Here is a 55,862-nt window from a genome sequence, read left to right on the forward strand (position 1 = left end):
GAGGCTGTTCACGCCGCGCACCAAGATCGTCGCCATCACCCAGATGTCCAACGTCACCGGCACCATCGTGCCGATCGCCGAGGTGACGCGCATCGCCCATGCCCATGGCGCGGTGGTGCTGGTCGACGGCAGCCAGGGCGCGGTGCACCTGCCGGTCGACGTTCAGGCGCTGGATGCCGATTTCTACGTGCTGACCGGCCACAAGGTCTACGGCCCCACCGGCATCGGCGTGCTCTACGGCAAGCGGCATCTGCTCGAGGCCATGCCGCCCTGGCAGGGCGGCGGCGAGATGATCGAGACGGTGACCACCGAGGGCGTGACCTACAACGCGCCGCCGCATCGCTTCGAGGCGGGCACGCCGGCGATCGTGCAGGCGATCGGTCTCGGCGCCGCGCTGCGCTACATGGAAAGCCTCGGCCGCGAGGCCATCCTCGCCCACGAGACCGATCTCCGCGACTACGCCATGCAGCGGCTCGGCGAGATGAATTCCATCCGCATCTACGGCACAACCATGGAGAAGGGCGCCATCGTCGCCTTCTCGATGGACGGGGCGCACGCCCATGACGTCGCCACCGTCATCGACCGTTCGGGCGTCGCCGTGCGCGCCGGCACCCACTGCGCCATGCCGCTGCTCACCCGCTTCGGCGTGACCTCGACCTGCCGCGCCTCCTTTGCCCTCTACAACACGCGCGCCGAAGTGGACGCGCTGGTCACGGCCCTCAGGAAGGCCGAGGCCCTGTTCGGATGACCGAGATGACCGACCAAGCCGATCCGTCCCCCAATCTGCCCGAGACCATCGCCGGCTCGGCCATCCCGCCGGCGGAGCTCGAACGCATCACCGACGACATCATCGCGGCGCTGAAGACCGTCTACGATCCGGAGATCCCGGCCGACATCTACGAGCTCGGCCTCGTCTACCGCATCGACATCGACGACGACCGCCTGGTCACCATCGACATGACGCTGACCGCGCCGGGCTGCCCGGTGGCCGGCGAGATGCCGGGCTGGGTGGAGAACGCCGTCGGCGTGGTGCCCGGCGTCTACGGCGTCAAGGTCAACATGGTGTTCGATCCGCCCTGGACGCCCGACCGGATGAGCGAAGAGGCGCAGATCGCCACCGACTGGTATTGAGGGGGGCGGTCCGGCGCCGGCAAGCGCTTCGACCCTCTCCGTTCCTTACGCCGCCGTCGACAGAGGCTTGGCACGTTCGACGCGGGCGCGTTCCTCCGGCGTGTTCATGATCTGCCAAAGGTCGTTGCGGCGCTGCACGTTCAGCCAGAACTCGGGGCTGTTGCCGAACACGCGGGCCAGAATGAGAGCCGTCGCCGCCGTCACGTTACGCCGGCCGTTGCACAGTTCGTTGACATGCTTGCGCTGGACGCCCATCGCCTCGGCGAGGGCGCCCTGCGTCAGTCCCATGGGCAGCATGAACTCTTCCGTCAGAATCTCTCCAACCGTGGCCGGCTTGCGTGTCGTCGTCAGCATTCTGTCACCTCACCGGTAGCTGTGATCATCGAGATAAATATCCGACGCTTCGCCTCGGCTGCCGTCCCAGCGAAAAACCAAACGCCATTGCTTGTTGACGCGAACCGAATGGTAGCCATCGAGCGCACCGCGCAATTTCTCGAAATGATTGCTCGGCGGCACGCGCAAGTCCTGATCCGTCGTTGAATCGTCGATCATCTGGAGGCGACGGAACAGACGGTTTTCCAGATCGGCCGGGACGTTGCGGGAGCGCATGTCGTCTACGAAGAAGGCCCGCAACCATTCGTCCCTGAATCCGACGATCATGCCTCGCCTCCGACTGATATGAGTGAGTGTACCGGACTATAGCTCACTCAACAAGGGTCTTCTTCCCAAGCCCGCTATTCCCGCTGTCCCGCGTTCCGGCAGGGCGGCCATGCGGCAAGGCGCTTGTCGGCGGTGCGTTTGCACCCTATTTTCAATCCGATCGCTCCGGCCTTGAACCGGGGCGGGTCTGGAGACTTTGACATGGCTCTCGCCAAGTTCGCCGTCATGACGCTGACCGAATCCGCCGCGACCCGCGTGCGCGAGATCGTCGACAACGCCGAGGATGCCTTGGGCGTCCGCCTGGGAATCAAGAACGGCGGCTGCGCCGGCATGTCCTATACGCTCGACCTTGCCCGCGAGGCGCTGCCGGGCGACGAACGCGTCGAGGCGCATGGCGCCACGGTGTTCGTCGAGGCCAAGGCGGTGCTGTTCCTGCTCGGCACCGAGATGGATTTCGAGCAGACGCCACTCCGCACCGGCTTCGTCTTCCGCAATCCCAACCAGGTCGGCGCCTGCGGTTGCGGCGAGAGCGTCAGCCTGAAGCCGGCCGAGCGGGTGGAGGCGTAAGGGCGCAAGTCGCCTTTTCGGTTTTGGCCGGAGATTACCCCTCTCTCCAACTCTCCCCCACAAGGGGGGAGAGGGTTCGTCGAGCCGAATGAGGCAAACTTTCAGGCCGATAGGTTCTGAAAAGAACCAAGCCGTGCCCTCTCCCCCCTTGTGGGGGAGAGTTGGAGAGAGGGGTAAATCTTCCGCAATTGCCTGAAAACGAAAGGGGAGCGAGACGCTTGTCCCGCTCCCCTTCGCATTTGCATTTGCCCGCGATTTACCAGTTGTGCTGGTAGGCGCCGATTTCCTCGAGGATGCGGTCGACGTCGGCCTTCTGGCAGAGCTGGGTGCCCGGCATCATCACCGAAGCGGTGCCGGAGGCGACGCCGAGACGGAAGGCGTCTTCCGGAACGAGGCCGGAGGCGAGGCCGTAGACCATGCCGCCGACGAAGCTGTCGCCGGCGCCGGAAGCGCTCTTCACCTCGACGTCGGGCGCCTTCAGGAAGAGATGGTTGTCGGCGGTGACCAGCAACGCGCCGTCGCCGCCCATGGTGATGGCGATCATCTTCACCTTGCCGGAGGCGATCAGCTCCTTGGCGGCGGGAACCATGTCGTCGACGGTCGGCAGCGGCCGGCCGACCAGCTTGGCGAATTCGCTTTCGGACGGCTTGAACAGGGTGATGCCGCCGCGCTCGAGCGCCAGGTCAAGCGGCTTGCCGGAGGTGTCGAGCACCAGGTTGCTGCCACGCTCCAGCACGAGGTCGGCGAGCTGGACGTAGAAGTTCTCCGGCATGCCGCGCGGCAGCGAGCCCGAGCCGACGCACCAATCCCACTCGATGTCCTTGAGCGCGTAGAGACAGCGCTTCCACTCGATCTCGCTGACCTCCGGACCCTCCGGAATGAAGCGATACTCGAGGCCGGTCGACCGCTCGTAGACGAGATGGGCGACGCGGGTGCTCTGGGCGATGGGAATGCGGCGGCGCGGAATGTTGTGCGCGGCCAACAGCTCGTCGAACATCTGGCCGGTGGTGCCGCCCGACATGTAGAGGGCGATGGAGCTGCCGCCGAGTTCCTGGATCACGCGCGTGACGTTGATGCCGCCGCCGCCCGGATCGTGCTGTTCGTTGGTGATGCGAATCTTATGGGTGTGCCGGACGACCTCGGCCTCGGCCGTGTCGTCGATGGATGGATTGAGTGTGAGCGTGACGATCGGTTTCATTGGTCGCTATTTCATCGCCCGTTCGTTGTTTCGTAACGGCCCAGTTCCAGACGCTTCCCGCTTTCCACCGGACTATGCGCCGTGATCGGCGTCTTTTTCCGGTCCTGTCGGCACGGCGGGCTGGCCCACTACGCCTTTTGGACTGGTTGTCGGTTTAGCGCGCTTTCGCTACAAAAGCCATGTCGTAGATCAACTACACTGCGGTGTAGTGTACTTATCCCTACGAACACTCTTTTGACGCAAAAATATACACAACCAGAAGTTATTTAAACGCTGGCTGCATCTCAGCTCTGGATCTGGTCCCCGCCTATCTCGCCCTGGTTTTGCCCACCGGAGACGTCGCTCCCGAAGCATGACCAGGTCCAGCCTCAAACTCCCAGCTCCCGGCTTTGCATGGCGCGCTGTCTTCCCCCCGCGCCCCGCGGTCGCCTTGGAAACGGCTTGCTGAAAACGTTCCGTTTCAAGCAAGACCTTTCATCATAGGTCTTGGCACAGCTAAGCCTTTTGTGCAAGCACCGCGGCACTACGAAAGGTCAATCGAACGTTAGCGGCAACGGCGTTCAGCCATTGGAACCGTTGGACGCACCCGTCGAGGCGGATCGCCGCCGGCGAGAAACCACGGGAATCAAGGCCTTCCGTTGGCGTTGCCGGTTCCCGGCCGCCTCGGTTTGCCGGCCGGGGACTGGCGCGCTTTTCGGCATCGCTGGCTCAAGAAAAAGCAGGCCCGCCCCGGCGGGCCGCTTGCCCGGGCCGCCGGGGCCCTGATATCTCACTTGAGGCCTATTCGAGCCATGCGGAATCGGCCCGGTTCCGCCGACAAATCCGGGACGCGAATTCATCAGCCGACGGGGCGCCATGGAACAGCAGCAAGACCCGGTCATCGTTCGCCATCGGGAGCTCGAGCGGATCGCCAACATGGCTCTTCGGGCCGGCCGGATCATGATGGAGAGCGGCGCATCGGTGTCCGTGGTCCATGCCGGCGTCGGCATGATCGCCCGCGGCTTCGGCGTCGAGGACGTCGGCATGCGCTCGGGCTACGCGTCGCTGGAGATCACCGTCCACGCCGGCGGCAATACCATCACCCGCATGATGCAGGTCGGCCGGCTCGGGGTGAATCACCGCCTCGACCAGGCGGTCCGGCGCCTTGCGGTGCGCGTGTCGCAGGGCGGCATGAGCGTCGACGAGGTGGACGCCGAGATCGGCCGCCTGGTCCGGGAAACGCCGCGCCATCCGGCCTGGGTGGTGGCGGTGGCCGTCGGCATCGCCTGCGCGTCGTTCGGCCGGCTGCTCGGCATCGACTGGCCGGCCTTCGCCGCGGTTCTGGTGGCGGGAACGGTGGGGCAGTACGTGCGCCACCAGTTGCTGCACCACGGCGTCAACATATTCATCGTCGCCGGTCTCATCGCCTTCCTGGCGGCGACGCTGGGCGGCATCGGCTCGATCCTCCTGAAAAGCGGTACGGTCAGCCTTGCCATGATGGCGTCGATCCTGCTGCTGGTGCCCGGCGTTCCCTCCACCAACGCCCAGACCGACATCATGGACGGCTATCCCACCATGGGCAGCGCCAGGGCCGTCTGGGTGCTGATGATCATGGTGTTCGCCTCCGTCGGCGTCTGGTTCGCGGAAGCCCTGCTCGGTTTGAGGTCGCTCTGATGCTGGAACTCCTGCCGCACCTCCTGCATCAGGCGCTGTTCGGGGCGCTCGCCGCCGCCGGCTTCGGCGTGCTGTTCAACTTCGGCTTCCGGGCGCTGCCCTGGTGCGCGGCGGCCGGCGCGCTGGCGCTGGCGGTGCGCACCGTCGGCCAGGATCTCGCCTGGAGCCTCGAAGGCGCCTCGTTCGCGGCCGCCATCGTTACGAGCTGCTCGGTGTCGCTGCTCCGCAGGCAGCTCGGCCCGGCCTGCAACGCCGTGGCGCTTGCCGGCTGCATCCCGATGGTGCCGGGCGCCTTCTTCGGGCAGGCGCTCCTGGGCTTCCTGTCGGTCACCGCGCCCAACCTCGTCGACGCCGAGGCGACGCTGATTGTCGCCGTCCAGTCGTTGCTGCGGGTGATCTTTACCCTCGGGGCGATCGGCGCCGGCCTGCTCATTCCGGCGCAACTTCTCAAGAACCAGGATTTCTAGGAGACCTTTCCGAAATTCTACTCCGGCGGCCGTCTGACCCGGTTTTCTCCGCTTCCGGTGCTCACGGACTTCAACGTCCGCTCCCGCTCCGGTTCTCGAAAACCGTGCCAGCCGACTCCCCGGAGCGAATTTCAGAAAGGCCTCTGACGGTATCTTCTGTGTTGGCGCACACTGGACAAACGGCCCTCCGAGCAGGTAAAGCCTTTCGCATTCAAGCAAGCCGCTTACCCGCGTTGTCTGCGGGAGTGAGCGAGAGAGGACCGATGATGATCCACGTGACTTTCCCCGATGGTTCGCTGCGCGAATATGCTCCGGGGACCACCGGCGCCGAGATCGCCGCCCAGATTTCCAAATCGCTATCGAAGAAGGCCGTCGCCATGGCGCTCGACGGCGTGCTCTCCGACCTCAACGATCCCATCGTCACCGACGCCCGGCTCGAGATCGTGACGCGCGACGACCCGCGCGCCCTCGAGCTGATCCGCCACGACGCGGCGCATGTGATGGCCGAGGCGGTGCAGGAGCTGTTTCCCGGCACGCAGGTGACCATCGGGCCGGTGATCGAGAACGGCTTCTACTACGACTTCTACCGTCCGGAAGGGCCGTTCACCACCGACGACCTGCCGAAGATCGAGGCGAAGATGCGGGAGATCATCGCCCGCGACAAGCCGTTCACCAAGGAAGTGTGGAGCCGCGACGAGGCCAAGGACTGGTTCGCCAAGAAGGGCGAGGCGTTCAAGGTCGAGCTGGTCGACGCCATTCCGGCCGACCAGAACATCAAGATGTATGCCCAGGGCGGCTGGATGGACCTCTGCCGCGGCCCGCACATGACCTCCACCGGCAAGATCGGCAACGCCTTCAAGCTGATGAAGGTGGCCGGCGCCTATTGGCGCGGCGATTCCGACCGCGAAATGCTGACCCGCATCTACGCCACCGCCTGGCACACCGAGGAAGACCTCAAGGCCTACCTCACCATGCTGGAGGAGGCCGAAAAGCGCGACCACCGCCGCCTCGGCCGCGAAATGGACCTGTTCCACTTCCAGGAAGAGGGACCGGGCGTCATCTTCTGGCACCAGAAGGGCTGGGCGATGTTCCAGGAGCTGACCGCCTACATGCGGCGGCGGCTGAAGGGCGACTACCAGGAGGTCAACGCGCCGCAGGTGCTCGACAAGGTGCTGTGGGAGACCTCCGGCCACTGGAGCTCTTACAGGGAGAACATGTTCGCCGTGCAGTCGGCCGGCGACGAGGCCGAGGACAAGCGCATCTTCGCGCTGAAGCCGATGAACTGCCCCGGCCACGTGCAGATCTTCAAGCACGGCCTCAAGAGCTACCGCGACCTGCCGATGCGCCTCGCCGAGTTCGGCGCCGTGCACCGCTACGAGCCGTCGGGTGCCATGCACGGGCTGATGCGGGTGCGCGGCTTCACGCAGGACGACGCGCATATCTTCTGCACCGAGGCCGACATAGCCGCCGAGTGCCACAAGATCAACGACCTGATTCTGTCGGTTTACGAGGACTTCGGCTTCAACGAGATCATGGTGAAGCTGTCGACCCGGCCGGAGAAGCGCGTCGGCTCGGACGATCTCTGGGATCACGCCGAGGAGGTGATGACCCGCGTGCTCGGCGAGATCGCCGAGCGGTCGAACGGCCGCATCAAGACCGGCATCAACCCGGGCGAGGGCGCCTTCTACGGCCCGAAGTTCGAGTACACGCTACGCGACGCCATCGGCCGCGAGTGGCAGTGCGGCACCACGCAGGTCGACTTCAACCTGCCGGACCGCTTCGGCGCCTTCTACGTCGACGCCGACGGCGGCAAGAAGACGCCGGTGATGATCCACCGCGCCATCTGCGGCTCGATGGAACGCTTCCTCGGCATCCTGATCGAGAACTTCGCCGGTCACTTCCCGCTGTGGTTCGCGCCGGCGCAGGTGATGGTCACCACCATCACCTCCGAGGCCGATGGCTACGCGCAGGAGGTCTACCAGAAGCTCTTGAAGGCCGGCGTGCGCGTCGACATCGACCTCCGCAACGAGAAGATCAACTACAAGGTCCGCGAGCATTCGCTCAGCAAGATCCCGCTGATCTTCGTCTGCGGCCGCAAGGAGGCGGAGGAGAAGTCGGTCAACGTCCGCACGCTCGGCTCGCAGCATCCGAAGTCGATGCCGCTCGACGAGGCGCTGTCCATGGTCAAGGCGGAGATCGTGCCGCCGGACGTCAAGCGGGCGCTTCTCGAGGCGTAGGCGACATCCTGTCTTGCCGGAAATTCAGAAGGCCCGGAGCGATCCGGGCCTTTGTCATGTAGGCGGCTCAGGCGGCATCCTTTGGAGCCACTGTCAGCCGGAGGCCGAGCGCCTTCGCGACGCCCAGCAGCGTCGACAATCGCGGATCACCCTTGTCGCTGAGGGCGCGATAGAGCGCCTCGCGGGTGATGCCGGCTTCGCGGGCCACTTCAGTCATGCCGCGTGCCCGCGCCACGACGCCGAGCGCCTCCGCCACGTAGGCGGGCTCGCCGCTGTCGAAGGCGTCGACGAGAAGCTCGATCTGCGCGGTCTCCGAGCCAAGATGGTCGGCCGCGTCGAAAGGAACGGTTTCACGTACCATCGCTATACCTCCGAAGCCATCAGTTTGGCGCGAGCGATATCCGCTGGCTGGGTTCGCTTGTCGCCACCGCAGAGCAGGATGATCAGAACGTTCCCGCGTCGCACGAAGTAAACGCGATATCCGGGGCCGTAATCGACCCGAAGCTCTCCGAGACCCTCGAAGAATTTGGCGTCGCCGAACAATCCCGCCTGAAGACGCACAAGGCGCTGAGCGATCCGCTCCCGTGCTCGCCGGTCCCTGAGAGAGGCGAGCCAGTCACGGAACTCCAGCGTCTGGCGAACTTCGACCATTTGTAACTTATAAATTACATCAGGGATATCGGCAAGCCAGTCCTTCGATCAGCCCGGCACAAGCTCCACCGGCTAGGTTTACACCGCAACCCGCTGCAGGAAGCCGTCGATCGCCGCTTCGAGATCGCGGGTCTGGCTGAGCACCAAAGCGGCGGCCGTCTCGACGTGGCGGGCGGTGTCGGAGGTCTTGCCGATCGCTTCGACCACATGGCCGACGCTCTCGGACACGGTGACCGTGTTGCCGGAGGCGTCGCTGACGTTGCGGCTGATCTCGTTGGTGGAGGCCTCCTGCTGCTCGACGGCCGAGGCGATGCCGAGCGTCGCGCGGTTCACCTCCTCCATGGTGGCGGCGATGGCGCGGATCGATTCCACGGCTTCCGCGGTCGAGGCCTGCATCTCGGATATCTGGCTGGCGATCTGCTCGGTGGCGCGCGAGGTCTGGTCGGAGAGGCCCTTCACCTCGGCGGCGACGACGGCAAATCCCTTGCCGGCCTCGCCGGCCCGCGCCGCCTCGATGGTGGCATTGAGCGCCAAGAGATTGGTCTGCTCGGCGATCGAGCGGATCAGCGTCACCACCTGACCGACACGGCTGGCGGCATCGGCGAGGCCGGCCACTTGGTCGTTGGTGCGGCGGGCGCCCTCGGTGGCGCTGCCGATGACGGTGGTGGTGCGGCTGACGTGGCTCACCACCTCGCTGATCGACGACGCCAGTTCCTCGGCGGCGCCGGCGACGACGGTGACCTTTTCCGAGGCGCCCTGCGAGGCGGCCGAGGCGCTCTCGGCCTGCGTCCGGGTGCGGCCGGCCTCGTCGAGCAACTCGTCGGCGGCGCTCTGCATGCCGGCCATGGTGTCGGTGACGGCGCGGGTCAGCTCGCCGGCCACCGAGCGGAAGTCGCGCACCGCCGCCTCGAAGGTCTGCTGGCGCTGGAACCGCGCCTCGGCGTCGCTGCGCTGCTCGCTTTCCAGGCGGGCCTTCTCGGCCTGGTTGGCCTGGAAGACGGCCAGCGTGCGGGCCATGGCGCCGATCTCGTCGGCGCGGTCGGTATCGGCGACGGTCGCCGCCTCGCCGCGCGACAGGACGTCCATGGTGGCGCGGATGCGGCCGAGCGGGCTGGTGATCGAGCGGCTGATCTGCCAACTGATCAGGCCGCCGGCCAGCAGGGTCAGCGGCACGACGACGAAGATCAGGCGCAGCACGAATTCGGTGCCCTTGGTGAAGGCCTCGGCGGTCGACCGGTTGAGGTCGCCGGCGGCGCGCTTGATGGCGCTGGTCAGCGGCTCGGCCAGATCGAAGGACAGCGAGGTCTGGTCGGCCACCTTCACCCAGGACGTATAGAGCTCGACATAGGAGGTGAACGCCGTGGAATAGGCGGCGAGCCGTGCCTTGAGCGCGTCCTTGACCTCCGGAGCGAGCGGGGTCTTGTCGAGCTCGCGGGTGAAGCGGCCGGCGGCGGCATCGAAGGCGCCCGAGCTCGGCCCGTCATGGCGCAGCATGAATTCGGCGCGCGCCTGGTTGAGCTGGGCGAAAGCTTGGATGACGCGCACGGTGTCGGGGTTCTGGCCGCTCTTCGATGCCTTGTTGACGTCGGTGCGCAGCGCCTGGAAGGCGGTTTCCATGTCGCCGCGAATGCCGTCTTCGTCGGCGAAGCCGAGCTTCACCTGGCCGCCCTTCACCTCGGCGAACTGTCCGGCGATCTTGTCGAGCAGCGCCGCGAGCTGGCCGGCCTCGGCGGTCGCGGCGCCGACGGCGCCGGCCGCCGTGCCGAGCCGCCGTATGGTGTCGTGCGTCTCGTCGATCAGGCCGTCGATCTCGGCCACCCGCTCGGGCGTCGGGGCGACCATGAACAGCCGCTCCTTGGCGGCGAGCTTGTTGGCAAGGCTCTGCGTCTGCTCGGACAACAGCGACAGGCCGGTGGCGGCCGACGACGTCTCCTCCAGCGAGCGCATGGATACCACGGCATAGCCGCCGGTACCGGAGACGACGATCAGCCCGGCGAGCCAGACGAGCGATAGCGAGGCGACCTTGAGACGGATGGAAAGCCCGCCACGAGAGCGACGCGAGCCAGCCGGCCTTGAACGAAACAACATGCCGAATCCCCTATTTGTTTTGGCTCCAGTAGACTTTTGGTTGATTAACGGCGGGCTAATCCGGCCGCAGAAGTCGAGAGGGAGTCGGGCTGGGGTTTAACCTTGGTTAAATGCCGAAAAATGCATATTAATCCGGCAACCGCCTGCCGTTTCTCTTGTCATTTCCTGCGGAGAGGGATTGGGGAAGTTGAATCCGGGCTGCTTTTGCCTTTATCTCGGGCATCGAATGCCAAAAATAAGGGCAAAATTAATGCGCGCAATTTGCGTGAAGATACGCGGTCCGGCCATGTAAGTATTCTTGCGTCTATTCTGTTGAGAACCGGCGGCCGTGTCGTTAGCGTCGACCTTCTGCCTAGCCTCCCATCCACCTGCGGCGAAGCCGGTCAGAGCCTGAGGAAGCGCCTCAAAAAAAGCGCGACCTCACCGGCGGCAGCCTGTAACGTGGCGGTTCGTTTTCACCGGACCGCTTCGCAATGAACGTCACGCTCCGCCCCGGCTTTGGTCATTCCGCCTGCCCGCACGACTGCCCGTCGACCTGCGCGCTCGACGTCGAGCTGAAGCCGGACGGCAGCATCGGCCGACTGCGCGGCTCGCCGGACAACAGCTACACGGCCGGCGTCATCTGCGCCAAGGTCGGCCGCTACGCCGAGCGGCTCTATCATCCCGACCGGCTCATGAAGCCGCTCATCAACGTCGGCGCCAAGGGGGAGGGGCGGTTCCAGGAGATTTCCTGGGAGGAGGCGCTCGACCGGGTCGCCGACGCCTTTCTCGAGGCCGAGCGGCAGTTCGGCGCCGAAAGCGTCTGGCCCTACAAGTATGCCGGCACCATGGGCCTGGTGCAGCGCGACAGTCTCGAACGGCTGAGGCACGTCAAGAAATATTCGCGCAGCCACGACACCATCTGCGTGACGCCGGCCTGGACCGGGTGGATCGCCGGCACCGGCCTTCTCGCCGGACCGGACCCGCGCGAGATGGCGATCTCCGACTGTATCGTCATCTGGGGCACCAACGCGGTGACGACGCAGGTCAACGTGATGACCCACGCCATCCGCGCCCGCAAGAGCCGCGGCGCCAAGATCGTCGCCGTCGACGTCTACGAGACCGAGACGGTGCGGCAGGCCGACCTCGGGCTGGTGCTGAGGCCGGGCTCCGACGCGGCGCTCGCCTGCGCCGTCATGCACATCGCCTTCCGCGACGGCTATGCCGACCGCGCCTACATGGAAAAATACGCCGATGCGCCGGCCGAGCTCGAGGCGCATCTCGCATCGCGGACGCCGGAATGGGCGGCGGCGATCACCGGCCTCTCGGTGGCCGAGATCGAGGCGTTCGGCAGGCTGGTGGGCACGACGCCGCGCAGCTATTTCCGCCTCGGCTACGGCTTCACGCGGTCGCGCAACGGCGTCGTCTCGATGCACGCGGCGCAGTCGATCGCCACCGTGCTCGGCCTCTGGCCGCGCGAAGGGGCCGGCGCCTTCCACAGCAACGGCGCCATCTTCCGCCTCGACAAGACGATGATCGAGGGCGAGGACGTGGAAGACCAAAGTGTCCGCCACCTCGACCATTCGCGCGTCGGGCCGGTGCTGGTGGGCGAGGCCGCGGCGCTGAAAGGCGGGCCGCCGGTCAAGGCGATGATCATCCAGAACTGCAACCCGATGACGGTGACGCCCGAGCAGGACAAGGTGCGGCGCGGTTTCTCACGCGACGACCTGTTCGTCTGCGTGCACGAGCAGTTCATGACCGACACGGCGAAGGTGGCCGACATCGTGCTGCCGGCCACCATGTTCCTGGAGCACGACGACATCTACAAGGCCGGCGGTCAGCAGAGCCTGCTGTTCGGGCCGAAGCTCGCCGAGCCGCCGGAAGGGCCGCGCGAGAATATCTACGTTGTCAACGAGCTGGCGAAGCGTCTCGGCGCCGAGCATCCCGGCTTCCGGATGACGGCGCGCGAACATGTGGACTGGATGCTCAGGTACTCCGGGCTCGGCACGCTCGCCGAACTCGAGGAAAAGCGCTTCCTCGACCTGCAGCCGGATTTCGACACGGCGCATTACGTGAGCGGCTTCGCCTATCCGGACGGCAAGTTCCGCTTCAAGCCGGACTGGGCCAACGTCAAGTCGTCCAACATCGGGCCGATGGGGCCATGGCGGGACATGCCGTCGCTGCCGGACTACTGGCCGGTGGTGGAACAGGCGGACAAGACGCATCCCTTCCGCCTCGTCACCGCCCCGGCGCGCAACTTCCTCAACACGTCGTTCGGCGAGACGCCGACCTCGGCGGGGCGCGAGGGGCGGCCGACGCTGAAGGTGCGGCCCGATGACGCGGCCCGGCTGGGGATCGCCGACGGCGACGCCGTGGTGATCGGCAACCATCGCGGCCGCGTCGAGCTCAACGCCGAGCTGTTCGAGGGCTTGCAGGCCGGCGTGGTGGTCGCCGAGGGCATCTGGGCCAACCGGGCGCATGGGGGCGGGGTCGGCATCAATATGCTGACCGGCTCGGACGAGATCGCGCCGTTCGGCGGCGCGGCCTTCCACGACACCAAGGTCTGGCTCAGGAAATTGTGACCAATGTGCAAGGGTTGGGCCGAAAAATGGCGGGCACCGGCGGATGCCGATTGCGGGAGCCGGCGGCCTTGCCCTAAGACACCGCGGTTTCGGGGCCGCGCGGCGTGGCCTGCCGATTCTTTCAAGACGAGGCCATGATGCGGGTCATTTCCGGTGTGGTTGCCGCCGTTGCGCTTGCGGCCGGCGTGGTGGGTGCATTGCCGGCGAGCGCCGACACGATTTCCCGCGATACGCTGTCGCGCAAATTCCTCGATTATTGCGTCAACACGCAATATCGGGTCGAGGGCATCGACCGGAATTCCATGATCGACCGCTGCCGCAAGGCCTCCCAGGTGGCGATGACGCAGTTCGAGGGCAACAGCTTCGACGCGCCGTCCCGCTCGAAGTTCACCGCCGAGCAGGACCAGGCGATCCGCGCCGCCGTCGCCGCTGCCTTCGCGCGGAAATAATCCCGCTCCTAAATCCGCAAGATATCGCCGCCGCCGGTCTTTGCCCGGCGGTGAAGGCGTGTCCTTACGCCATGATCGCCTTGACGCCGTCGGCGACGAACTGCACGGCCAGCGAGGCGAGCAGTACGCCGAGGAGCCGCGTCAGCACGTTGCGGCCGGTGTCGCCGAGATAGCGATCGATGCGGTCGGCGGCGAGGAAGATGGCGAAGGACAGCGCGATGATGGCGGCGATGATCAGCACCAGCGTCGCCATGGTCAGCGCATCGTGCGCCTGGGTGGCCAACAGGATGGTGGCCGAGATGGCGCCGGGGCCGGCAAGGAAGGGAATGGCGATCGGGAACACCGCGAGGTGGCGGATGTCCTCGCCGATCGGCTGCGGATGACCGACGGCGACGTCGGCGTGCCCGCCCTTGTCGCCGCCGCCCGACTTCGGCTTCTCGAACACCATCTCGAAGGCGATCCAGAACAGCAGCAGGCCGCCGGCGATGCGGAAGGCCGGCATGGAAATGCCGAGGAAGGTGAGGATGCCGGCGCCGACAAAGGCGAAGGCGATCAGCACCAGAAAGGCGATGACCGAGGCGCGCACGGCCACGGCGCGGCGCATGTCGGGGCGGGCGCCCGCCGTCAATGCCAGGACGAGCGGCGCGAGCCCCACCGGGTCGATGGTGACGAAAAGTGTCGCGAAGGCATTGAGGATATAGTCGATCGGCATGGCCTGTCCGCCGTTTCGGAAGTTGTCCGTTGCTCTGCCAGAAAAGCGGCGGCGCCGGAAGGGGGCGGACGGCCCGACCGCCGCGATCGAGAGGAAAAGACGTGGCCATTCCCGCCAGCAAGACCGAACTCGCCAAAGCCATTCGCGTCAACTATATGAAACTGCGTACCGATCTCGACAGCGTGCCCGAGGCGCTCTGGCGCGAGCCGACGCTCGAAGGCCATGCCAGGGATACGCGCATGAGCGTGCACGATCTCGTCGCCTATCTCACCGGCTGGTGCGAACTGGTGCTGAAGTGGCACGCGGGCCGGAGAGCGGGCCTGCCGGTGGATTTTCCCGAGACCGGCTACAAGTGGAACGAGCTCGGCCGCCTGGCGCAGAAGTTCTACGCCGATCATGCCGGCCTCTCCCGCCAGGCGCTGCTCGACCGCCTCGACATCGCCAAGGACCGCATCCTCGCCGTCATCGACGAGACGGAAAACGACGAGCTCTACGGCAAGCCCTGGTACGAGAGCCATACCTTCGGCCGGATGATCCAGTTCAATACCTCGTCGCCGTTCGACAACGCCCGCAAGCGTCTGCGCCGCTGGAAGAAGGAAAAGGGACTCCGCTGATCCGGCCGGCTTGGCGGAAGCCGTTTTCCGCTGGACAAACCGGTCGTTCCGTGGTCTTTGCGCCGCCACAGCATGATCAGGACCGGCTGCCGTGCGGCGGCGCCTCTCGCATCGCTCCATCCGGAGCGTGGCGGCGTTCTGAAACGACGATTCAGCGCGGACGGGGTCCCGGAGGCTGCTCCGGTCGATCCGGCGCCTGGGAGACATTGGGACCATGACCGACGACCGATCCGGCGCCAGATCCGAGCCGCGCCCGGCCAACCAGCGCGGCGCCGCCCGCCTCGCCGCCGTGCAGGCGCTCTACCAGCTTGAGATCGGCGGCGGCGACCTCCTGGACGTGGTGCAGGAGTTCGAGGCGTTCCGGCTCGGCAAGGAGCTCGACGGTTTCGAATATCGGCAGGCCGACGCCGGCTGGTTCCGCGACATCGTCGGCGGCGTCGTCACCGACCAGCGGACCATCGATCCCATGGTGCATACGGCGCTGGCCGAGGACTGGCCGCTGAAGCGCGTCGACGCGACGCTGCGCGCCATCCTGCGCTGCGGCGCCTACGAGCTGCTGCGGCGCGGCGACGTGCCGGGCCGGGTGATCATTTCCGAATATATCGACGTCGCCCGCGCCTTCTTCGAGGACGACGAGCCGCGCCTCGTCAACGGCGTGCTCGACCGCATCGCCCACGAAACCCGGCCCGACGAGTTCCCGAAAGAGGGGGCCTGACATGGCGGCGGCGGGCGGCATCGGTGAATTCGAGCTGATCGCCCGCGTGTTCGCGCCGCTGGCGGCCGACGGCGCCCTCGGGCTGACCGACGACGCCGCCTTCTATCGCCCGCGCCCCGGCCGCGATCTCGTGCTGACCAAGGACGAGGTGGTGAGCGGCGTGCATTTCTTCGCCGACGATCCCTGGGACGCGGTGGCCAGGAAGGCGCTGCGCGTCAACCTTTCCGACCTCGCCGCCAAGGGCGCGACGCCGGTCGGCTATCTCCTGGCCCTCGGCCTGCCGAAGGACTTCAGCGTCGATCAGATCGACGCGCTGGGCGCCGGCCTGGCCGCCGATCAGGCGGCCTACGGCCTGTCGCTCTACGGCGGCGACACGGTGCGTTCGCCGGCCGGCCTGACGCTGTCGGTGACGGCGATCGGCGAGGTGAAGCAGGGCGGCATGGTGCGGCGCGGCGGCGCGCGGGCCGGCGACACCATCGTCGTCACCGGCACGATCGGCGACGCGGCGCTCGGCCTGGCGCTGCGCCTCGACCCGGCGCTTTCCGGCCGCCTCGGCCTTCCGGACGTCCATCGCGACCATCTTCTCGACCGCTACCTGCTGCCGCGGCCGCGCGGCGCGCTGGCCACGGCGGTCGCCGACTGCGCCTCCGGCGGCATGGACATTTCCGACGGTCTCGTCGGCGACCTCGGCAAGATGGCGGCGGCCTCCGGCGTGGCCATCGACATCGACGCCGACCGGGTGCCGCTGTCGGACGCCGCGCAGGCGGCGGTGGCGGCCGAGCCGCGTCTCCTCGCCGTGGCGCTGACCGGCGGCGACGACTACGAGCTGGCGCTGTCCATTCCGGAGGCGAAGGTCGCGGCTTTTCTCGCCGCCGCTGCGGCGGCCGGTATCGGCGCCGTGCCGATCGGCCGGGCGAGGGCGGGCGAGGGGATCGCGGTTCGCGGCAACCATCCGGCGCTCGCCGATCTCGGGTCGGGCTCCTACCGGCATTTCTGAAGCTTCGGTCCGAAAAGTTTCAAAGTTTCGGAATAAGCGGATGAGAAGGCAGGAGTCTTGCTTGCGTCGCCAAAGGCGAGTCGGTAGACCTCGGCGGGCTCGCTTTTTGGGCAATCGCCGACCGTTTTTCCGAGCCGTTCTTTTCTTTTGTATTTTCCGGAGGGCCGATGTTCCGCAAACTTTACGACTGGACCATGTCGCTGGCCGGCAGCCGCAAGGCCGGCACGTGGCTCGCCGCCGTTTCCTTCGCGGAAAGCTCGTTCTTCCCCATCCCGCCCGACGTGATGCTGGTGCCGATGGTGCTGGCGCGCCGCGACAAGGCCTTCACCTATGCGCTGATCTGCACCATCGCCTCGGTGCTCGGCGGCATTCTCGGCTACGCCATCGGCCTGTTCCTGTTCGACAGCGTCGGCGCCTGGCTGATCCGCGTCTACGGCTACGGCCAGAGCTTCGACGACTTCCGCGCCGCCTATGCCCACTACGGCGCCTGGATCATCCTGATCAAGGGGCTGACGCCGATCCCCTTCAAGCTGGTCACCATCGCCTCGGGCTTTGCCGCCTACAACTTCCCGCTGTTCGTCCTGCTCTGCGTCGTCACGCGCGGCGTCCGCTTCTTCCTCGTCGCCTTCCTGCTGCGCCTGTTCGGCGAGCCGGTGCGCGAGTTCATCGAGCGGCGGCTCGACGCGGTGATGTGGGGCCTGCTGATCGTCATCGTCGGCGGCTTCGTGGCGGCGCGCTACGTCGTGTGACGGCGCGTCCGCGCCCGGTTTCGGCGGCGGACGAGGCGGAATGGTCGCGGTTTCGCCCCGAATGGGGACAAATCCATAAAATCGTCCGCTTCGGGCTTTCACGCCCTTGACGTTACCAAACGAGACTATATCGGTAATCCCGCCCTCGTATCTGTCCGCAGAACGGGATCGACGCCGCATGCCGGCGCGTTCTGCAAGGCGGAAGACAAGAGGGTCGCTCCCAAGGCGAACGGGCACGGGAACCGCAAGGCTTCCAAGGGGCGTTCGCCTTCGGTTCGTGGCGCCAAGGCCGGGCCCATAAGTGCCCGGCACTGCGGAGGGATCATGTACGTTCTTTACATCGCGATCATTTGCGGGCTGTTGTCCATCGCCTACGGCGTATGGGCGATCAAGTCCGTCATGGCATCGGACGCGGGCAGCGCCCGCATGCAGGAAATCTCAGGGGCTGTCGCCGAGGGTGCCAAGGCCTACCTCAAGCGCCAGTACACCACGATCGGCATCGTCGGCGTGGTCATCCTGGTGGTGATCGCGCTGCTGCTCGGCCTGCCGGTCGCCATCGGCTTCCTGATCGGCGCCGTTCTGTCGGGCCTCGCCGGCTTCATCGGCATGAACGTGTCGGTGCGTGCCAACGTCCGCACCGCCGCCGCCGCCATGCAGTCGCTGGCCGGCGGTCTCAACATCGCCTTCAAGGCGGGCGCCGTCACCGGCCTCCTGGTGGCCGGCCTGGCGCTGCTCGGCGTCGCCGTCTACTTCTGGGTGCTGACCGGCCTGGCCGGCTATGCCGTCAACGACCGCACGGTCATCGACGCCCTCGTCGCCCTCGGCTTCGGCGCCTCGCTGATCTCCATCTTCGCCCGTCTCGGCGGCGGCATCTTCACCAAGGGCGCCGACGTCGGCGCCGACCTGGTCGGCAAGGTCGAGGCCGGTATTCCGGAAGACGATCCGCGCAACCCGGCCACCATCGCCGACAACGTCGGCGACAACGTCGGCGACTGCGCCGGCATGGCCGCCGACCTGTTCGAGACCTACGCGGTGACCGTGGTCGCCACCATGGTGCTCGCCTCGATCTTCTTTGCGACCTCGCCGATCCTCGCGGACGCGATGTTCTATCCGCTGCTGATCTGCGGCGCCTGCATCATCACCTCGATCATCGGCACCTTCTTCGTGAAGCTGGGCGCCAACAACTCGATCATGGGCGCCCTCTACAAGGGCCTGTGGGCGACCTCGATCCTGTCGATCGTCGGCCTCGGCGGCGCCACCTCGCTGACCATCGGCTGGGGCGAGATCGGCGTCGTCGACGGTATTGCGCTGACCGGCACCAAGCTGTTCGTCTGCGGCATCCTGGGCCTGGTGGTCACCGGCCTGATCGTCTGGATCACCGAGTACTACACCGGCACCGGCAAGCGCCCGGTCAACTCGATCGCCCAGGCGTCGGTCACCGGCCACGGCACCAACGTCATCCAGGGTCTCGCCGTGTCGCTCGAATCGACGGCTCTTCCGGCGCTGGTCATCGTCGGCGGCATCATCGCCACCTACCAGCTCGGCGGCCTGTTCGGCACGGCCATCGCGGTGACCACCATGCTCGGCCTCGCCGGCATGATCGTGGCGCTCGACGCCTTCGGTCCGGTCACCGACAACGCCGGCGGCATCGCCGAGATGGCCGGCCTGCCCAAGGACGTCCGCCACACCACCGATGCGCTCGACGCCGTCGGCAACACCACCAAGGCCGTCACCAAGGGCTATGCCATCGGTTCGGCCGGCCTCGGCGCGCTGGTGCTGTTCGCCGCCTACACGAACGACATCAAGCATTTCGCCGAGAGCGGCGTCAGCTACTTCCAGGGTGTTGGTCCCATCGACCTGTCGCTGTCCAACCCCTACGTGGTGGCCGGCCTGCTGTTCGGCGGTCTGATCCCCTACCTGTTCGGCGGTATCGCCATGACCGCCGTCGGCCGCGCCGCCGGCGCGGTGGTCGAGGAAGTCCGTCGTCAGTTCAAGGAAAAGCCGGGCATCATGGCCGGCACCGACCGGCCGGACTACGGTCGCGCCGTCGACATGCTGACCAAGGCGGCCATCCGCGAGATGATCATCCCGTCGCTGCTGCCGGTGCTGTCGCCGCTAGTCGTCTACTTCGGCGTGCTCGCCGCCTCGGGCTCGAAGGCCAACGCCTTCGCCGCCCTCGGCGCTTCGCTGCTCGGCGTGATCGTCAACGGCCTGTTCGTCGCCATCTCGATGACCTCGGGCGGCGGCGCCTGGGACAACGCCAAGAAGAGCTTCGAGGACGGCTTCGTCGACAAGGACGGCGTCAAGCACTTCAAGGGTTCCGACGCCCACAAGGCCTCGGTGACCGGCGACACCGTCGGCGATCCCTACAAGGACACCGCCGGCCCGGCCGTCAACCCGGCGATCAAGATCACCAACATCGTGGCCTTGCTGCTGCTGGCGGTTCTCGCCCATAGCTGATAGACCACGTCAGTATTTCGACTGAACGGAGCGGCGGTCGGGCAACCGGCCGCCGCTTCGGCGTTTCGGGTGGCGCCGCTCGGCGCCGCCGACCAATATCCGGAATCATGACCATGACATCCGCTCAAGCCGAAGCGCCGGCCGGGTCCGGCCGCTATCGCGGCTTCGCCTTTGCCTTCCTGGCCTATCTTCTCTGGGGGTTCCTGCCCTTCTACATGAAGGCCGTCGCCCACATTTCGCCTTATGAGGTGGTGGCGCACCGCGTGCTGTGGTCGGTGCCGATCACAGCGGCGATTCTGGCGGCGCAGGGCGGCTTTTCGAGCTTCCTCGGCGTGTTCCGGCAGCCGCGCATGCTGGTCATGGGTTTTCTCACCGCCAGCCTGATCTCGGTGAACTGGGCGATCTACGTCTGGGCGATCGGCTCGGGCCGGGCGCTCGAATCGGCGCTCGGCTATTTCATCAATCCGCTGGTCAACGTCGCCCTCGGCACCATCTTTCTGGGAGAGCGGCTCAGCCGCGCGCAGATGTTCGCCGTGGGGCTCGCCGTGTTCGGCGTCGGCCTGATGACGGTGGAAAGCGGCGGCCTGCCGTGGGTGTCGCTGGCGCTGGCGCTGACCTTCGGCGTCTACGGCTATCTCAAGAAGACGCTGCCGATCGGACCGACGCAAGGCTTCCTTCTGGAAGTCGTGCTGATCTCGCCGCCGGCGCTCGTCTACATCGGCTGGCTGGCGGCGACCGGCGGCGGCCATTTTGCCGGCACCGGCATCGCCGCCACCGGTTCCGACACGCTGCTGCTGGCGGCGGCCGGCCTCGTCACGGCGGTGCCGCTCATCCTGTTCGTGTTCGGAGCGCGACTCCTGCGCTACTCGACCATCGGCCTGATGCAGTATATCGCGCCGACGATGATCTTCCTCACCGCCGTGTTCGTGTTCCACGAGCCGTTCTCGGCCGGCAAGCTGGTCGCCTTCCTGTTCATCTGGGCGGCGCTGGTCGTCTACACCGCGACGATGTTCTCCGGCCGCAAGGCGTGACGAAAAAGGGCGCGGCCGATGCCGCGCCCCTCGATCAATCGGTCAAGGCCGCTCAGTTCTGGAGATTGCCGAGCGGGTTGACGTTGCCGACACCCTTGAAGATCTGGCTGATGAGGTTGAGGTCGGCGCCGCCGGTGCGGGTCTTGCGCTCGATGAAATCGAACACCTTGCCGTCCTGCAGGCCATAGTTGGCGATCTGCTTGACCAGGCCGTCGTCGTCGAAATAGACGGCGAGCACGCGCTGGTCGGTGACCGAACGGCCCATGATCGGGTTTTCGTCGATGGTCTGGGAAATATAATAGAAGGCGGTATCGCCGGCCATCACCGAGGTGGTCGACGGCGAGCCGAGCACCAAGAGCACCTGCTCGCGCGACGAGCCGACCGGCACCTGCGCCAGCGCTTCTTCGGAAAGCACATAGCCGTGCTGGATCGGCGGCTTGCTGCAGGCCGATAGAGAGACGACCGTCAGCAGGGCAACTGCCGCACCCTTCAGACCCAACATCATGCCCGACGGGCGTTCACTCCGGCTGAACTTCACATGAGCCTCCCGGCACTTTGATCCTGCCTCAATCGCCGGCGGGCCACCGGCCCTCGGCTTTCGCTCCGCTAGATGCATTTCGAGGCAAACCTCGAAATGCCGCTTCGCGCGGCGCCGCCTGGCGCCGGAAGCCGCTGGTGCGGCTTCGGGTTTATTCCGCCTCGATCGCCGGCGGGCCTCCGGCCCTCGGCTTTCGCTCCGCTGGATGCATTTCGAGGCAAACCTCGAAATGCCGCTTCGCGCGGCGCCGCCTGGCGCCGGAAACCGCTGGCGCGGCTTCAGGTATTATTGCCCTGACTCCGCGCTTGGCAACTTGGTTACCTTGCGCTAGGTCACGAGGCAACGTCAATTCGTGCGGCCGGCGCGGTTTCCTGTCGATCACCGTGCCGGGATCGGTCTTCGAGGAAGGAAACGGCAAAACTATGGTGTTCGGCCTTTTTCGGCAAAAGGCATCCGCCCGCGTCGCGCCGCTCTACGAGGGGTTGATGCGAGCCTCGCGCCAGCCGGCGTTCTATGCCGGGCTCGGAGTTGCCGACAGTGTCGAGGGACGGCTCGAAATGCTGATGCTCCATGTCGGCCTCGCCGTCCACAGGCTGTCGCGGGAGGCCGCCGGGCGCGAGACGGCGCGCCATCTCAGCGAAGTGTTCATCGACGACATGGAGCGGTCGCTGCGCGAGATCGGTTATGACGACAGCGGCCTCAAGCGCCGCCTGAAGAAAGTGGTCGGCGCCTTCTACGGCCGCGCGGAGGCGACGGCGGCGGCGCTCGGCTCCGACCGGCCCGCGGCGCTCGCCGACACGCTCGCCCGCAATATATATGGCGGCGCGGCCGATCCGCGGCATGTCGCCTGCCTCGCCGATTACGTGCGCGGATTCGCGCGGCGCCTCGACGACACGTCCGTCGACGAACTCGTCGCCGGGGCCTTGCCTTCCTTGATGCCGTCTTCCATCCCAGCCGGCGAACCGGCAATTCCGGACCTTGAGCCATGACCGCAAAAGCCGATATCCCTCTTTCCCGCCGCTTCGCCTGGGACCGCGTGCAGCCGCGCGGCACGCCGGTGGCCTTCGAGGCCAGCCCGTCCGAATGCGAGGCGATCGCCGATGCGCTCGGCATTCTGAAGGTGGCCAGCGCCTCGGCCGAGTTCACCATATCGCCGTTTCGCAAGACCGGCTTCAAGGTGACGGGCGAGGTGCGGGCGGAGGTGGAGCAGGCCTGCGTCGTCACCCTCGAGCCGGTGCCCGAGAGCATCCGCGAGGCCGTCGACCTGCGCTTCCTGCCGGAAAGCGAAATCGAGCCGGCCGGCGAGGAAATCGAGGTCGACGTCGACGCCGAGGACCCGCCGGAGCCGATTCTGGGCGCCAGCGTCGATCTCGGCGTGCTGACCACCGAGTTCATCGCCGTCGGCCTCGATCCTTATCCGCGCAAGCCCGGCGTCGAATTCACGCCCTTCATCGAGGATGACGGTGGTGACGACGAAGGGGAATCGCCGTTCGCCGGTCTCGCCGCGCTGAAGGACAAGAGTCCGTGACGACTGCCCCGCGCCGCTGCCCGGAGTGGCCGGCGCGCATTTTGGTATTGTTTCCTGGGGGGGAATGGTTATCTTCCCGCCCGATCAATTTCGGCGGTCGCCGCGCTTCCGAGGATTCATGGCCGAACCCCTTATCATATCCATCGACGTCATGGGCGGCGACTTCGGGCCGTCCGTGACGCTCGCCGGCGCTGACCTCGAGCTGACGCGACGCCCGGATCTCCGTTATGAACTGTTCGGCGACGAGGCGGTGGTGCTGCCCGTGCTGGAGCAGTATCCGAGGGTCAAGGCGGCCTCCCGCTTTCACCACTGCGAAATCACCGTGGCGATGGACGAGAAGCCGTCGAGCGCGCTGCGCCACGGCCGCTGGAAATCGTCGATGTGGCGGGCGATCGAGGCGGTGAAGAAGGGCGAGGCGCATTTCGCCGTTTCCGCCGGCAATACCGGCGCGCTGATGGCCATGTCCAAGTTCTGCCTCAGGACCATGGCCAACATCGAGCGGCCGGCGCTGGCGGCGCTGTGGCCCAACCTGAAGTCGGAATCGATCGTGCTCGACGTCGGCGCGTCGATCGGCGCCGACGCGCAGCAACTGATCGGCTTCGCCGTGATGGGCGCCGCCATGGCCCGCGCGCTGTTTCACACGGAAATCGCCTCGGTGGGGCTGCTCAATGTCGGCGTCGAGGACGTCAAGGGCAACGAGGAAGTGCGGGCGGCCGGCCAGATCCTCAAGGAAACGGCGCTGGCCAATCTCCAGTATGAAGGCTTCGTCGAGGGCGACGACATCGGCCGGGGCCGGGTGGACGTCATCGTCACCGAAGGCTTCGCCGGCAACATCGCCCTCAAGACGGCGGAAGGCACGGCCAAGCAGTTGACGAGCTTCCTGCGCACGGCGCTGGGCCGGACATGGATGACCCGCATCGGCTACGTCCTGGCGCGCGGCGCCTTCCAGGGCCTTCGCGAAAAGATGGATCCGCGCAAGTATAACGGCGGCGTATTCCTCGGGCTCAATGGCATCGTCATCAAGAGCCACGGCGGCACCGATGCCTTCGGCTTCGCGGCTGCGCTCGATCTCGGCTACGACATGGCGCGCAACGGCCTGATGACCAAGATCGAGACCGACCTCGCACATTATTACCGGGAGCAGGCGGCGATGAGTCTCGCCGCCGGCGAGAAAGGAAGCCGAGCGTGATCCGAAGCGTGATTCTGGGCACGGGAAGCTACCTGCCCGCCAAGGTCCTGACCAACGAAGACCTCGCCAGACTGGTCGACACTTCGGATGACTGGATCGTTCAGCGCACGGGCATTCGGGAGCGCCACATCGCCGCCGACGGCGAGATGACCTCCGACCTCGCCACCGCCGCCGCCGCCAACGCGCTGGCCGCCGCCGGCGTCGGCGTCGACGAGATCGATCTGGTGCTGCTGGCCACGGCGACGCCGGACCGCACCTTTCCGTCGTCGGCCGTCGAGGTGCAGCGCAAGCTCGGCGTCAGCCACGGCTTCGCCTTCGACCTGCAGGCGGTTTGCTCGGGCTTCGTCTACGCGCTCACCGTCGCCGACAGCCTGATGCGCACGGGCCTTGCCCGCAAGGCGCTGGTGATCGGCGCCGACACCTTCTCGCGCATCCTCGACTGGAACGACCGCACGACCTGCGTGCTGTTCGGCGACGGGGCCGGCGCGGTGGTGCTCGGAACGGAAGAGGGCGAGGGCACGTCTGACGATCGCGGGCTGCTCGCCGCCAGCCTCAGGGCGGATGGCCGCCACGTCGACAAGCTCTGCACCGACGGCGGCCCGTCGATGACCGGTGCGCCCGGGCATGTGCGCATGCACGGCCAGGAGGTGTTCAAGTTCGCCGTCGGCGGGGTTGGCGACGTCATCAAGTCGGTGTTCGAGGCGACCGGCTTTGACGGTTCCAGCATCGACTGGTTCATTCCTCACCAGGCCAACCGCCGCATTATCGAGGGGTCGGCGAAGAAATTGGGCATCCCGCTTGAAAAGGTGATCATCACCGTCGAGGGACATGCCAATACTTCGGCGGCGACCATTCCGCTCGCGCTCGATTTCGCCGTGCGTTCGAGCAAGGTCAAGCGCGACGACGTGGTGTTGTTCGAGGCGGTCGGCGGCGGCCTTACCTGGGGGGCTGCCATCCTCCGTTGGTAGCATGCCACGGTTTTTTGTTTGTTTGGAAAGACTTGCGCGAAAAACGGATTGACCGCATCCGTATCTGGCACTACGTTCGTCGCCTACATCTTTGGATCTCGACCGTCGGCCAGATCCACGGTCGACTGGAACAACGGGAGCTTGCGATCCATGGGGGGCAAAACTGTAACCCGCGCCGATCTTTGCGAGGCCGTGTACCAGAAGGTCGGCCTGTCGAGGAGCGAATCGGCCGAACTCGTCGAGTCGGTGCTGCGCGAGATCGCCGATTGCCTGGTGACGGGCGAAACCGTGAAGCTCTCCTCCTTCGGCACGTTTTCGGTCCGCTCGAAGACCGAGCGGATCGGCCGCAATCCCAAGACCGGCGAGGAAGTTCCGATTCTTCCCCGGCGCGTGCTGGTGTTCAAGCCCAGCAACGTGCTGAAGACGGAAATCAACGGCGGGGATGCCTCGTCCGTCGAAAACGACGATTGAGCGACGGCCGGCGGCTTGCCGGCCCGCCCGGAATTCCATTGAAATACAACTTATTAGCCGGTGATCTTCGCGTTGATGCGAGATCGGGCTTGGCATCTTTCGCCTGTCGCTTCTATAGTGGAGCGCTTTGCGAATCCGGTCCTTGGGACCGAGCGCGGTATCAGGTCGGGCGGCGGCGTGGAAAAGGCAACGGACGCTTTCAGGACAATCAGCGAGGTTGCGGAGGATCTCGATCTTCCGCAGCATGTGCTGCGCTTCTGGGAGACCAAGTTCAGCCAGATCCGGCCGATGAAGCGTGGCGGCGGCCGCCGCTACTATCGCCCCGACGACGTCGAGCTGCTGCGGGGCATCCAGTATCTCCTTTATGGCGAAGGCTATACCATCAAGGGCGTCCAGCGCATCCTGAAGGAGCAGGGCGCCCGTTTCGTCATGGAGGTGTGGCGCCATCCCGGCGAGCCGATTCCGGCGACGTCGAATGGCGAGCTCGGCGACGAAAACGATTCCGAGACGGTGGAGGCGGCATCCGAAGCGGACGAGCCGGATGCCGAGATCGCTCCGCCGCCGTCGCGCGCCGCGCCGCGCGCCGAGCCCCGGATGGAACCGCCGCCGGCGCATGCGGCCGAGATCGAGGACGAGCCGCTGCCGGCCGGCATCCTGCCGGAGAGCGCCAGCCGCGGCGGCTTCCGCTTCATGGAGCGCTTCCGCGCCACGCCCGAGCACGCGGCGCCGTCCGGCGCGGGCAGCCTGTCGCGCGAGGATATCCGGCGCCTGCAGTCGACGCTGTTCGAGCTCTTGGAATGCAAGCGCCTGCTGGACCAGACGCGTTGACGCTCCCCTCTCGCGGGGAGAGGCGAAATTAGCACTTGTCCCGCCGGATCGAACCGGCTAAATCCCTCCCGTCCGGCGCTTGGCGCCCGGACGATGATGGGACGGGCAGTAGCGCAGCCTGGTTAGCGCACGTGTCTGGGGGACACGGGGTCGGAGGTTCAAATCCTCTCTGCCCGACCATTCTTTCCTCCAAGGTTTTTCCAAGCGATTCCCCGTTGGCGACGCATCGCACGCATGCCGCGTCCGATGTTGCCGCGCCGTCCATGGGGATGATCGTGCTTGCTCATCGCAAGCCGTAGGCGTTCGTACCGATCCGAAACTTTCGCTCGAAATGATACGAAAGAAAAATCGAACCAAAACGAAGATCAATCGAACTTCGTTTGGCGAATGAGATGGGATGCGCATCCGGTTCGCGGAGATGGGAGCATGACGGGCAGTTTCGGAGCGGGGCCTCTTCCGGAAAGCGCCGACGTCGTCGTCATCGGCGGCGGCGTGGTGGGCTGCGCGATCGCGCGTCAGCTTTCGCGTTTCGAGCTGTCGGTGGTGCTGATCGAAAGCGCGCCCGACGTCGCCACCGGCACTTCCAAGGCCAACAGCGGCATCCTGCACGCCGGTTTCGACGCCGAGCCCGGCACCTGGAAGGCACGCCTCAACGTGCGTGGCGCCCAGCTCTACGCCGAGCTTGCCGAGGGCCTCGGCATCCCGCGCAAGGCGACGGGATCGCTGGTGGTGGCCAGGGATGCCGTGCAGATGGAGACCGTGGCGGATCTTCGCCACCGGGGCATCGACAACGGCGTGCCGGGTCTGGAAATCTGGAACCGCGATCAAGTCGTCGCCCATGAGCCGAATATCTCGCCCGATGTGGCCGGCGCGCTGTGGGCGCCGACCGGCGCCATCGTCTGTCCCTTCCTCGCCACCGTCGGCTTTGCCGAGAACGCCGTCCGCAACGGCGCCCGCATCGTCACCGAATGCGCGGTGATCGGCTTCGAGGTGGCCGACAGGCAGATCGTGGCGGTGCGCACGACGCGCGGCCGCGTCGCCGCCCGCTTCGTGGTCAACGCCGCCGGCCTGCATTCGGCCGACGTGGCGCGGCTTGCCGGCGACGACAGCTTCACCATCAGGCCGCGCCGCGGCGAATATATCCTGTTCGACCGCAGCGTCGGCCAACTGGTCAACACGGTGCTGTTCCCGACGCCCGACAAGCTGTCGAAGGGCATCCTGGTGTCGCCCACCGTGCACGGCAACGTGTTCATCGGCCCCGATGCCGTCGACATCGACGATCCCGAGGACAGGGAAACGACGGCCGGCGGCCTTGCCGGCATCATCGCCGGCGCCCGCCGCATCGTGCCGGCGCTGCCGCTCGGCACGGCGATCACCGAGTTCGCCGGCCTGCGCGCCGCCGCCGGCAAGGACTTCGTCATCGGCCCGTCGCCGGCCGCCCGCGGTCTCGTCCATGCCGCCGGCATCCAGTCGCCGGGCCTCACCTCGGCGCCGGCCATCGGCGAGGCGATCGTCGAGATGCTGCAGGACGTCGGCTTGCGGCTCAGGCCGAAGGCGAGCTTCGTGCCGGTCAATCGGCAAAAGCCGCGCTTCCATGATCTCGACCGCCAGGTCCAGGCGCGGCTGATCGCCGGCGATCGGCTCTACGGCCGGGTCATCTGCCGGTGCGAGACCATCACCGAGGCGGAGATCGTCGCGGCCATCCAGTCGCCCTGCGGCGCCCGCACCGTCGACGGCGTCAAGCGGCGGGTGCGGGCCGGTGCCGGCCGCTGCCAGGGCGGCTTCTGTGGGCCGCGCGTCACGGCGATCCTCGCCCGCGAGCTCGGCATTCCCGTCACCGCCGTCCGCAAGGATTCGGCGAACTCCTGGCTGTTCCTGTCGCGCGCCGACCTCGAAGCGGGGGAGGGCGTCCATGCGTGAGTTTTCCTACGACGTGGTGACCATCGGCGGCGGTCCGGCCGGCATGGCGGCGGCGCTGGCCGCCCGGGAGGCGGGCGCGGAGCGTGTGCTGATCCTCGAACGCGACCGCGAGCTCGGCGGCATCCTGCAGCAGTGCATCCACAACGGTTTCGGCCTCAGGCGCTTCGAGGAGGAGCTGACCGGGCCGGGTTACGCCCACCGCTACGTCGACATGATCGGGGCGACGGATATCGACGTCTGGCTCGACACCACGGTGCTCGCCGCCGAGCCGGGCGGCGTCGTCACCTCGGTCAGTCCGCATGCCGGCCTTCAGGTGGTCAGGGCGAAGTCGGTGGTCTACGCCATGGGCTGTCGCGAGCGGACGCGCGGCGCCATCCGCACGCCGGGCAGCCGGCCGGCCGGGGTGTTCACCGCCGGCGCCGCCCAGCGCATGGTCAACATGGAGGGCTACCTGCCTGGCCGCGAGGTGGTGATCGTCGGCTCGGGCGACATCGGCCTGATCATGGCGCGCCGCATGACCTTCGAAGGCGCCAGGGTGAAGGCGGTGTTCGAGATCATGCCCTATTCCAACGGGCTGACGCGCAACATCGTCCAATGCCTCGAGGACTTCGGCATTCCGCTCTATCTCGGTCATTCGGTGACGGCGATCCACGGCAAGGACCGGGTAACCGGCATTACCGTGTCGCAGGTGAACGACCGGCTGGAGGTGATCGACGGCACGGCCTTCGATGTCGCCTGCGACTGCGTGCTACTCTCCGTCGGCCTCATTCCCGAGAACGAGCTCGGCCGGGCGGCCGGCGTCGTCCTCGATCCGATCACCAGCGGCGCGCGGGTCGACCAGTTCCGCCGGACCTCGATCCCCGGCTTCTTCGCCGCCGGCAACGTGCTGCATGTCCACGATCTCGTCGACTGGGTGTCGGAGGAGGCGGCGATCGCCGGCCGCTCGGCGGCGCGGCATGCCCGCGGCGAACTCGCCGCTTCCGGTCGGGAGCGGCCGGTCACCGCCGGCGAAGGGCTGCGCACCGTCGTGCCGCAACGGCTCTCCGACTTCGAGCCGGGCAAGATGAGCGTCCGCTTCTATTTCCGGGCGGCCAGGCCGATGGGGGCGTCGCTGCTGCAATTGTGGGCCGACGGCGCGCTCGCCTTCGAGCGCAAGCTCAGGGTGGTCAAGCCGAGCGAGATGATCGTCGCCGACATTCCCGTCCGCAAGATCGGCGATGCCGCGGCGCTGGACTTCCGCGTGGTGCCGGCACCCGACAGGATCGAGGCGGACGACGAGATCGAGGAGGAGGCATGATGGCGCGCGTGGTCCATGCCATCCAGTGCATCGGCTGCCCGATCGGCTGCGGCGGCGAGGTGGCCGTCGAGGACGGTGTGGTCGCCGCAATGACCGGCTTCACCTGCAACAAGGGGCTCGCCTACGCCGCCGAGGAGGTGGTGGCGCCCAAGCGCATGGTGACGACGACGGTGCGGGTGTCCGGCGGCGGCTTGCCGCTGCTGCCGGTGGTCTCGGCGACGCCGGTGCCGAAGGAGCGCATCTTCGACTGTCTGCGCCTGCTGCGCGGCGTCGCCGTCGAGGCGCCGGTGGCGGAGGGCGCGATCATCGTCGCCGACGCGCTGGGTCTCGGCGTCGACTTCCGCGCCACCCGCGACATCTCCCTGGCTCAATAGGCGTTTTCCTGGTTGAGGATGCGCACCGGCGTCAGCATGAGTATGTAGAGGTCGAACAGCACCGACCAGTTCTCGATGTAATAGAGGTCGTGCTCGACGCGCGCCTGGATCTTGTCAGGCGTGTCGACCTCGCCGCGCCAGCCGTTGATCTGCGCCCAGCCGGTGACGCCGGGCTTGACCTTGTGGCGGGCGAAATAGCCATCCACCACCTCTTCCCAGAGCTTTTGCTCGGTATGGGCGTTGACGGCGTGCGGCCGCGGGCCGACCAGCGACAGGTCGCCCTTCAGCACGTTGATGAGCTGCGGCAGCTCGTCGATCGACGTCCTGCGGATGAAGCGGCCGACCGGCGTCACGCGCGGATCGCCGCGCGTCACCACCTTCTCCGCCCTGATGTCCGTCTGGTCGGCGTACATCGAGCGGAACTTCATCACCGAGATCACCTCGTTGTTGAAGCCGTAGCGCGGCTGGCGGAACAGGATCGGCCCCTTGGAGGTCGTCCTGACGGCGATGGCCGCGCCGAGCATCACCGGCGACAACGCCACGATGGCGAGGGCGGCGAAGACCACGTCGAAGATCCGCTTCGACACCTGCGACCAGCCGGTGATCGGCCGGTCGAACAGGTCGAGGAACGGCACGTGGCCGATATAGGAATAGGAGCGCGGCCGCAGGCGCAACTTGCTCGAATGGGCGGACAGGCGGATGTCGACCGGCAGCACCCAGAGCTTCTTCAATAGTTGCAGGATGCGCACCTCGGCGGTCGGCGGCAGCGCGACGATGACCAGGTCGACGGCGGCGAGGCGGGCGAACTCCACGAGATCGGAGGTATTGCCGAGCTTGGGGAAGCCGCGCTGGTTCTCCGGGCTGCGATCGTCGTTGCGGTCGTCGAAGATGCCGAGGATGGCCAGCTCGTTGCCGCCGGTCTCCTCCAGCGCGGTGATCAGCGATTCGGCCATGGCGCCGCCGCCGAGAATGACGGCCCGCTTCTGCAGGCGGCCGGCCCGGGTGAGCCGGCGCGTCATCAGCGCCGTGGCGGCGGAGGAAAGGCCGAGCGTCATGACGCCCGCCACGTACCAGGCCGGGAACCACAGGCGGGCGACATCGGGCAGGCCGTCGCCGATGATGAGCAGCACCGAGACGAAGCCGAACACGCTCGACCAGGCGATCAGCAGCTTGGCGAAGCGCCGGGAGTGCCGGCGCAGCAGCGACAGGTCGTTGGCGCCGAGCAGTTGGGCGACCAGCAGCGTCAGGAAGGCGGCGCCGATGGGGACGGCCGCCGTCAGGCCGGCGAGCGACACCGAGAACAGCGGCAGCAGGCCGACACCGACGAGCGACAGGCAGAACCACTCGAAGGCGGCGGCGAGGCCGCTCACCAGCGAGGGGGCGATGGAGGCGTCGCCGTAGTTCCGGGCGACGGCCGCCGCCGCCGTCTTGAGGTGGGGAACAGGCCCGGAGGCCGGCTCGGTGACGCTCATGGCAATCCATCCCGAAGATCGAGGCGAAGGATGCCGCCATGATGGGCGGAAAGTCCTGAAGTGAAGTAAAATATCGGGAGGTCCGGCAGCTTATTCTTGCGCGGCCGTCGGCGCCGGGGGAGAGGAGCCTGAGCGCGAGGAGCGCAGGGTTACAACTGAACGGCTGTCCGGGTGGAGCGTCCGAGTTGCACGGCGCTGGTCAAACGGAGCGCCTTCACGTCGCGCATGGGGGGAGCCCCGAACAGGCGGCGATATTCGCGATTGAACTGGGTTGCGCTTTCATAGCCGACACGCAGGGATGCATTGCCGGCATCGAGCTCCTCGCTGAGCATGAGGCGGCGCGCTTCATGCAGGCGCAGATGCTTTTGAAACTGCAACGGGCTCATCGCCGTCAGAAGACGAAAATGATGGTGGAGCGTCGACACGCCCATCCCGGATGCTTCCGCCAATTCCTCGATGCGCAGCGGACGCGCGTAGTTGTCGCGCAGCCAGTTGATGGCGCACGCGATGCGATTGCCCTGCGTTCCGAGGCGCACGATCTGCCGCAGGCGGGCGCCTGCCGGGCTTGTCAGCACCCGGTAGAGAAACTCGCGCTGGATGAGGTCGCCCAGAATCGGAATATCCTTGGGCGTATCGAGAAGCTCGATCAGGCGGGTCAAGGCACCGAACAAGGCGGCCGTCGCCGGTCCGGTCGCCATGCCGGTTCCTTCGGCGGCGGCATCGCGTTCCGCGAGATCCACGTCGGCGATCATCTGCTTTGCCGCGACGAGATCGAGCGTCAGCAGGATGGAGATATAGGGCTCCTCCGGGGTCGCCGCGAGGACCTGGGTGATCGTGGGCAGGTTGACCGCCGTCAGCAGGAAACGGGATTCGTCGTAGAGATAGGTCGCGTCGCCGAGGACGACGCGCTTGCTCCCCTGGACGATCATCGAGAGGCTCGGCTCGTAGAGATACGAGCCGGGCGCGGACACGGACGTCCGGCGATTGAGGGTCAATCCGGGGATCGATGTAACCAGATCATCGTGATCGTCGAGCAATCGGGCAATCATCCTTGCCAGCTCGCTCCGTAGAGGGGCGGTCTGAGCGCGCCGGTGGTCATCCTCTTCATTCGGCTGGAAAAGCATTTTTCGATATTTCCCGTTCGTCTTCACCATACCGAATGAACAGGTCGGGCTCTCCAGAATTCTCGCGGCCTCAGACGATCAGGCAAAAACTCGGCAGGATCGAGCTAACGGCCGTTCTCCGCCGACGATACAAACCGAAGCATATCAGGACCGGTCGTCCATTTCGCGCCCATGCAGGAAAGAGGCCCCCATGTTTGAGAAACTCGACAGGACCGTCGCGCTTGTCACAGGCGCATCCAGCGGCATCGGCCGGGCTTCGGCGCTTCGGCTTGCCAAGGCCGGCGCGTCCGTTGGGCTCGTCGCCCGTCGCGCCGGCAGGCTGGAGGCGCTTGCAACCGAAATCCGCGAAGCCGGCGGAGCCGCGCTGGCCATCGCCGCGGACATCACCTCGGCGCAGGAGGCTGCCGGTGTGGTCGCCCGCACCGTATCCGAACTCGGCGGGCTGGATACGCTGGTCAATGCGGCGGGTCTCATGCTCAACGGCCCGTCCATCGAAAGCCCGCTCGACGAATGGGATCGCATGGTCGCCATCAACCTGTGCGGCCTGATGTATGTGACCAAGGCTGCTCTGCCGCATCTCGTCGAAGCCGCGGCCGGCAGCCCCCGCAGGGTGGCCGACGTCGTCAATATCTCGTCGGTCGCCGGCCGCTTCGCGGCATCGCAGGTCGCGATCTACAGCGCGACCAAGTTTGCCGTCACGGCGGCCACCGAAGCCTGGCGCCAGGAATTCGCCAAGCGCTCGGTGCGCTTCTCGGTGATCGAGCCGGGCGCGACCGCCACCGAACTGTTCGAGCAGAAGGCCGGGCAATGGGAAGGCTTCACCAGCATGTTCGGCGAGGTCGAGCAGATGCATCCGGAAGACATCGCCGAAGCCGTGGCCTTCATCGTCACAAATCCCCGCCGTGTCGCCATCAACGAGATCGTCGTTCGTCCGACGGACCAGGCGTGATGCGGTGCCGGGGATAAGACAGGGATATCATGATCATGAGTATTGATGGAAAGGTCGCGCTGATCACCGGCGCATCGAGCGGCATCGGCGCCGCCACCGCTCTCAAGCTGGCCGCCGCCGGCGTGAAGGTCACCATCGCGGCGCGCCGGGCCGATCGGCTGGAGGCGCTGAAGACCGAAATCGTCGAAAAGGGCGGTGAAGCGCTGGCGCTCGAAATGGACGTGACCGACATGGCGTCGGTCGAGCACGGCGTGAAGAGGCTGATCGAGACTTACGGCTCGATCGACATTCTCTTCAACAATGCCGGCATCATGCCCGTTTCCGAGATCGATCAGTTCAAGACCGGCGAATGGAATGCGATGGTCGACATCAACATCAAGGGCGTGCTGAACACGACGGCGGCCGTTCTGCCGCAGATGATCGAGCAGCATTCGGGCCACGTCTTCAACACGTCGTCGATCGCCGGCCGCAAGGTGTTCGGTCCGGGCTTCGCCGTCTACTCCGCCACCAAATTCGCGGTTACCGCCTTCAGCGAAGGGCTGCGCATGGAGGTCGGCAGGAAACACAACATCCGCGTCACCTGCATCCAGCCCGGCGGGGTTACGACGGAACTGCCGGAGCAGACGACGGACCCGGACAAGAGACGGCAGCTCGACGCCTACCGCAGCCAGGTCAGGTTCCTCGACTCCTCCGACATCGCCGACGCCGTCGTCTTTGCCGCGCAGGCGCCAGCCCATGTCAATGTTGCCGAACTCTTCATCCTGCCGATCGAGCAGGCGTGAACGGGACCGGAAACGGGAAAGACCACGACCGTCTGTTCACGCGGCGCCATCATCTAGGCGATGAGGCTCCCGCGTTCCGGGAGAGGTTTCTTGCGCTGCCAGCCGCAGGCTTCCCCGTCCGCAGCGGCCTTCTGGAAGCGCGATCTGTAGAGGCGCGGCGCTTCGCCGACCACGCGCTTGAAGGCATTGCTGAAGGCGCTCTCCGAGCCGTAGCCCAGCGAGTGCGCCACTTCGGCAATCGGCGTGTCCTCGTCGCGCAGGATCTTGGCGGCGAGATGCATGCGCCACTGGGCGACATAGGCCATCGGCGTCGTGCCGGAAACGGCCTTGAACGTATCGATGAACGCCGTGCGCGACATCGCGGCGGCGGTGGCCAGCGTATTGAGGTCGAACTGCCGCGACGGGTCGGCATGGACGAGGCTGAGGGCAGGGGCGAGGCGCTCGTCGGAAACCGCCCGCAGCAAGCCCGGCGGCGGCAAGGTGCTCGACAGGAGATGGGCTCGCATGATTTCGATGAACAGAAGCTGGCTCAGTTGCCCCATGGCCAGTGTCGTTCCCGGCTGGCCGGACCGACGCTCCTCCACGAGGCGGGCCAGCAACCAGCTCGATACCGACGCATGGGGAGACCCGGCGGGAACATGCACGAACCGGGGATATATGCCGCCCATGAAGCCGGCAGCCTCCGGATCGAGCACGATGTGCCCGCCGAGGAGGGAAAACGCGCTGCCATCGCCGAGGCGGGCATGACCATTCGATACCCCCGCGAAGGCCGCATGCGCGTCCGCCGCCTCGAGCGCCGGGTCGGAACATAGTGTGAAGGCGGTCTGGGTGATCAGGAAGACGTCGCCCTCGCCAAGGCGCAGCGGTGTCGTGTCGTCGATCAGCAGCCAGCATTCGCCCCTGGTGATGGCGAAGAACTTCAGCCGGTCCGGCGGCTGGAACCGCAAGGCCCACTCTCCACCGGCATCGATCCCACCCGAGACGATGGGACGCACGTTGGCAAAGTTCAGAACCTCGGACAGCGGATCGATGGTCATTTTCGTACTTTCACGCATGAAAAGCGCACTTTCAAGCATCAACAATCGGCGGCTTCCGAGCTAACGTCTCCTTCATGGGCTTGCGACCGCATCGGCTCGCCAGCCGGTGCCTGCCTCGCATTTTGCCTTCTTCCCCTGGTCGGCGCGTCATCATGTCCCTACCGGACCGGCCGGCGGGAACTACCCCGGGAGTTTGATATGCCACTCGATCATTATGTGACGCTTGGCCGCTCTGGCCTGCGAGTCAGCCCGATGTGTCTCGGCGCAATGACCTTCGGGGAGGATCTGGGCTGGGGGTCCAGCGTCGAGGAGTCCCAGCGCATCATGGACCGCTTCGTCGAGCTGGGCGGCAATTTCATCGACACGGCCAATTTCTACACCAAGAGCCATTCCGAGAAGATCATCGGCGATCATATCGGCCGCAACAAGTCCCGCCGCGACCGCCTGGTGCTGGCCACCAAATTCAGCGGCAATCTCTATCCCGGAGATCCCAACGGCGGCGGTTCGGGGCGCAAGGCGATTGTTTCCGCTTGCGACAATTCGCTGCGTCGTCTGCAGACCGACTATATCGACCTTTACTGGCTGCATAACTGGGACGTTCACACGCCGATCGAGGAAACCATGGCCGCGCTGCAGGACCTCGTCGCCGCCGGCAAGGTTCGCTATATCGGCATATCCGACACCCCCGCCTGGAAGGTGGCGCAGGCCAATATGCTCGCCATGTTCCGCGGATGGTCGGCCTTCATAGGGCTGCAGATCGAATACTCGCTGATCGAGCGATCCGTCGAACAGGAACTGGTGCCGATGGCGCTCGAATTCGGGCTCGGCATCACGCCGTGGTCGCCGCTCAAGGGCGGTCTTCTGAGCGGCAAGTACACGCGGCACAACCGCGACAGCGTCAAGCCGGATCGCAGTAGCTTCGTGGAAGGCCATTTTTCCGAGAAGACCTACTCGATCATCGATGCGCTGGAAGCCATTTCAAAGGAGCATGAAACCACGCCGACCCGTGTCGCCCTGGCCTGGCTCGCCGGCAAGCCGGGCGTCTCCTCGATCATCATCGGCGCCCGCCGTATCGAGCAGCTCGAGGACAATCTCGCGGCGGCCAGCCTGACGCTTCCCCCGGAAGCCATCGAGAAGCTCGAAACACTGACCAAGCCGGCATTCACCTTTCCCCAGAGCATGCAGCCCTGGTTCCCGGGCATCCATAATGGCGGAACCTGGGTCAACGGCCTTTTCTCCGAGCCGGCGCCGTTCGGTATCGGTCGTGGCGAGCAGCCATACTGAACGAAATTGCCGCCCGGGCGAGGCACGACACGCAAGGAATACCCATGCAAATCTCCCAGCACCCCGTCGGCTCGGGGTTCAATGCCGCCTCGACCACCGGGGATGTGCTCGACGGCATCGACCTGAGCGGCAGGACGGCCGTTGTGACCGGCGGATATTCCGGGCTCGGTTTGGAAACGGTGCGATCGCTCGCGGCCGCCGGAGCGCGGGTCGTCGTTCCGGCGCGGGACGTCGAACGAGCGAGACGGGCGATGGCGGCGGTGGATGCCGAGGTCTGGCCGATGGATCTCCTCAGCCCGGCAAGCATCGATGCCTTCGCCGAGCGGTTTCTCGCACGGGCTTCGTCTCTCGATCTGCTGGTCAACAATGCCGGCATCATGGCGCTGCCCGCATTGACGCTCGACGAGCGGGGCTATGAATATCAGTTCGCCACCAATCATCTCGGCCATTTCCAGCTCACCCTTGGCCTGCTGCCGGCTCTCCGGCGGGCGGGCGATGCGCGGGTGGTGTCGCTGACGTCCCTGGGGCACCGCTATTCCCCCGTCCACTTCGAGGACGTCAATTTCGCGCATCGCCAATACGGGCCCTGGCTCGCATATGGCCAATCGAAAACCGCCAATATCCTGTTCACCGTCGGTCTCGATGCCCGCGAGCGGTCCGGTGGCGTCAGCGCCTTCGCCGTCCACCCCGGATCGATCGCCGGAACCGGGCTTGAAAAGCATATTCCCACGCAGATGCTGATCGATGCCGGCGTTCTCGACAGCCAGGGCCGGCCGATCGTCGATCCATCCCGCAACCTGAAGACCGTGGCTCAGGGCGCGGCCACCACGGTGTGGTGCGCGACCAGTCCCCGGCTTGCCGGGCTCGGCGGCGTCTACTGCGAAAACTGCGATATCGCGCCGATATCGACGTTTCAGCCGGGTTCCACGACGATGGAGGATGCAATGCGCATAAGCGGCGTCATGCCCTATGCCGTCGATGCCGCCTCGGCCGACCGTCTATGGGCGCTGAGTGAAGAGATGATCGAGGAAAGATGATTGGGCATCAGGCCGATAAGCGAACGTCCCACCTAGAGTATTTCCGGCGAAACAGGTTCGCCGGAAATACTCCATCTCTTTGATTAGACGCAATTTCGGACGCAAAACCGGTTCCCGCTTTTGCTGAAATTGCTCTAAAACAACCGTTGCGCCACCTTCAATACGTCGCCCGGCCGGATCAGGGCGTTCGGCGGCAACGTGCCCTCGTAGGCTTTGCCGTTCAGCCGGCGCGATACCTCGATGCGATGCTCGTCGGCGCGCGAGGTGAAGCCGCCGGCGATGGCGACGGCCGTCTCGACGGTCATGGCGTTGACGTAGGTGTATTGGCCGGGGTTGCGCACCTCGCCCATGATGAAGAACGGGCGGTAGGTGTCGACCTCGACGGTGACGTCGGGATTGTTGAGGTAGCCCTTCTTGAGGCCACGGGTGAGGGCGCCGGCCACTTCCTGCGTGGTCAGGCCGCGCGCGGCGACGTTGCCGACGAGCGGATAGGCGATGTAGCCCGCCTGATCGACGGAAAAGGTGCCGGACAGCGCCGCCTGCTCGAAGACGGTGACGCGCAGCTTGTCGCCGCTGTCGAGGCGGTAGGGGCCGTCGAGCTTGTCCGGCACGGGAGGGGGAGGGCCTGCCGGCTGCCGTCGGGGCAGGGTCGTGCAGGCGCCGAGGCCGAGCAGAGCCAGACCGAGAAAGGCGCGTCGCCGCATGCGAAAGTCCCCACGAAATCAGCGCGAATACGGTCAACGACCCTAGTCCGGCATGGTTAAGGAAAGGAAAACGCTGCTTAACAAGTCTTTATGAAATCTTGCCGCGGCCGGCGGAGTGTCCATGCCGGTAACAATTTCGGGATGTTTAACGGGCTGGTTACCATAGCCGCCCATGCTTTTCGCATGGAAAGGCAAGCTCGGCCCATGAACGTGTTCGGCGCAGCCCCTGTCGACGAGGCGGGGGAAGGCGTGCGTTCGGCCGGTTTCCGGCTTGCCTTGCGCCGGGCGGCCCTGCTGGTCGCGCTCGCCGCCTCGGCCGCGGCGGCGACTCAGGGCGTTCTGTCGGCGCTGCCGTCCGGCGCCGAAGTGCGGGCCAGCCTTGCCATCGACCGCAAGGGTGTTGCCGAGAGCGTGGTCGACACCGCCTTTCTCGATGCGCAGGCCAAGCTGATCGCCTCGCGCGACACGCTGCGCCGGGCGGCGACCGAGCTCGGCGTCACCGATGCCGCTGCGTTTTCCAAGCCGCCGCTGCAGGCGCGCGTGCTGGCGGCGCTGGGCCTGGGGGGCGCCAGCAAGTTGACGTCGCCGGAAGAGCGGCTGACCGATGCGCTGGCGGCGCGATTCTCGGCGGCTCCCTCGGGACGCGGCCGGGCGATCGACGTGCGCTTCTCGGCCGACAATGCCGATTTCGCCATTCGCTTCGTCGACCGCGTCGTCGCCGACTATCTCGTGCTGCAGGGCACGGACGGCGGCGTCGGCGCGCGGCTGGTGTCGGGCGCGGCGCCGGTGGAACAGGTGGCGGGCTTCACGCCCTCGGCGGGCGCCGCGCTGGCCGGACTGTCGGTGCTTGCCCTCGGCGGGGTCGCGGCGGCCGCCGGCCGCTGGCGCCGCCGCGAGATGGCCGAGCCGCCCGAAGAGGCGCCGCTCGCCGTCGGCGCCCTCGAACCCTGCGATCCGATCCCAGCCGACGACGAGGCGCCGCCGCCGGCCGAGAGCGTCGACTGGCTGCCGGTCGCCGCTCCCGTTCCGCCCGTCGCCCTTCCCGGCGTCGACCTCGCCGGCCGCCGGCGGGTGGCGGTGGCGTGCTTCGGCGAGGGCGACGAGAACCGTCGGCTCGTCGACGAGCTCGCCCGCGACGGCGGGTTCAGCGGCGCCCGCATCGTCGTCGTCGATGCGAGCCGCCGCGCCAGCGACCAGCCGGGCCTTGCCGAGCTTCTGGCGGGAGAAGCGGATTTCGCCGACGTCATCCAGCGCAATGCCGCCTCGCGCGCCCACGAGATCGGCGCCGGCCGCCGGCCGCTGGCGGCGCTCGCCGACGATACGGAAGCGGCGGCGATGCTGCTCGAAGCGCTGGAGCAGACCTACGATCTCGTGCTGATCGACCTCGGCCGGCTGCGCGCCGATCCGGCTTTCACGCTGTTCGCCCGGCTTGCCGGGCAATTGATGCTGACCGGCGACGCCGATCCCGGCGCCGTCGACACGCTGCTCGCCGCCCTCGGGCGCAAAGGCGTCACCGGCATCGTGCGCGTGGCCACGACGGCCGGCGACATCGCGGCCTAAATCCGATTCTCGACGCGGCGGTCCGGCTTGGCCATCCAGGCGATCAGCAGGCCGGCCGGCGGCACCCAGAGCAGCCCGGCCGCCACGTAGTAGACGAGCTGCCACCAGAAATTGACGCCGGGCAGCACCGCCACGGCGACCACCATGGCGATGAGGGCGTAGACCGGCACGGTGATCACCAGGATGACGGTGCCGATCAGCTTCCTGAGACTTGAGGACACGCGCGCCTCCGCCGTTCCAGTGGAGCGGATTTGACTCAATCGATGCGGGCGAGCGCCTGCTCGAGGTCGGCGATGATGTCGGCGACGTCCTCGATGCCGATCGAAAGCCGGACCACGTCCGGCCCGGCGCCGGCCGCCACCTTCTGGATATCGGTGAGCTGCTTGTGGGTGGTCGAGGCGGGATGGATGACCAGCGACCGGGTGTCGCCGACGTTGGCGAGATGGGAGAACAGCTCCACGCTCTTCACCAGCGTCACGCCGGCTTCGTAGCCGCCCTTCAGGCCGAAGGTGAAGACGGCGCCGGCGCCCTTGGGCGCGTATTTCTGCTGCAGGCCGTGGTAGCGGTCGCCCGGCAGGCCGGCGTAGGACACCCAGGCCACCTTGGGATGGTCGGACAGGAATTCGGCCACCGCCTTGGCGTTGTCGGTGTGGCGCTGCATGCGCAGCGGCAGCGTTTCGATGCCCGTCAGGATCTGGAAGGCGTTGAAGGGCGAGATGCAGGGGCCGAGGTCGCGCAGGCCGAGCGCCCGGCAGGCGACGGCGAAGGCGAAGTTGCCGAAGTTCCGATGGAAGACAAGCCCGTTGTATTCGGGCCGCGGCTCGCACAGCATCGGGTAGCGGTTCTCGCGCGACCAGTCGAAGTTGCCGGCGTCGACGATGATGCCGCCGAGCGAATTGCCGTGTCCGGCCAGGAACTTGGTCAGCGAGTGGACGACGATGTCGGCGCCGTGCTCGATCGGCCGGCAGAGATAGGGGGTGGCCAGCGTGTTGTCGACGATCAGCGGCACGCCGGCCCGCTTGGCCACGTGGGCGACGGCGGCGATGTCGGTGATGATGCCGCCGGGGTTGGCGATCGATTCGACGAAGATCGCCTTGGTGCGCGGCGTCACCGCCTTCTCGAAAGACGAGGGATCGGCCGGATCGGCCCAGACGACGGTCCAGCCGAAGTTCTTGAAGGCGTTGGCGAACTGGTTGATCGAGCCGCCGTAGAGCTTCTTGGAGGCGATGAACTCGTCGCCGGGCTGCAGCAGCGTGTGGAAAACGATCAGCTGCGCCGCGTGGCCGGAGGATACCGCGAGCGCCGCGACGCCGCCTTCGAGGGCGGCGACGCGCTCCTCCAGCACGCCTTGCGTCGGGTTGGTGAGGCGGCCGTAGATGTTGCCGAAGGCTTCGAGGCCGAACAGCTTGGCCGCCTGGTCGACATCCTCGAAAACGTAGGACGCGGTCTGGTAGATGGGGGTGATGCGGGCGCCGGTGGTGGGGTCCGGAGCGGCGCCGGCATGGACGGCAAGCGTCGAGAATCCGGGGGTCTGTTCGGTCATCTGTCTCTCCCTCATCGCCACCGGTGCCCTGCCCGATCACGAGCCCTTCGGATCGGCGGATGCCTTGGCCGGCGTTTGGGCCGACACCCTAATCCTTCGACCGGCGGCGAGACAAGGGCGGCGTCAGCCCCTTTGTCGGCGCTCCGTCAACCGGCCGGCGGCCAGCGCCGCCGCGGCGAGGAGCGCGCAGAGGAGGGCGCCGATCAGCGAGGGATGCGGCCGGCCGATCATCGCGGCGAGGAAGGCGAGCGGCGGCACGTCGCTTCTGAGGCGCGCCTCTCCGCTCCGGACGGCGGCCGGGTCGCCCAGCCAGAAGCGTTCGAGAAAATAGAGGCGGGCTTCGCCGATCGGCTGGCCGTCAAACTCCACGCCGAGCAGATGCCGCCGGCCGTCCGGTCCGTCGCCAAAGGCGCAGCGCAGCCGGCCCGACCGGCTGCCGGCGATGTCGGTCGCCCGGTAGCCGATCTCGAACACGCCGGGCAGGCTGTCGGAACGCCTGAGGCTGCCGACGACGAGCTCGCCGCTTTCCTCGAGGGCGGGCAGGACGGTCAGGCAAGCGCGGGCATCGCGATAGCCTTCCGTCAGCCACCAGCCCTCGGCGGCCAAGATCGCGGCGATGGCCGCGGCGACCGCGATCTTGAGGAAACGGGCCGGCCGCACGTCAGCCCTTCAGCTTGCGGGCGACGTCGCGGGCGAAATAGGTGAGGATACCGTCGGCGCCGGCCCGCTTGAAGGCGATCAGGCTCTCCATCATCGCCCGCTCGCCGTCCAGCCAGCCGTTGCGGGTCGCCGCCATGATCATCGCGTATTCGCCGCTGACCTGATAGGCGAAGGTCGGCACCTGGAACTCGTCCTTCAGGCGCCTGAGGATGTCGAGGTAGGGGAGCCCCGGCTTGACCATGATCATGTCGGCGCCCTCGGCAAGGTCGAGCTCGGCCTCCTGGACCGCCTCGTCGGAATTGCCGGGATCCATCTGGTAGGTGCGCTTGTCGCCGCGCAACGTCTTGCTGGTGCCGATGGCGTCGCGGAACGGGCCGTAGAAGGCGGAGGCGTATTTGGCCGAATAGGCCATGATCTGCACGTGCTCGAAGCCGGCGTCGTCGAGCGCCGCGCGGATGGCGCCGACGCGGCCGTCCATCATGTCGGACGGGCCGATGATGTCGGCGCCGGCCCGCGCCTGGTTGAGAGCCTGCTCGCAGAGCACGGCCACCGTCTCGTCGTTGAGGATGACGTCGCCCTCGAGAAGCCCGTCGTGGCCGTGGCTGGTATAGGGGTCGAGCGCCACGTCGGTCATCAGGCCGATGCCGGGAACGGCGGTCTTGATGGCCCGCAGCGCCCGGCAGACGAGATTGTCCGGCGACAGCGCCTCGCTGCCGTTCTCGTCGCGTCTTGCCGGGTCGGTGTAGGGAAACAGGGCGATGGCGGGAATGCCGAGGGCGGCCGCCTCGGCGGCGTCGCGCACCGCCTCGTCGACCGACAGGCGCTCGACGCCGGGCATGGAGGCGATCGGCGTGCGCACGCCGACGCCGTCGATGACGAAGATCGGCCAGATGAGGTCGTCGACCGACAGGCGGGTTTCGCGCACGAGGCGGCGCGACCAGTCGGTCTGGCGCAGGCGGCGCATGCGGCGGCCATTGAGAATGTCGCGCATGTCGGGCGCGGCGGCGCCTTTGGAGAAGGGGATGTTCGCGGTCATGATCGGGAGTCCTGCCAGCGGAAAGCGGTGCCGCTTTAGCACGGCTCCGCCGCCGGCTCTATACGCGGGTCATGATTTGATCGATACTCCGGCGCAAATTTGAGGCAGCCGGACGGACTGAAAGGAAGATCGGATGGGTGGCAACGGCGACACGCGGCAGTCCGGGGAACTCGATACCGGCCTCCGGAGCAGGTTCGACGCCCGCCTGACGCTGGTGATCTACGTGCGCTTCCTGTCGGCGGTGTTCCTCGTGGCCGGTCTTTTGCGCTGGGCGACCATTCTCGGCTTCGGGGTTCCCAGCGGCAATTTCCTCACCCTGTCGTCGCCGGTCATCGTGGCGACGCTGTTTTTCGCCGTCGCCGATCTCGTCGCGGCGGTCGGCCTCTGGCTGCTCGCCTCGTGGGGCACCGTGGTGTGGATGATCAGCGCGTTGACCGAGACGGCGCTCTACAGCGCCTACAATCCGCAGTTCGGCCGCAACTATCCGCTGATGATCTTTCACATCGGCACCGTGGCGCTCTACGCCGTGCTGTCGGCTTACTACGAGCGGACGCGCGATCGTCTGTGAGGGTCAACAAAGAGTTATTACGTAAAATTTGCCAATTCGTCTCAACCGGCTTTCCCGGCCGGAGTCGGATCGATGAAAACTAGGTCGAATTTTGCGGGTTCTCGCTGAAATTCATGGGAGCGTTGGTCTTTTCGGGGCGTAAAGCCCTGCTTTACCAAAGCGAAGACTCGGGTGGGTTTGGAATCGCGTTAAACTAATATTCAGCTTGCCCCTTAAGCCGATTTTCAAAGCTCTCGGCTACTGTCGTGATCAAGGCGGACAAAGAGCCGCATCCAAAAAGTACGACAGAGAGGCTTTCCACCATGGCCAACGCCAAGCGCGCCTATGATCTTTACGCTACCGAGCCCGAAGAAGAGCAGGGCCTTCAACCGCTCTATCTCGAGGCCCTCCGCCTCGTCGAGCGCCTGCATCGCCGCCTGCTCGACGTCATCAAGGACGAATTCGACCGTTCGGGCCGCACCGACGTCAACGCCGTTCAGGCGCTGCTGCTGTTCAACATCGGCGACAGCGAGCTGACGGCCGGCGAGCTCCGGACGCGCGGCTACTACCTGGGTTCCAATGTTTCCTACAATCTCAAGAAGCTGGTTGAGATGGGATACATTCATCACCAGCGTTCGCGCATGGACCGCCGGTCGGTGCGCGTCAAGCTGACGGACAAGGGCCAGGCGATCGCCGACATCGTCGGCAAGCTCTACAACCGGCACATCATCTCGATCGAGACGGTCGGCGGCATCAACCGCGACGACTTCAAGGTGCTCAACAAGTCGCTGCAGCGGCTGGAGCGCTTCTGGACCGACCAGATCCTCTATCGGCTGTAAGAGCGCTTCCCGAAGCGTTCGCTTATCCAGGCTGCGGCCGCCGTGCGCCAACGGCGGCCGTTCCGCTTTCGGCGGCCGGGGCTTCTCCAGAACGGGCGTCGGAGGGGAGCGACCTGAAAGATGATGCGTTCAATGTTTTGTGAATAGTCGTCAATCCACTGTCAAATATGACAGGGACAGTTCGAAGAAGACAATATCCGTAGAAGATGCCCGTCAGGGTGAACGCCGATACATGTCTTTTCTGGTCCATTAACTATTTTTTAACGTTTTGATGCCAATTGTTAAGTGTATCGAGCATGTCGGTTGGAATGCTTCCTCCCCTTTCCCGAGACCGGATGCCTCGAACGTCTCAACTCCTCCCGAGACGCACGACTTGGCCCTGGGCGCCCTCTGCGCTCAGGGCCTTTTCATGTGCTTTTGCTGCCATGCCGTTTGATCGGGTCTGGCCTGCGCGGCGGCGGAGGGCTGTAGACAGTCCTCGATTTCGCCACGAATTGCCGATAAACGGCGAGCCATTGAAGCTGTCGTGCGAATCCGTCGCAGGCGCTTCGTTTACGCGGGAATCCGCCGGAAAGGCTCCGTTAACCAAGGCCGTTGTCCATTAGGCCGAGGTTTCAGGCGCCCCTGGCCGTTTTCCCGGCGTCAGAACGGTTCGATCTGGAGTGCGGTCGTGAAGGGATCATTTTTGTCGATGGCGGCAAGCCGCCGCGGGGTGCTCAAGGCTGGCATCGCCGGAGTGACGGCGCTGGCGGCTACCGCCTCGAAGGCTCAAACGCTGCTGGCCCAGACCGAATGGACAGAAGGGTTCGACGTTTCCGCTCCCGCCGACCTGTCGGGGCAGTCGACCCGGCCGTCGCTCTCCGGCCAGTCGGGTTTCTACACCGAGCAGGCGATCTCCCAGTATTCCTCCATCGCCATGCAGGGCGGCTGGCCGCAGGTGCCGGCCGGCGGCACGCTGCGGGTCGGTATGGAGAGCCCGACCGTCGCCGCCTTGCGCCAGCGGCTGATGATCACCGGCGACCTCGACCAGAGCGCCGGCATCTCGACCGCCTATGACACGTTCGTCGACGGCGCCGTCCGCCGCTTCCAGGCCCGCCACGGCATCATCGCCACCGGCGCGGTCGACGATGCGACGCTGCGCCAGCTCAACGTGCCGGTCGAGACGCGCATCCAGCAGCTTCAGCTCAACCTGATCCGCTTGCAGACCCTGCCCAATCCGCTCGGCGGCAATAGCGACCGCTACGTGATGGTCAACGTGCCCGGCGCCGAGATCGAGACCATCGACGGCGACACCGTCCATTCGCGCCATCGCGGCGTGGTCGGCAAGATCGACCGGCAGACGCCGCTGCTCAACACCAAGATCACCGTCATCCGCTTCTTCCCCTATTGGACGGTTCCCAAGAGCATCATCCTCAAGGATCTGATCCCGCAGATGCAGAAGGACCCGGCCTATCTCGACCGGCAGAAGATCCACGTGTTCGACCCGCGCTCGGGCACCGAGGTGGCCTGGCAGTCGATCGACTGGCGGACCGACCAGGCGGTCAACTACATGTTCCGCCAGGAGCCGGGCGAACTCAATTCCATGGGCACGGTGAAGATCGACTTCCCGTCGCCGGAAGGCGTCTACATGCACGATACGCCGAGTAAGGGCCTGTTCGGCGGCAACGACCGCTTCAATTCCTCGGGTTGCGTGCGCGTGCAGAACGTCCGCGAATACGTCTACTGGATCCTGAAGAATACGCCCGACTGGCCGAAGGACCGCATCACCGAGGCGCTGACCTCCGGCGAGCGCGTCGACGCGCCGGTGGCCGATCCGGTGCCGCTCTACTTCCAGTACATCACCGCCTGGGCGACGCCGAACAACACCGTCGAGTTCCGCGACGACATCTACCAGCGCGACGGCCTCGGTGTGCCGAGCTTGCCCGAGGCGCAGAGCCAGGCACAGGCCGGCTGAATTCCGCCGCGTTTCATGCTAGCTTCGGCCCGTCCGGTACCACCGGGCGGGCTTTTTGCTTGAAGGTGCCGCATGGCGGGAGAGCGTGAGGTCTATTTCGAGTTCGTCGCTCTCGGCAACGCCGTGCGCGTCTCGGCCATCTGCTCGGTCACCGGCGTCGAGGTGCAGGTGATCGGCCCGCTTGGCGCCGCCCGCCACGATCTCGAGCGGCTGGCGCTCAGGAAGCTGGAGCGACGGCTCGCCGACACCGATGCGCCGCCGCTGCCCGCCGATGGCCGGGGAGGTTTTTCGGTCTAGATGCGCCCCGAGCTTGCCGAAACCCTCGCCTTTCTTCACCGTCTCGCCAAACGGGCCGGGGTCGCGCCCCTCTTGTTCGGCACGGCCGTTCTCGAGCTCCGGGGCATCGGCGACTTCCGGGCCGGCGATCTCGACGTGATCGTCGATGCGGACGAGGCAAGGCGGCTGGCGGCGGCGGCCGGCGTCGACCCGGGCGGGGAGAGCGGCAACGACACATTCCGGTCGCTGGTGCATCTTCATCTCGACGGCGCGCCGCTCGTCATCGACGTGATGGCCGGCATGAGCATTCGCACCGCCGGCGGCTGGAGGCTCTACGAGGTGGAGGAGACGGCGGAGATCGACGTGGGCGGCAGACGGTTTCGCGCGGCCTCGCTCGCCGACCTCGGGCGATTCTATCGGCTGGCCGCCCGGGCGAAGGACGACGCGAAGATCGCCGCGCTCGACGCCGTATCCGCCTGAGCCGGCCGCATATTCGATTTAAGCAGGTCTGCCGGCCGCCGGATGGGCGGTCCTCAGGTTGATGGCAACCCCCGCCCGTGATAAGCGACCCCCGTCACGGGCGCGCGTGGCGCCGGGGCATTTCGTCCCGGTTCGTCCGGCCCAAGAACGTCCCTTGACGGAACGGAAACCCAAATGTCCAACACGACCAGCGCAGAGCTTGCCAACTTCTTCCATAGCTCCCTCGCCGAGGCCGATCCCGCGATCGCCTCCGCAGTGGCGAAGGAGCTCGGTCGTCAGCAGCATGAAATCGAACTGATCGCTTCGGAGAACATCGTCTCCAAGGCGGTTCTCGAGGCGCAGGGTTCCGTTCTGACCAACAAGTATGCCGAGGGTTACCCAGGTAAACGCTATTACGGCGGTTGCCAGTACGTCGACATCGCCGAGAACCTGGCCATCGAGCGCGCCAACGCGCTGTTCGGCAGCAAGTTCGCCAACGTGCAGCCCAATTCGGGCAGCCAGGCCAACCAGGCGGTGTTCCTGGCGCTGGCGCAGCCGGGCGACACGGTGCTCGGCCTCGACCTCGCCTCCGGCGGTCACCTGACGCACGGCGCCAAGCCGAACATGTCGGGTAAGTGGTTCCACGCGGTCACCTACGGCGTCCGCGCCCAGGACCATCGCATCGACATGGACCAGCTCGCCGCGCTGGCCAGGGAGCACAAGCCGAAGATCATCATCGCCGGCGGCTCGGCCTACAGCCGCGTCTGGGACTTCGCCGCCTTCCGCGCCATCGCCGACGAGGTGGGCGCCTACCTGATGGTGGACATGGCCCACTTCGCGGGCCTGGTGGCGGCCGGCGAGCATCCCTCGCCGTTCCCGCATGCCCACGTCGTCACCACCACCACCCACAAGACGCTGCGCGGACCGCGCGGCGGCATGGTGCTGACCAACGACGAGGACATCGCCAAGAAGATCAACTCGGCGGTGTTCCCCGGCCTGCAGGGTGGCCCGCTGATGCACGTCATCGCCGGCAAGGCGGTGGCGCTGCTCGAGGCGGCGCAGCCGGCCTACAAGACCTACATCAAGGCGGTGGTGGAAAACGCCCGCGTGCTGTCGGACGAATTGAAGCGCGGCGGCGTCGATATCGTCTCCGGCGGCACCGACAACCACCTGATGCTGGTCGACCTGCGCCCGAAGGGGCTCACCGGCAAGGTGGTGGAAGCGGCGCTCGGCCGCGCCGACATCACCTGCAACAAGAACGGCGTGCCGTTCGATCCGGAGAAGCCGACCATCACCTCCGGCATCCGCCTCGGCTCGCCGGCCGCCACCTCGCGCGGCTTCGGCGCCGGCGAGTTCAAGGAGATCGCCAACCTGATCCTGCAGGTGCTCGACGGCCTGAAGGTCAACGGCGAGGACAGGAACGACGGCGTCGAGGCGGCGGTGAAGCGGCGCGTCAAGGCGCTGACCGACGCCTTCCCGATCTACGGCTGATCCCGGCCGAACCTCGAATAACAGCCGCCGCCGCGTGGGAACTCCCCGCGCGGCGGTTTTGCATCCGGCGAGGTTCGGACCTCGTTGCGCTCTGCTATAGTCGCGGCGGGAGGATCGCTTCGTGACGAAACGCCGGCACCTGCTGATCGCTGCATCCGCCATGGCGATCTGCGTCCTGGCGGCCGGCGCGGTCGCCGCCGTGCAGTTCCGCGCCCTCGTCGACGCCACGCCACCGGTCGACCTGTTCGCGCCGACGTCGCAGGTGGTGACCGCCCGCAACGGCGAGATCCTGCGCGCCTACACGGTGGGCGACGGGCTCTGGCGGCTGCCGGTCGATCCGGCCCGCGTCGATCCATCCTACGTCAAGCTGCTGCTGGCGACCGAGGATCGCCGCTTCCGTGAACATGCCGGCGTCGATCCGCAGGCCCTTCTCCGCGCCGGATGGCAGCTTCTGACCCACGGCCGCATCGTCTCCGGCGGCTCGACGCTGACCATGCAGGTAGTGCGTCTTTCGGAACGCCTGCATACCCGATCGCCGAGCGGCAAGTTCGGCCAGATCGTCAAGGCGCTGGCCCTCGAACGCTTCGCCGGCAAGGACGACATTCTCGCCGCCTACCTCGGCCTGGCGCCGTTCGGCGGCAATCTCGAAGGCGTGCGGTCGGCCTCGCTCGCCTGGTTCGGCAAGGAGCCCTTGCGCCTGACGCCGGCCGAGGCAGCTTTCCTGGTCGCCCTGCCGCAGGCGCCGGAAGCCCGCCGTCCCGACCGCGATCCCGCCGCCGCCAAGGCGGCGCGGGACAGGATTTTGCGGCGGGCCGCCGATCGCGGCGTTCTTTCGCGTGCCGATGCCGAGGCGGCGATCGCCGAGCCGGTGCCGACCCGGCGGCGCGACTTTCCGCTCGTCGCCGCCCATGCCGCCGACCGGGCGGTGGCCGCCGCTCCCAGCGAGGGCGAGATCCACCTCGGCATCGACGGCAAGCTGCAGGCCTCGCTCGAAGGCCTCGCCGCCGAACGGGCCGGCGCCATCGGTCCGAACGTCTCGGTGGCGATCATGGTGGCGGAGGAGGCGAGCGGCGACGTGCTGGCGTCGGTCGGCTCGGCCGGCCTGTTCGATGCGCAGCGGGCCGGCTCGATCGACATGACGCGGGCGGTCCGCTCGCCGGGATCGACGCTGAAGCCGTTCATCTATGGCCTCGCCTTCGAGGCCGGCATCGCCCATCCCGAGACGCTGGTCGAGGACCGGCCGACCGCCTTCGCCGGCTACACGCCCAACAATTTCGACAAGACCTTCCGCGGCACGGTGACGGTGCGGCAGGCGCTCGCCGACAGCCTCAACGTGCCGGCCATCCAGACGCTGGAGCTGGTGGGGCCGGCCCGGCTCGTCGCGCGCTTCCGCCGGGCCGGCGTCGAGGCGAAGCTGCCGGACATGGCGCCGGCCAACCTGGCGGTCGGCCTCGGCGGCGTCGGACTGACGCTCAACGACCTGACCACGCTCTATACGGCGCTCGCCCGCGGCGGCCGGCCGATCGCCCTCCGCGAGCGGATCGACGCCGTGGGGCCGGCCGAGCCGCCCAAGCCGCTGATGGACGAGCGGGCGGCCGCCTATGTCACCGATATCCTGGCCGGCCCGCTCGGCGCGGCGAGGGGCGACGTGCGCGTCGCCATCAAGACCGGCACCTCCTACGGCTACCGCGACGCCTGGGCGATGGGCTACGACGGCCGTTATGTGGTCGGCGTCTGGGTCGGCCGGCCGGACGGCGCGCCGCTGCCCGGCCTGATGGGCGTCGACGTGGCGGTGCCGATCCTCGCCGACGCCTTCGTGCGGGCGGGAGGGACCACGCGGCTGCCGCCCGAGCCGCCGGGGCTTGTCAAGGTCTCCAACGCCGAGCTGCCGCCGCCGCTCCAGCGGCTGCGCGGCGCCAGGGCGGCCGTGGCGGCGAGGGACGCCGGGCCGGAGATCGCCTATCCGCCGGCCGGCGCGCACGTCGACCTCGGCTTCCGCGCCGGCTCGCCGCAGCCGCTCGCCCTCAAGGTGCGCAATGGCAGAGGGCCGTTCACCTGGCTCGCCGACGGGGCGCCGGTGGCGCGGGAACCATGGGCGCGGCAGTTCAGCTATTTCCCGAAGGGCGCCGGCTTCGTGACGCTGTCGGTGATCGACGGCGAGGGCAGGGCCGACCGGGTCACCGTTTTCGTGGAATGACGGGCAGCTCTCCGACACGAGCGCTTGCGTTCCGGCCGGCGGAAGGGCATGCCCATGTCCGCTGGATCGCCGTGCGTCCCAACGGACGCAGATCGGCGATCCAGTCTTTTGTTATCGCATCGGAGTTTCCGAAGACCGGAGTCCACTTTTCGGTCCGATGCTTTAGATTATGGAAGGCGGAGTGGCGATGACCAGAAAGGAACGGGTGGCGCTGGTGTCGCTCATCGCCAGCCTCGGCCTGACGGCCGCCAAGCTCGCCATCGGCCTGATGATCGGCTCGCTGGCCCTTATCACCGACGCGCTGCATTCGGGCACCGACGCCATTGCCACGCTGGTCACCTTCCTGGCGGTGCGCTTCGCCGACAAGCCGGCCGACGACGACCATCCCTACGGCCACGGCAAGTTCGAGGATCTCGCCGCGCTCGGCGAAGGCATGCTGCTACTGGTCTTGGCCGGCGGCGTCGCCATGGAGGCCTGGAACCGCTTCTCCGTCGCCACGCCGCCGCCCTCGGTCAATGCCGTCGCCTTCGCGGTACTGGGCGTCGAGATCGTCATCAACCTGTGGCGCGCGCGGGCATTGCACAAGGCGGCCGTCGAAACCGGCAGCCGGGCGCTCGCCGCCGACGCCATGCACTTCCTGTCGGACGTCGCCTCGTCGGCGATCGTCATCGTCGGCTTCGTCGCGACGATCTACGGCGCCGACTGGGCCGACCCGGTGACGGCGGCGGCGATCGCCGTGTTCATCGGCTGGCTGGGCCTCAGGATGATCCGCCGCACCGCCGACGAGCTCACCGACCGGGTGTCGCCGACCATCGCGCGCACGCTGCGCCGGCTGCTCCTGGACCTGCCGGGCGTCGTCGCCATCGACCAGCTCCGGGTGCGCACCGTCGGGCCGCAGCATTTCATCGACATATCGGCGGGGGTGCCGCGCACCTTCAGCCTCGACGAGACGGCGACCGTCAAGCGGGCGATGGCGGCGGCCATTTCGGCGGAAATCGCCGGCGCCGAGGCGACGGTCAGCCTGACGCCCATGACCATCGACGACGAGAGCCTGCGGGCGAGGGTATTCCTCGCCGCCTCGCGCGAGCGCATCCCCGTGCATCACATCACCATCCAGCACCTTGGAGATCGCCTGGCGGTGTCGCTCGATTGCGAGGTCGACGGCGCCATGCCGCTCGGGCAGGCGCATGAGGTGGCGAGCCGCCTCGAGGCGGCCATCCGCGCCGAAATCGGCGCCGAGATCGAGGTGGAGACGCATCTCGAGCCGCTCTATCCCGACCTCATCCCCGGCGCCAGGCTGCCGGACGACCGGGTCGCCGCCTATGCGGCCGTTCTCAGGGAGGCGGCGGAAAAGCACGGCGTTTGCGACGTGCACAACGTTCGCGCCCGCGAGATCGACGACGGCGTGTTCGTCGCCTTCCACTGCCGCTTCCCATCGTCGCTGGCCGCCGCCGAGGTGCATCGCCGCGCCGACGCGGTGGAGCGGATGGCGCGGATCGCCTTCCCGGAGATCCGCCGCATCGTCAGCCACCCGGAACCCGCGAGGGATTGAAGGGTATTACGCCACGCCGATGCGCAACAGGTCGAGAGTGTGCAGGACGCCGATCGGCTTCTGATCGTCGACGACGAACAGCACGGAAATCTTGCGGTTTTGCAGGAGGTCGAGCGCTTCCGCCGCGAAGATCTGCGGCCCGACCGTCACCGGCTGGCGCGTCATCACCTGGGTGACCGGCGTTTCCAGCTTGCCGGGGCTCAGGTGCGGACCGAGGTCGGAATGGACAAAGCGGCGAAGGTCGCCGTCGGTGACGACGCCGACCAGCCGGCCGCCGCCGTCGACGACGCCGACCACGCCGAAGCCGCCGGAACTGATCGCCAGGATGGCATCGGTCATCCGGCTGTCGTCGCCGATGAGCGGCAGGCGCTCCCTGTGCATGATCTCGGAGACGCGGCGGAGCTGCGAGCCGAGCTTGCCGCCCGGATGGAAGATGTGGAAGTCGGTCTCCGAGAAGCCCTTCCGGACCATGACGCCCATGGCGATCGCGTCGCCGATGGCGAGCTGCAGCACGGTCGACGTCGTCGGCGCGAGATTGTGCGGACAGGCTTCCCGCACCCTCGGCAGGATGAGCGCCACGTCGGCGGCGGCGGCCAGGGTCGATTCGGCGCCGGCGGTCAGCGCGATCACCGGCACGTCGAAGCGCTTGGCGAAGGCCAGCACCACCGCGAGCTCGGTGGTCTCGCCCGACCAGGACAGCGCCAGGATGACGTCGGTGCCGTCGACCATGCCGAGGTCGCCGTGGCCGGCCTCGGTGGGATGGACGTAATAGGCGGCTGTGCCGGTGGAGGAGAAGGTGGCGGCGAGCTTGCGGGCGATGTGGCCGCTCTTGCCGATGCCGGTGACGATCAGCCTGCCCTTGCCGTCGGCGATGATGCCGATCGCCTTGTCGATGGCCTCGCCCAGCGGGCCGTGCAGCGCCGCCTCCTCGAGGGCGGTGACGCCCGTGCGGGTGATTTCGATGGCGTGCAGCGCCGCCGCGAGGGCGGGCTTCGGAAGCGGGCTATCGGTCATGTCGGCTTGAATCCGCGATGATTGGCTGGTCGCCTTGTTAGTTCATTGTGGCCGGATGTAAAGCGAGCCTTGTGGCGGCAGCGGGACAAAAAGACGGATCGTCCGCTTTTGCACGCGGTTTTCGTCAAGAAGCCGCAATCGTGATAGAGGGCTCGGTGGTGCAACGGAGACAGACGATGGCGGACTTGTCGGTTGGTCAGGCTGAGCCGGCGGCAAAGCCGATGGCAATGAAGGACGTCTACGCCGAGGGGCGGGAGCGGCGGCTGGCCGGCCTCGTGCTGGTGGCGATCGCCACGCTGTTCTCGCTCGGCACCTTTGCGCTGATTTCCAACCTGCTGCCGGTGCCGCCGACCACCGATATCGTCCGCGGCGCGTTGGTGGCCGACGGCCTCCTGGTGATCGCCATCGTCTTCATGGTCGGCCAGGAAGTGTGGAGGCTCGGCCGGGCCTGGTTCGAGGGACGGGCGGCCGCCCGGCTGCATCTGCGCGTGGTGGCGCTGTTCGCCTTCATCGCCGCCCTGCCGGCGGTGATGGTGGCGGTGGCCTTTACCGTCTCGCTCAACCAGGGCTTCGACCACTGGTTCGAATCGCGGACGCGGCAGGTGGTCGACAACGTGCTGACCGTGGCGAGCGCCTACATGCAGGAGCATGCCCGGGTGCTGCGCGCCGATCTGATCAGCATCGCCACCTCGCTCGACGCGGCGAAATCGCTCTACGACTACGAGCCGACCCGGTTCGAGACGCTGATGCGGCTGCAAGCCTCGCTGCACGGCCTGCAGAGCGCCTACCTGCTCGACAAGAACGCCAACATCATCCTGCGCTCCGACATCGACCCCGACGTCAAGACGGTCATGCCGACGGTGGACGCGATCAACGAGGCGCGCAAGGAGACGGCGGTGCTGCTGCAGCCCGGCCAGTCCAACCAGGTCGGCGGCCTCCTGAAGCTCAGGACCTATGACGAGACCTATCTCTACATCGTCCGGCTGCTCGACAAGCAGGTGCTCGACAACCTGAAGCTCGCCCGCGACAGCGCCATGGAATATCGCGAGCTCGAGAACAGCCGCTCGGACGTTCAGCTGGGCTTCGCCATCATCTTCGGCGGCATGTCGCTGGTGTTCCTGCTGGGCGCCGTGTGGATCGGCCTGTCGTTCGCCAACTACCTGGTGGCGCCGATCCGCCATCTGATCAACGCCGCCAACCGGGTGGCGCATGGCGATCTCACCGCCGCCGTGCCGGTCGGCGTCACCTCGGACGACATTTCCAGCCTTGGCGCCTCCTTCAACAAGATGACGGTGGAGCTGAGGAGCCAGCGGCAGGAATTGATCTCGGCTTCGGAGGAGGCGGAGCGGCGGCGGCGCTTCACCGAGGCGGTGCTGTCGGGCGTGTCGGCCGGCGTCGTCGGCATTTCCAACGACGGCCACGTCACCATCGCCAACGCCTCGGCGCTGTCGCTGCTCGGCGTCGACCTGTTCAGCTTCGTCGGCCGGCTGCTGGTCGACGAGGTGCCGGAATTGGCCCAGCTTCTGTCCGTCGCCCTGCGCGACGAGAACGAGGGACGCTCGCACCAGGCGACCATCGCGCTGGTGCGCGGCGGCCACCGAAGCACCGTGTCGGTCAAGGTGACGCCCGACCGGTCGCTCGACCGCGAGCATGGCTATGTGGTGACGCTCGACGATATCTCCGAGCTGGTGTCGGCGCAGCGCACCTCGGCCTGGGCCGACGTTGCCCGCCGCATCGCCCACGAGATCAAGAACCCCCTGACGCCGATCCAGCTCAGCGCCGAGCGCATCCGGCGGCGGTTCGGCAAGCTGGTGGCGGACGACGACCGGCGGGTGTTCGACCAGTGCGTCGACACCATCGTGCGGCAGGTGGGCGACATCGGCCGCATGGTCGACGAATTCTCGCAGTTCGCGCGCATGCCCAAGCCGTCGTTCGAGGAGCGCGATCTCGGCGAATGCGTGCGCGAGGCGGTGTTCCTGCTCGGCGTCGGCCATCCGGAGATCACATTCGAGGCGCACCTGCCGGAAACGCCGCTCAAGGGGCGCTTCGATCACCGGCTGATCAGCCAGGCGGTGGCCAACCTCGTCAAGAACGCCGTCGAGGCGATCGAGGGGTTGCCCGAAGGCGAGCGGGCGGGCGCCCGCGTCGACGTCTACGGTCGCGAGGCCGGCGGGTTCAACATCGTCGAGGTGGTCGATACCGGCATCGGCTTGCCGGCAAACGAGCGGCACCGGCTTCTGGAGCCTTACATGACGACACGCGAAAAGGGGACCGGGCTCGGTCTTGCCATCG

54 protein-coding genes and 1 tRNA gene (2 of these 55 only partly in view) are annotated in these 55,862 nt (G+C 66.9%); 38 read left to right on the top strand and 17 right to left on the bottom strand.

Translation table 11 applies throughout. From position 1 onward, the window contains the following. Together CJ014_RS02090 and CJ014_RS02095 are read left to right on the top strand one after the other, a co-directional pair. On the top strand, positions 1-748 hold the 3' portion of the coding sequence (locus tag CJ014_RS02090) for a cysteine desulfurase (protein ID WP_100078851.1). 488 nt of this gene lie to the left of the window's left edge; 748 of the gene's 1,236 nt are visible here — the last part of the coding sequence; its start codon lies beyond the left edge, outside the window; it ends in the stop codon at positions 746-748. A gap of 5 nt (positions 749-753) precedes the next feature. Next, positions 754-1,131 (top strand): SUF system Fe-S cluster assembly protein, encoded by a 378-nt coding sequence (locus CJ014_RS02095; RefSeq protein ID WP_100079315.1) that lies wholly within the window; start codon positions 754-756, stop codon positions 1,129-1,131. Between the two features lie 45 nt (positions 1,132-1,176). Here CJ014_RS02095 and CJ014_RS02100 read toward each other — a convergent pair whose 3' ends face one another. Then, the gene (locus CJ014_RS02100; protein ID WP_100078852.1) at positions 1,177-1,485 is read right to left on the bottom strand and encodes a HigA family addiction module antitoxin; all 309 of its coding nucleotides are present in this window, start codon (positions 1,483-1,485) and stop codon (positions 1,177-1,179) included. A gap of 9 nt (positions 1,486-1,494) precedes the next feature. Then, positions 1,495-1,791 carry a type II toxin-antitoxin system RelE/ParE family toxin gene (locus CJ014_RS02105; RefSeq protein ID WP_100078853.1) on the bottom strand — a complete coding sequence of 99 codons (297 nt, stop codon included), beginning with the start codon at positions 1,789-1,791 and terminating at the stop codon, positions 1,495-1,497. Between the two features lie 201 nt (positions 1,792-1,992). On the opposite strand from CJ014_RS02105, the gene sufA reads away from it, so the two are divergent. Then, positions 1,993-2,358: a Fe-S cluster assembly scaffold SufA gene (sufA, locus tag CJ014_RS02110; RefSeq protein WP_100078854.1), complete on the top strand. Its 366-nt coding sequence runs from the start codon at positions 1,993-1,995 to the stop codon at positions 2,356-2,358. Positions 2,359-2,614: 256 nt separating this feature from the next. On the opposite strand, the gene CJ014_RS02115 is transcribed toward sufA, so the two are convergent. Then, positions 2,615-3,556 (bottom strand): 1-phosphofructokinase family hexose kinase, encoded by a 942-nt coding sequence (locus CJ014_RS02115; RefSeq protein WP_100078855.1) that lies wholly within the window; start codon positions 3,554-3,556, stop codon positions 2,615-2,617. Between the two features lie 855 nt (positions 3,557-4,411). Here CJ014_RS02115 and CJ014_RS02120 point away from each other — a divergent pair. From CJ014_RS02120 to thrS, 3 genes are all read left to right on the top strand, one after another. Further along, positions 4,412-5,209 (top strand): threonine/serine exporter family protein, encoded by a 798-nt coding sequence (locus CJ014_RS02120; protein ID WP_100078856.1) that lies wholly within the window; start codon positions 4,412-4,414, stop codon positions 5,207-5,209. Continuing rightward, positions 5,209-5,676, top strand: coding sequence for a threonine/serine exporter family protein (locus CJ014_RS02125; protein WP_100078857.1), 468 nt, complete (start codon positions 5,209-5,211; stop codon positions 5,674-5,676). The genes CJ014_RS02120 and CJ014_RS02125 overlap by 1 nt, the downstream gene beginning before the upstream one ends. Positions 5,677-5,942: 266 nt before the next feature. Further along, positions 5,943-7,913, top strand: coding sequence for a threonine--tRNA ligase (thrS, locus tag CJ014_RS02130; RefSeq protein WP_100079316.1), 1,971 nt, complete (start codon positions 5,943-5,945; stop codon positions 7,911-7,913). A gap of 67 nt (positions 7,914-7,980) precedes the next feature. On the opposite strand, the gene CJ014_RS02135 is transcribed toward thrS, so the two are convergent. From CJ014_RS02135 to CJ014_RS02145, 3 genes are all read right to left on the bottom strand, one after another. Next, positions 7,981-8,274, bottom strand: a complete 294-nt coding sequence (locus tag CJ014_RS02135; protein ID WP_100078858.1) for an addiction module antidote protein — start codon at positions 8,272-8,274, stop codon at positions 7,981-7,983. A gap of 2 nt (positions 8,275-8,276) precedes the next feature. After that, positions 8,277-8,564, bottom strand: coding sequence for a type II toxin-antitoxin system RelE/ParE family toxin (locus CJ014_RS02140; protein WP_100078859.1), 288 nt, complete (start codon positions 8,562-8,564; stop codon positions 8,277-8,279). A 78-nt stretch (positions 8,565-8,642) separates the two neighbouring features. Further along, on the bottom strand, positions 8,643-10,652 hold the full coding sequence (locus CJ014_RS02145) for a methyl-accepting chemotaxis protein (protein ID WP_100078860.1): 2,010 nt from the start codon (positions 10,650-10,652) through the stop codon (positions 8,643-8,645). A gap of 473 nt (positions 10,653-11,125) precedes the next feature. Between CJ014_RS02145 and CJ014_RS02150 the strand changes: the two genes are divergently transcribed. After that, positions 11,126-13,213, top strand: coding sequence for a molybdopterin-containing oxidoreductase family protein (locus CJ014_RS02150; RefSeq protein ID WP_100078861.1), 2,088 nt, complete (start codon positions 11,126-11,128; stop codon positions 13,211-13,213). 134 nt (positions 13,214-13,347) lie between these two features. Then, positions 13,348-13,662, top strand: a complete 315-nt coding sequence (locus CJ014_RS02155) for a hypothetical protein (protein WP_100078862.1) — start codon at positions 13,348-13,350, stop codon at positions 13,660-13,662. A gap of 64 nt (positions 13,663-13,726) precedes the next feature. Here CJ014_RS02155 and CJ014_RS02160 read toward each other — a convergent pair whose 3' ends face one another. After that, entirely contained in the window at positions 13,727-14,374 is a 648-nt protein-coding gene (locus CJ014_RS02160) for a MarC family protein (protein WP_100078863.1), read from the bottom strand. Positions 14,375-14,475: 101 nt separating this feature from the next. Between CJ014_RS02160 and CJ014_RS02165 the strand changes: the two genes are divergently transcribed. The 6 genes from CJ014_RS02165 to rarD all read left to right on the top strand — a co-directional run bounded on the left by CJ014_RS02165 (position 14,476) and on the right by rarD (position 20,940). Further along, positions 14,476-14,988, top strand: a complete 513-nt coding sequence (locus CJ014_RS02165; protein ID WP_100078864.1) for a ClbS/DfsB family four-helix bundle protein — start codon at positions 14,476-14,478, stop codon at positions 14,986-14,988. A 214-nt stretch (positions 14,989-15,202) separates the two neighbouring features. Beyond that, on the top strand, positions 15,203-15,703 hold the full coding sequence (gene nusB / locus CJ014_RS02170) for a transcription antitermination factor NusB (RefSeq protein ID WP_100078865.1): 501 nt from the start codon (positions 15,203-15,205) through the stop codon (positions 15,701-15,703). A 1-nt stretch (position 15,704) separates the two neighbouring features. Then, a complete protein-coding gene (thiL, locus tag CJ014_RS02175; RefSeq protein WP_100078866.1) occupies positions 15,705-16,700 on the top strand; it encodes a thiamine-phosphate kinase in 996 nt (331 codons plus the stop codon). 167 nt (positions 16,701-16,867) lie between these two features. Further along, positions 16,868-17,449, top strand: coding sequence for a YqaA family protein (locus tag CJ014_RS02180; protein ID WP_100078867.1), 582 nt, complete (start codon positions 16,868-16,870; stop codon positions 17,447-17,449). Between the two features lie 324 nt (positions 17,450-17,773). Beyond that, positions 17,774-19,909 (top strand): sodium-translocating pyrophosphatase, encoded by a 2,136-nt coding sequence (locus tag CJ014_RS02185; protein WP_100078868.1) that lies wholly within the window; start codon positions 17,774-17,776, stop codon positions 19,907-19,909. 113 nt (positions 19,910-20,022) lie between these two features. Next, positions 20,023-20,940: an EamA family transporter RarD gene (rarD, locus tag CJ014_RS02190; protein ID WP_245426998.1), complete on the top strand. Its 918-nt coding sequence runs from the start codon at positions 20,023-20,025 to the stop codon at positions 20,938-20,940. 52 nt (positions 20,941-20,992) lie between these two features. On the opposite strand, the gene CJ014_RS02195 is transcribed toward rarD, so the two are convergent. Then, positions 20,993-21,478, bottom strand: coding sequence for an outer membrane protein assembly factor BamE (locus tag CJ014_RS02195; RefSeq protein WP_245427001.1), 486 nt, complete (start codon positions 21,476-21,478; stop codon positions 20,993-20,995). Positions 21,479-21,495: 17 nt separating this feature from the next. Here CJ014_RS02195 and CJ014_RS27470 point away from each other — a divergent pair, with 17 nt between their 5' ends. The 10 genes from CJ014_RS27470 to CJ014_RS02245 all read left to right on the top strand — a co-directional run bounded on the left by CJ014_RS27470 (position 21,496) and on the right by CJ014_RS02245 (position 30,053). Beyond that, positions 21,496-22,467 (top strand): ubiquinol-cytochrome C chaperone family protein, encoded by a 972-nt coding sequence (locus tag CJ014_RS27470; RefSeq protein WP_133121795.1) that lies wholly within the window; start codon positions 21,496-21,498, stop codon positions 22,465-22,467. After that, positions 22,464-23,006 carry a YceD family protein gene (locus CJ014_RS02205; RefSeq protein WP_100078872.1) on the top strand — a complete coding sequence of 181 codons (543 nt, stop codon included), beginning with the start codon at positions 22,464-22,466 and terminating at the stop codon, positions 23,004-23,006. Before CJ014_RS27470 ends, CJ014_RS02205 begins: the two co-directional genes overlap by 4 nt. Before the next feature lie 118 nt (positions 23,007-23,124). Further along, positions 23,125-24,195 carry a phosphate acyltransferase PlsX gene (gene plsX, locus CJ014_RS02210; protein WP_100078873.1) on the top strand — a complete coding sequence of 357 codons (1,071 nt, stop codon included), beginning with the start codon at positions 23,125-23,127 and terminating at the stop codon, positions 24,193-24,195. Continuing rightward, the gene (locus tag CJ014_RS02215; protein WP_100078874.1) at positions 24,192-25,163 is read left to right on the top strand and encodes a beta-ketoacyl-ACP synthase III; all 972 of its coding nucleotides are present in this window, start codon (positions 24,192-24,194) and stop codon (positions 25,161-25,163) included. The genes plsX and CJ014_RS02215 overlap by 4 nt, the downstream gene beginning before the upstream one ends. Positions 25,164-25,313: 150 nt before the next feature. Then, positions 25,314-25,634, top strand: coding sequence for an integration host factor subunit alpha (locus CJ014_RS02220; protein ID WP_100078875.1), 321 nt, complete (start codon positions 25,314-25,316; stop codon positions 25,632-25,634). A 177-nt stretch (positions 25,635-25,811) separates the two neighbouring features. Then, the gene (locus CJ014_RS02225) at positions 25,812-26,462 is read left to right on the top strand and encodes a MerR family transcriptional regulator (protein WP_100079317.1); all 651 of its coding nucleotides are present in this window, start codon (positions 25,812-25,814) and stop codon (positions 26,460-26,462) included. Between the two features lie 102 nt (positions 26,463-26,564). Then, a tRNA-Pro gene (locus CJ014_RS02230) sits at positions 26,565-26,642 on the top strand. Positions 26,643-26,888: 246 nt separating this feature from the next. Then, positions 26,889-28,382, top strand: a complete 1,494-nt coding sequence (locus tag CJ014_RS02235; RefSeq protein WP_100078876.1) for an NAD(P)/FAD-dependent oxidoreductase — start codon at positions 26,889-26,891, stop codon at positions 28,380-28,382. Next, a complete protein-coding gene (locus CJ014_RS02240) occupies positions 28,375-29,679 on the top strand; it encodes an NAD(P)/FAD-dependent oxidoreductase (RefSeq protein WP_100078877.1) in 1,305 nt (434 codons plus the stop codon). The genes CJ014_RS02235 and CJ014_RS02240 overlap by 8 nt, the downstream gene beginning before the upstream one ends. After that, complete coding sequence (locus CJ014_RS02245) at positions 29,676-30,053, top strand: DUF1667 domain-containing protein (protein WP_207765645.1); 378 nt, start codon at positions 29,676-29,678, stop codon at positions 30,051-30,053. Before CJ014_RS02240 ends, CJ014_RS02245 begins: the two co-directional genes overlap by 4 nt. Here the strand turns inward: CJ014_RS02245 and CJ014_RS02250 are convergent. Both CJ014_RS02250 and CJ014_RS02255 read right to left on the bottom strand, forming a co-directional pair. Then, positions 30,047-31,525 carry an undecaprenyl-phosphate glucose phosphotransferase gene (locus CJ014_RS02250; RefSeq protein WP_100078879.1) on the bottom strand — a complete coding sequence of 493 codons (1,479 nt, stop codon included), beginning with the start codon at positions 31,523-31,525 and terminating at the stop codon, positions 30,047-30,049. The two genes, CJ014_RS02245 and CJ014_RS02250, sit on opposite strands and share 7 nt — an antisense overlap. Before the next feature lie 149 nt (positions 31,526-31,674). Beyond that, a complete protein-coding gene (locus tag CJ014_RS02255) occupies positions 31,675-32,562 on the bottom strand; it encodes an AraC family transcriptional regulator (RefSeq protein ID WP_342588507.1) in 888 nt (295 codons plus the stop codon). Positions 32,563-32,839: 277 nt separating this feature from the next. On the opposite strand from CJ014_RS02255, the gene CJ014_RS02260 reads away from it, so the two are divergent. Further along, positions 32,840-33,598: an SDR family NAD(P)-dependent oxidoreductase gene (locus tag CJ014_RS02260; protein ID WP_100078881.1), complete on the top strand. Its 759-nt coding sequence runs from the start codon at positions 32,840-32,842 to the stop codon at positions 33,596-33,598. Positions 33,599-33,633: 35 nt separating this feature from the next. Further along, positions 33,634-34,380 (top strand): SDR family oxidoreductase, encoded by a 747-nt coding sequence (locus CJ014_RS02265; RefSeq protein WP_165790714.1) that lies wholly within the window; start codon positions 33,634-33,636, stop codon positions 34,378-34,380. A 53-nt stretch (positions 34,381-34,433) separates the two neighbouring features. Here CJ014_RS02265 and CJ014_RS02270 read toward each other — a convergent pair whose 3' ends face one another. Continuing rightward, positions 34,434-35,417 (bottom strand): AraC family transcriptional regulator, encoded by a 984-nt coding sequence (locus CJ014_RS02270; RefSeq protein ID WP_245427004.1) that lies wholly within the window; start codon positions 35,415-35,417, stop codon positions 34,434-34,436. 252 nt (positions 35,418-35,669) lie between these two features. Here CJ014_RS02270 and CJ014_RS02275 point away from each other — a divergent pair, with 252 nt between their 5' ends. Both CJ014_RS02275 and CJ014_RS02280 read left to right on the top strand, forming a co-directional pair. Then, positions 35,670-36,701 (top strand): aldo/keto reductase, encoded by a 1,032-nt coding sequence (locus tag CJ014_RS02275; RefSeq protein WP_207765646.1) that lies wholly within the window; start codon positions 35,670-35,672, stop codon positions 36,699-36,701. 44 nt (positions 36,702-36,745) lie between these two features. After that, on the top strand, positions 36,746-37,738 hold the full coding sequence (locus tag CJ014_RS02280) for an SDR family NAD(P)-dependent oxidoreductase (RefSeq protein WP_100078884.1): 993 nt from the start codon (positions 36,746-36,748) through the stop codon (positions 37,736-37,738). Between the two features lie 134 nt (positions 37,739-37,872). On the opposite strand, the gene CJ014_RS02285 is transcribed toward CJ014_RS02280, so the two are convergent. Beyond that, positions 37,873-38,442 (bottom strand): polysaccharide biosynthesis/export family protein, encoded by a 570-nt coding sequence (locus tag CJ014_RS02285; protein ID WP_100078885.1) that lies wholly within the window; start codon positions 38,440-38,442, stop codon positions 37,873-37,875. Positions 38,443-38,646: 204 nt separating this feature from the next. Here CJ014_RS02285 and CJ014_RS02290 point away from each other — a divergent pair, with 204 nt between their 5' ends. Next, complete coding sequence (locus CJ014_RS02290; RefSeq protein WP_100078886.1) at positions 38,647-40,002, top strand: P-loop NTPase family protein; 1,356 nt, start codon at positions 38,647-38,649, stop codon at positions 40,000-40,002. Here CJ014_RS02290 and CJ014_RS02295 read toward each other — a convergent pair. The 4 genes from CJ014_RS02295 to hemB all read right to left on the bottom strand — a co-directional run bounded on the left by CJ014_RS02295 (position 39,999) and on the right by hemB (position 43,196). Continuing rightward, positions 39,999-40,223 (bottom strand): DUF2842 domain-containing protein, encoded by a 225-nt coding sequence (locus CJ014_RS02295; protein WP_100078887.1) that lies wholly within the window; start codon positions 40,221-40,223, stop codon positions 39,999-40,001. The two genes, CJ014_RS02290 and CJ014_RS02295, sit on opposite strands and share 4 nt — an antisense overlap. Before the next feature lie 35 nt (positions 40,224-40,258). Then, positions 40,259-41,545, bottom strand: coding sequence for an O-acetylhomoserine aminocarboxypropyltransferase (locus CJ014_RS02300; protein WP_100078888.1), 1,287 nt, complete (start codon positions 41,543-41,545; stop codon positions 40,259-40,261). Positions 41,546-41,668: 123 nt separating this feature from the next. Continuing rightward, a complete protein-coding gene (locus tag CJ014_RS02305) occupies positions 41,669-42,205 on the bottom strand; it encodes a hypothetical protein (RefSeq protein ID WP_100078889.1) in 537 nt (178 codons plus the stop codon). A 1-nt stretch (position 42,206) separates the two neighbouring features. After that, positions 42,207-43,196: a porphobilinogen synthase gene (hemB, locus tag CJ014_RS02310; protein WP_100079319.1), complete on the bottom strand. Its 990-nt coding sequence runs from the start codon at positions 43,194-43,196 to the stop codon at positions 42,207-42,209. Positions 43,197-43,374: 178 nt separating this feature from the next. Here hemB and CJ014_RS02315 point away from each other — a divergent pair, with 178 nt between their 5' ends. The 8 genes from CJ014_RS02315 (at position 43,375) to CJ014_RS02350 (ending at position 52,556) form a co-directional block, all read left to right on the top strand. After that, the gene (locus CJ014_RS02315) at positions 43,375-43,809 is read left to right on the top strand and encodes a DUF6163 family protein (protein WP_100078890.1); all 435 of its coding nucleotides are present in this window, start codon (positions 43,375-43,377) and stop codon (positions 43,807-43,809) included. A gap of 302 nt (positions 43,810-44,111) precedes the next feature. Then, a complete protein-coding gene (ldtR, locus tag CJ014_RS02320; RefSeq protein WP_100078891.1) occupies positions 44,112-44,627 on the top strand; it encodes a transcriptional regulator LdtR in 516 nt (171 codons plus the stop codon). Between the two features lie 670 nt (positions 44,628-45,297). Beyond that, positions 45,298-46,581, top strand: a complete 1,284-nt coding sequence (locus CJ014_RS02325; RefSeq protein WP_245427007.1) for a L,D-transpeptidase family protein — start codon at positions 45,298-45,300, stop codon at positions 46,579-46,581. A gap of 72 nt (positions 46,582-46,653) precedes the next feature. Next, the gene (locus CJ014_RS02330) at positions 46,654-46,878 is read left to right on the top strand and encodes a DUF6898 family protein (RefSeq protein ID WP_100078893.1); all 225 of its coding nucleotides are present in this window, start codon (positions 46,654-46,656) and stop codon (positions 46,876-46,878) included. Beyond that, on the top strand, positions 46,879-47,337 hold the full coding sequence (locus CJ014_RS02335; RefSeq protein WP_100078894.1) for a hypothetical protein: 459 nt from the start codon (positions 46,879-46,881) through the stop codon (positions 47,335-47,337). It abuts the gene before it with no gap. Positions 47,338-47,511: 174 nt separating this feature from the next. Further along, positions 47,512-48,807, top strand: a complete 1,296-nt coding sequence (glyA, locus tag CJ014_RS02340; protein WP_100078895.1) for a serine hydroxymethyltransferase — start codon at positions 47,512-47,514, stop codon at positions 48,805-48,807. A 121-nt stretch (positions 48,808-48,928) separates the two neighbouring features. Further along, entirely contained in the window at positions 48,929-51,004 is a 2,076-nt protein-coding gene (gene pbpC, locus CJ014_RS02345) for a penicillin-binding protein 1C (RefSeq protein ID WP_245427010.1), read from the top strand. 187 nt (positions 51,005-51,191) lie between these two features. After that, entirely contained in the window at positions 51,192-52,556 is a 1,365-nt protein-coding gene (locus tag CJ014_RS02350) for a cation-efflux pump (protein WP_165790715.1), read from the top strand. Between the two features lie 6 nt (positions 52,557-52,562). Here CJ014_RS02350 and CJ014_RS02355 read toward each other — a convergent pair whose 3' ends face one another. Further along, positions 52,563-53,570: a KpsF/GutQ family sugar-phosphate isomerase gene (locus CJ014_RS02355; RefSeq protein ID WP_100078897.1), complete on the bottom strand. Its 1,008-nt coding sequence runs from the start codon at positions 53,568-53,570 to the stop codon at positions 52,563-52,565. Positions 53,571-53,746: 176 nt separating this feature from the next. On the opposite strand from CJ014_RS02355, the gene CJ014_RS02360 reads away from it, so the two are divergent. Beyond that, positions 53,747-55,862 carry the 5' portion of a sensor histidine kinase NtrY-like gene (locus CJ014_RS02360; RefSeq protein WP_207765648.1) on the top strand. Its footprint extends 125 nt past the window's final position, so 2,116 of the gene's 2,241 nt are visible here — the first part of the coding sequence; the start codon lies at positions 53,747-53,749; its stop codon lies off the right edge, out of view.

This window comes from Pleomorphomonas carboxyditropha, assembly GCF_002770725.1.
Classification (GTDB): Bacteria; Pseudomonadota; Alphaproteobacteria; order Rhizobiales; family Pleomorphomonadaceae; genus Pleomorphomonas; species Pleomorphomonas carboxyditropha.

Excerpts from the sequence above, each read along its gene's own strand:
- CJ014_RS02250 (WP_100078879.1), bottom strand. The coding sequence starts at position 31,525 with ATGAGCGTCACCGAGCCGGCCTCCGGGCCTGTTCCCCACCTCAAGACG.
- thrS (WP_100079316.1), top strand. The coding sequence starts at position 5,943 with ATGATCCACGTGACTTTCCCCGATGGTTCGCTGCGCGAATATGCTCCG.
- CJ014_RS02350 (WP_165790715.1), top strand. The coding sequence starts at position 51,192 with ATGACCAGAAAGGAACGGGTGGCGCTGGTGTCGCTCATCGCCAGCCTC.
- CJ014_RS02125 (WP_100078857.1), top strand. The coding sequence starts at position 5,209 with ATGCTGGAACTCCTGCCGCACCTCCTGCATCAGGCGCTGTTCGGGGCG.
- CJ014_RS02275 (WP_207765646.1), top strand. The coding sequence starts at position 35,670 with ATGTGTCTCGGCGCAATGACCTTCGGGGAGGATCTGGGCTGGGGGTCC.
- CJ014_RS02145 (WP_100078860.1), bottom strand. The coding sequence starts at position 10,652 with ATGTTGTTTCGTTCAAGGCCGGCTGGCTCGCGTCGCTCTCGTGGCGGG.
- sufA (WP_100078854.1), top strand. The coding sequence starts at position 1,993 with ATGGCTCTCGCCAAGTTCGCCGTCATGACGCTGACCGAATCCGCCGCG.
- plsX (WP_100078873.1), top strand. The coding sequence starts at position 23,125 with ATGGCCGAACCCCTTATCATATCCATCGACGTCATGGGCGGCGACTTC.
- CJ014_RS02300 (WP_100078888.1), bottom strand. The coding sequence starts at position 41,545 with ATGACCGAACAGACCCCCGGATTCTCGACGCTTGCCGTCCATGCCGGC.
- CJ014_RS02140 (WP_100078859.1), bottom strand. The coding sequence starts at position 8,564 with ATGGTCGAAGTTCGCCAGACGCTGGAGTTCCGTGACTGGCTCGCCTCT.
- thiL (WP_100078866.1), top strand. The coding sequence starts at position 15,705 with ATGGCGGCGGCGGGCGGCATCGGTGAATTCGAGCTGATCGCCCGCGTG.
- glyA (WP_100078895.1), top strand. The coding sequence starts at position 47,512 with ATGTCCAACACGACCAGCGCAGAGCTTGCCAACTTCTTCCATAGCTCC.
- CJ014_RS02120 (WP_100078856.1), top strand. The coding sequence starts at position 4,412 with ATGGAACAGCAGCAAGACCCGGTCATCGTTCGCCATCGGGAGCTCGAG.
- CJ014_RS02185 (WP_100078868.1), top strand. The coding sequence starts at position 17,774 with ATGTACGTTCTTTACATCGCGATCATTTGCGGGCTGTTGTCCATCGCC.
- CJ014_RS02290 (WP_100078886.1), top strand. The coding sequence starts at position 38,647 with ATGAACGTGTTCGGCGCAGCCCCTGTCGACGAGGCGGGGGAAGGCGTG.
- rarD (WP_245426998.1), top strand. The coding sequence starts at position 20,023 with ATGACATCCGCTCAAGCCGAAGCGCCGGCCGGGTCCGGCCGCTATCGC.
- CJ014_RS02180 (WP_100078867.1), top strand. The coding sequence starts at position 16,868 with ATGTTCCGCAAACTTTACGACTGGACCATGTCGCTGGCCGGCAGCCGC.
- CJ014_RS02285 (WP_100078885.1), bottom strand. The coding sequence starts at position 38,442 with ATGCGGCGACGCGCCTTTCTCGGTCTGGCTCTGCTCGGCCTCGGCGCC.
- CJ014_RS02095 (WP_100079315.1), top strand. The coding sequence starts at position 754 with ATGACCGACCAAGCCGATCCGTCCCCCAATCTGCCCGAGACCATCGCC.
- CJ014_RS02105 (WP_100078853.1), bottom strand. The coding sequence starts at position 1,791 with ATGATCGTCGGATTCAGGGACGAATGGTTGCGGGCCTTCTTCGTAGAC.
- CJ014_RS02355 (WP_100078897.1), bottom strand. The coding sequence starts at position 53,570 with ATGACCGATAGCCCGCTTCCGAAGCCCGCCCTCGCGGCGGCGCTGCAC.
- hemB (WP_100079319.1), bottom strand. The coding sequence starts at position 43,196 with ATGCGCGACATTCTCAATGGCCGCCGCATGCGCCGCCTGCGCCAGACC.
- ldtR (WP_100078891.1), top strand. The coding sequence starts at position 44,112 with ATGGCCAACGCCAAGCGCGCCTATGATCTTTACGCTACCGAGCCCGAA.
- CJ014_RS02155 (WP_100078862.1), top strand. The coding sequence starts at position 13,348 with ATGATGCGGGTCATTTCCGGTGTGGTTGCCGCCGTTGCGCTTGCGGCC.
- nusB (WP_100078865.1), top strand. The coding sequence starts at position 15,203 with ATGACCGACGACCGATCCGGCGCCAGATCCGAGCCGCGCCCGGCCAAC.
- CJ014_RS02245 (WP_207765645.1), top strand. The coding sequence starts at position 29,676 with ATGATGGCGCGCGTGGTCCATGCCATCCAGTGCATCGGCTGCCCGATC.
- CJ014_RS02115 (WP_100078855.1), bottom strand. The coding sequence starts at position 3,556 with ATGAAACCGATCGTCACGCTCACACTCAATCCATCCATCGACGACACG.
- CJ014_RS02330 (WP_100078893.1), top strand. The coding sequence starts at position 46,654 with ATGGCGGGAGAGCGTGAGGTCTATTTCGAGTTCGTCGCTCTCGGCAAC.
- CJ014_RS02150 (WP_100078861.1), top strand. The coding sequence starts at position 11,126 with ATGAACGTCACGCTCCGCCCCGGCTTTGGTCATTCCGCCTGCCCGCAC.
- CJ014_RS02220 (WP_100078875.1), top strand. The coding sequence starts at position 25,314 with ATGGGGGGCAAAACTGTAACCCGCGCCGATCTTTGCGAGGCCGTGTAC.
- CJ014_RS02135 (WP_100078858.1), bottom strand. The coding sequence starts at position 8,274 with ATGGTACGTGAAACCGTTCCTTTCGACGCGGCCGACCATCTTGGCTCG.
- CJ014_RS02265 (WP_165790714.1), top strand. The coding sequence starts at position 33,634 with ATGAGTATTGATGGAAAGGTCGCGCTGATCACCGGCGCATCGAGCGGC.
- CJ014_RS02240 (WP_100078877.1), top strand. The coding sequence starts at position 28,375 with ATGCGTGAGTTTTCCTACGACGTGGTGACCATCGGCGGCGGTCCGGCC.
- CJ014_RS02100 (WP_100078852.1), bottom strand. The coding sequence starts at position 1,485 with ATGCTGACGACGACACGCAAGCCGGCCACGGTTGGAGAGATTCTGACG.
- CJ014_RS02260 (WP_100078881.1), top strand. The coding sequence starts at position 32,840 with ATGTTTGAGAAACTCGACAGGACCGTCGCGCTTGTCACAGGCGCATCC.
- CJ014_RS02315 (WP_100078890.1), top strand. The coding sequence starts at position 43,375 with ATGGGTGGCAACGGCGACACGCGGCAGTCCGGGGAACTCGATACCGGC.
- CJ014_RS02160 (WP_100078863.1), bottom strand. The coding sequence starts at position 14,374 with ATGCCGATCGACTATATCCTCAATGCCTTCGCGACACTTTTCGTCACC.
- CJ014_RS02335 (WP_100078894.1), top strand. The coding sequence starts at position 46,879 with ATGCGCCCCGAGCTTGCCGAAACCCTCGCCTTTCTTCACCGTCTCGCC.
- CJ014_RS02270 (WP_245427004.1), bottom strand. The coding sequence starts at position 35,417 with ATGACCATCGATCCGCTGTCCGAGGTTCTGAACTTTGCCAACGTGCGT.
- CJ014_RS02280 (WP_100078884.1), top strand. The coding sequence starts at position 36,746 with ATGCAAATCTCCCAGCACCCCGTCGGCTCGGGGTTCAATGCCGCCTCG.
- CJ014_RS02205 (WP_100078872.1), top strand. The coding sequence starts at position 22,464 with ATGACCGCAAAAGCCGATATCCCTCTTTCCCGCCGCTTCGCCTGGGAC.
- CJ014_RS02235 (WP_100078876.1), top strand. The coding sequence starts at position 26,889 with ATGACGGGCAGTTTCGGAGCGGGGCCTCTTCCGGAAAGCGCCGACGTC.